This is a genomic window from Streptomyces sp. NPDC048290 (assembly GCF_040652095.1).
In the GTDB taxonomy this organism is placed as follows: Bacteria; Actinomycetota; Actinomycetes; order Streptomycetales; family Streptomycetaceae; genus Streptomyces.
On sequence record NZ_JBEZLM010000030.1, the window covers coordinates 57,672 to 113,081 of the forward strand.

The window sequence follows — 55,410 nt, forward strand, 5'->3', positions numbered from 1 at the left end:
GTGGACGGAGACGGTGGTGCACAGCGGGGAGTTGGAGTTGTGCGGGGCGACCGTCATGCCGTGGGCGTCGGCCTGCGCGGCGATCTTGCGGACCTCGGTGAACCCGCCCGCCATGGACAGGTCGGGCTGCACGATGTCGACGGCGCCGGTCGCGAAGAGCTGCTTGTACTCGTACCGGTTGTGGAAGTGCTCGCCGCCGGAGATCGGGAAGGGCGCGAGGGCGCGGAGTTCGGCGTAGCGCTCGATGTGCGTCCAGGGCATCGGCTCCTCGAACCAGCCGATGTCGTACGGCGCGAGTCCGTGGACCAGTTGGCGGGCGGTGCCGGTGCCGAAGCGGGCGTGGCCCTCGATGAACAGGTCGATGTCCGGGCCGACGGCCTCGCGGACGGCGGCGACCAGGTCGAGGGAGCGGCGCAGTTCGCTCTTCTCCAGATGGGTCAGGCCCGCGCCGAAGGGGTCGAACTTGAGGGCGGTGTAGCCCTTGGCGACGGTCTCGCGGGCCTTGGCGGCGAACACCTCGGGGTCGCGCTCGCCGGTGTACCAGCCGTTGGCGTAGACCCGGACGCGGTCGCGGACGGCGCCGCCGGTGAGCCGGTAGGCGGGCAGCCCGAGGGCCTTGCCCATCAGGTCGTACAGCGCCTGGTCGACGCCCGAGGCGACGACTCCGCCGACATCGCCGCCGCGCAGGAAGTCGCCCTGGTACATCCGCAGCCAGATCTCCTCCACGTCGAAGGGGTCGGCGCCGATCAGATGACGGCGGCCCATGGCTTCGGCGAGGTGGCAGGTCTCGGCGACCCGGTAGGGGTGGGTGATCTCGCCGACGCCGGTGAGTCCCTCGTCGGTGTGCAGCCGGACATAGCCGAAGTCGCGCCAGGCGGTGCCGAGGATCAGGGTCTCGACGCGGGTGATGCGTCCGGCGGGGCCCGCGGGGCGGGTGGTGTTGACGGTGAGCATCAGCGCTGGGCTCCGCCCATGGTGGAGGTGTGGGCCAGGTCGGCGGGGACGCCGTCGGCGAGGGTCTTGCGGACGGCGGCCTCGGTGGCCTCGACGAGGCGGTCGATGTCGGCGTCGGTGTGCGCGTAGGAGATGTGGCTGCGCTTGAGGTTGAGGGGGAGTTCGAAGATCCCGTGCTCGGTGAGGTTGCGGCGTACCCCGATGAACCGGGCGGCGTCGTTGGCGAGCAGGTCGTCGTACGAGCGGGGGGCGGGGCCGTCCATGAAGTAGGTGACGAAGACGGAGCCGTAGCCGGTGACGACGGTGGGGACGTCGAGGGAGCGGTAGAGCGCGGCCAGTTCGGTGCGGGCGCGTTCGCCGAGCCGGAAGGTGTGCTCGTGGACGGGTTCGTCGCTGAGCTTGCGCAGGGTGGCGAGGGCGGCGGCGACCACCTGGGGGTGGCCGTTGTAGGTGCCGGCGAAGAAGGCGGGGCCGCCGGGGCGGGTGCTGAACAGGTCCATCAGGTCGGCCCGTCCGCCGAGCGCGCCGACGGGGGCGCCGTTGGCGATGGCCTTGCCGAGGGTGGTCAGGTCCGGGGTGATGCCGCAGATGGACTGATAGCCGCCCAGCGCGTGCCGGAAGCCGGTGATGACCTCGTCGAAGACCAGGACACTGCCCGCTCTGGTGCACTCCTCGCGCAGGGTGCGCAGGAAGTCGTCGGTGGGCAGCAGGGCGCCCACGTTGTGCGGGATGGGTTCGAGGATGACGGCCGCGATGTCGTCGCCGTGGTCGGCGAAGACCTGGCGGACGGCGGCGGTGTCGTTGAACCGCAGGACGAGGGTGGCGTCCAGGACCTCGGGGAGGATGCCGGTGGAGGTCGGGTCGTGCGCGCCGAGCCGGTCCGGGGCGGAGATGACGTTGAGGCTGACCGAGTCGTGCCAGCCGTGGTAGCAGCCCTGGAACTTGACGACCAGACGGCGTCCAGTGGCCGCGCGGGCGACCCGCAGGGCGTGGAAGGTGGCCTCGCTGCCGGTGCTGGTGAGCAGCACCTTCTCCAGGGAGGGCACGAGTTCGGTGAGGCGTTCGGCGAGGGCCACCTCGGCGTCGGTGACGGCCACGCCGGGCAGCGCGAGCGAGGTTCCGGCGGCGGCGGTCGCGGCGGCCACGTCGGGGTCGTTGTGGCCGAGCAGCGCGGGTCCGAAGGCCGCGTGGTAATCCGTGAACTCCCGGCCGTGCTGATCCCAGAACCGGGCGCCGCTGGTGCGGGTGATCACGAGATCGGTGAAGCCGGGGATGCTGCGCTGGCCGCTGTTGACGCCTCCGGGGATGACCCGGCGGGCGCGGTCGGCGAGCGTCATGCGGTGCTCCTTGCGTCGAGTGCTGGTGGGTCGGGCCGGGGCTCTGCACAGCCGCCGGGCCCATGGGTGCCATCCGCCCTGGGCAGTCGTCGCGTTGTTCTACTTCGGTGGTGCGGAGTTGGTGCTTCGGTGGTGCTTGGTCCTGCTTCGGTGGTGCTTCGGTAGTGCGTTGGTTCTGCGTTGAGTCTGTTTTTCAGAACACTGTTCTACATAGCAGAACAGTTCGCTCACTGTAGATCGCCGTTTCTTCGGCGTCAAGAGGCGTTTGGCTCTCACACCGCCGGGCAGCGGACTACCCTGTTCGGATATGCAGAACAGTCAGAGCCAGGACGCCAAGGACCCGGACGCCAAGTACTGGGTGAAGACCGTCGGCCGGGGCGCCGAGATCCTGGAGGCGCTGGCCACCAGGGGCCCGGGGCACGGCATGAGCGTCACCGAGGTCGGTCAGGCGTGCGGCATCTCCAAGAGCGCCGCCTTCGGCATCCTCCAGACCCTGCGCCACTACGGGCTGGTCGCCGACGAGGGCGAGGGAATGCACCGCCGCTACCGGCTCGGCATGACCCTGGCCCGGCTCGGCGACCGCGCCCGCTCCCAGGTCTCCCTGCGGGACGTGGCCCGGCCCGTGCTGCTGGAGCTGACCGAGGCCACGTCGATGGCCTCCCGGGTGGCGGTGCTGGAGGACGGGCACGCGGTCGTCATCGACCAGGTCGACCTGGAGACGGGCGCCCGGCTCGATCTGCGGATGGGCACGCGGGAGCTGCCGCACTGCTCGGGCCTCGGCAAGGCGCTGCTCGCCCAGATGCCCGAGGACGAGGCGCGGGCGCTGATCGCGCGGACCGGGCTGCGGCGGCGGACGTCTCGGACCATCACCGACGAGGAGACGCTGCTCGCGCATCTGCGGGACATCCGCGCGTCCGGGTACGCCCTGGACGACGAGGAGGACGCGGAGGGGATCTTCTGTGTGGGGAGTGTGGTGCGGGACCACCGGGGTGGGACCGCGGGGGCGATCAGTGTGACCGGGCTGAAGCTGGATCAGCCGAGTTGGCGGATTCAGGAGATCGGGCGGCAGGTGAGTGAGGCGGCGGATCGGATCAGTACGGCGTTGGGTTTTCAGGGGGAGGGGTAGTCGGTTGGGTGCGGGTGAGTGGGGGCTGGTCGCGCAGTTCCTCCCCCAGAGGGGGTACCCCCAGCGCCCCTAAAGCCGGCGTGACCGCATCGCTACTCAGACAGTCACCGGTCTAAATCAGCCACCGCACAGGGGTTGACCCCGTCGCTCGCCTCCGCTTAAGTTCCTGGCGTGCCGAGCGGTTTATTCCGTTCGCCCTGTGGTCATCGGTGCTTCACCGGCGGGGCTGCTCCCCCGAATGCCATGGTCGGCCGCACACTTCCCCCCTTCTTTCAGCCATCCGCCAGCTTTTGTCGCGGGACCCCCCTCACCTCACTTGCCCGCCCTCTCGAAGGCTGAGGACCCCGTGAGCTCTGTGCCCCGCCCCTTCCCGCGTCCCGTCATGGACGCCGAGCACCGCCCGTCCGACGACAGCACCGGCCGCCGCAGTCTGCTGCGTGCCGGTGGGATCGGTGGGCTGCTGGTCGCCGCCGCCGCGGCCGGTACCGTCCCGGCCGCCGCCGCGCCCGGCCAGGACAAGGACGACCGCGGCAAGGCGACCGACCGCATCCGTGCCGTCGCCACCGTCAAGGCGCTGCGCGACCTTTCGACCCGGCAGCTCGCCGACGGTGAGATCGCCGTCGTCGCCGGTTACCACCAGGCCGGTGACGGTGGTGGCGCCACCGTCCGCTGGGACGCCGGCTCCACCGCCGACCACAACGGCGGCACCGTGCTCGCCCCGGTGAAGCCGGGTGCGCGCGGACGCTGGCACCAGTTGCACGACGGTGTGGTCGACTTCCGTTCGTTCGGTCACTTCGACGCCGACAGCCCGGCCGACGCCGCGCTCGACGCGCTGGTGAACGACCCCGCCGTGCACCGGATCGAGGCGCACACCGATCTGCTGTTCGTGAAGCGCCACACGTTCTCCCGGTCCGGTGTCGAGCTGGACTTCGGCGGGTGCAAGGTGCTGACCACCGGCATCGAGCGCAACACCGCCGACAATCCCTTCGGTGCCGTGCTGTTCTTCCAGGGGAAGGTCACCGACACCCGGGTCGACGCCACTCTCTCGGCGCCCATGCCCGACCTCGCGGACATCTTCGAGGTGCCCGACTCGGGCGCCTTCGAGGTCGGCCAGTGGTGGGCCGTGGAGATCGACGGGGTCAAGGGCGGCGGGCGCTGGGAGCGCGAGGTGCAGCGGCTCGTGCAGATCACCCAGCGGGTGGACGCCACCCATATCCGGGTCAACTACAAGATCGGCTGGGACCTGGCGGCGGGCCGTACCTTCCGCTGGACCCGGGTCGAGCCCGTGGAGCGCAGCCATGTGCGCAACATGGTCTTCGAGGGGGTCGCGGGCGGCGACCAGTACACCGGCTCGCACCCGGTGGCGTACGAGTACGCGGTGTCCTGCGATGTCTCCGGGATCGACGCGACCGGCTCGTTCTGGCCGGTGGTGATGCGCCGCTGGTGCACCTACTTCCACACCTACCAGTGCCAGTTGCGCAACCCGGCGTCGGTGACCTGGGGCGGGGCGGGCTATCTCACCCAGCAGATCTACTGTCTGTACGGCCATGTCGAGGACTGCCATGTGGCCAACGCCCGGCACCTCAACGACTGGACCGCCTCCGCCTACGGCTATGTCACCAACTGCCACGGCGACGGCGACGACCAGGGTCCCTTCGTCACCCATGGCCAGTTCGAGCACGATCTCGTGTACACCGGCAACTCCGGGCTGATGACGTTCGCCAACTCGGGTGCCGCCTGGGGCTCCGCAGCCAAGCGGATCACCGTACGCCAGCATGTGTGCTCCTGGTTCGTGGCCCGGGTCAAGGTCACCGATCTGACCCTGGAGGACGTCCGGGTCATCGGCAACGCCCAGTCCGGGTCCGGGATGCTCTGGGTGAACGCCGACGGCGTGCAGCTGCGCGGCTGTACGGCGTCCGGGCCGCTGGTGGTGACCCAGGCGTCGGCGCTGTCCAAGCGGGCCAATGTGATCGCCGACTCCACCTTCCACCACGGCAAGGGCTCGGTCGTCACGCAGGACAACGTGCGGGCCGCCGTCCATCTGGAGCGGGTCGCGCTCACCGGGCTGGACGGGGCGGTGTTCAAGGGCAAGGGCGATCTGGTCCTGGACCGCTGTGTGTTCACCGGGGCGTCCGACCAGGCCGCGCCCAGCAGCCTCGCCCATCCGTCGACGGCGATCGGCGGCGGGCGGTTCCAGGACACCGGGTTCGTGCTGAACGGCGCCGGGGACCAAGAGGTCCGGCTCAGCGACGGGGCCCGCTTCGGCGGCACCAACAGCGCGGGCGCGTTCCTCTCCCGTACCGGCGGTGACCGGGCGGTGAGCTGGCGGCTGGACGGCTTCCAGGGCGAGGCGGGCACCTCCGGCACCGCCCATCTGAAGATCACCGAGGGCACCAACCGCTACCAGGCGGCCCACTCCACCTTCACCGGCGGACGGCTGGAACTGGCGGCGGGCGCCTTCGGCGGCGCCGGTCATCTGCTGCACAGCGGCTGTGTCGAGGACGGGACGACCCGTACGGCGATGCCGCCCGAGGGCGACCGGGTCCGGCACGAGGCCGGGAACCTGCTGCTCGGCTGAGCCCGCCCCCGGCGTGGGGCGGCCCCGCACCTCCGGCCGCCCCACGCCGGACCCCCTGGTGGGCGGCGATCCCGCGCTCCAGCCCCTTTCCCTGTCCGATCGCGCACCCGTGGACCGATCTATGTCTGAGCACTCCGCCACTCCGCATCCCACCGACGCCGCGCCGGCGGACCGGCCCGTCCGGATCGCCCTCGTCGGCGCGGGCAACCGGGGCCTGACCTATCTCGACTGGGTGCACGACCACCCCTCCCACGCCCGGCTCACCGCCGTGGCCGACCCCGACCCGCGGGCCCGGGAGCGGGCCGCCGCGCGCGCTTCCGGACCGGTGGCCGCGTACGACGACTGGCGGGCGCTGCTCGCCCCGGGCGAGCGGATCGCCGATGCCGTGCTGGTGTGCACCCAGGACCGGGACCATGTCGAGCCGGTGCTCGCGCTGGCCCGCGCCGGGTACGCGATCATGACGGAGAAGCCGCTCGCGCCCACCGAGGACGAGTGCCGGACGCTGGTCTCCGGGGTGACGGCGACCGGTGTGCCGTTCGCGGTCTGCCATGTGCTGCGCTACACGCCCTACACCGATCTGGTGAAGGGCGTGGTGGACAGCGGGGTGCTGGGCAGTCTGACCGGGATCGAGCATCTGGAGCCGGTCGGCTGGTGGCACTACGCGCACAGCTATGTGCGCGGTCCCTGGCGGCGGCAGGACGAGTCGTCGCCGATGATCCTCGCCAAGTCCAGCCATGACCTGGACTGGATCACGTATGTGACGGGCCGCCGGATCGAGACGGTGGCGAGCTTCGGCTCACTGGCCCACTTCCGGCCGGAGAACGCGCCGGAGGGCGCCACCGACTCCTGTCTGACCTGCCCGTCCGAGATCGAGGCCGGCTGCCCCTACTCGGCGCGCAAGCTGTACTACCCCGCGCTGCTGCGCACCGGGGGCGCGTGGCCGGTCAGTCATGTGACCGACCGGGCGCACGGCCCGGAGGACGAGGCGGTGCTGACCGAGGCGCTGCGCACCGGCCCGTACGGGCGCTGTGTCTACCGCTCCGACAACGACGTGGTCGACAACCAGGTCGTGGCGATGCGGTTGTCGGGCGGGCTGACCGGCACCTTCACCATGACCGCGTTCACCGAGCAGACCCACCGCCAGACCCGGATCTTCGGCAGCCACGGCTGGCTGCGCGGCGACGGGGAGCGGGTCACCGTCCATGACTTCCGCGACGACTCGGTGACCGTGCACGAGACGGCGGCGACCGGTTCCAACGCGGCGGACGGGCACGGCGGCGGGGACACCGCGCTGATCGCCTCGTTCGTCGCCGCGCTGGCCACCGGGGACCGGTCGTTCATCCGGTCAGGACCGGCCGAGTCGCTGAGCAGTCATCTCGCGGCGTTCGCCGCCGAGCGGTCGCGGCTGCGCGGCACGGTCGAGCAGATCCCCGCGCGCTAGGCGCCGCACGGCGGGCGCCCGCACGGTGAGCGCCCCCGCCCCCCACAGGAATTCACGACGTCCCGAACCACCCTCATCAGGAGAGCGAAAGCATCATGCGGAACAGCAAGCGGATCAGCAGAACCCTGGCGTGTGCCACCGTCGCCCTCGCCACCGTGGCCGCCGTCGGCGCCTGCGGCTCGGGCAGCTCCAGCACCGGGGGCGGCACCGTGAACACCTGGGTGTACCCGGTCATCCCCGACGAGAAGGCCAACAAGGCGTACTGGGACGGCCTGGTCGCGGAGTTCGAGAAGGCCAACCCGGACATCGACGTGAAGGTGTCCACCTACCCGTGGGCGAACCGGGACACCGCGCTCGCCACCGCGCTGGCCGCCAACAAGGGCCCGGACGTGGCGTACCTGATCCCCGACCAGCTCGCCGCGTACGAGCGCAACCTCGTCCCGGCGGACGAGTACCTGTCGCAGGCCGACCGGGACGCGCTGCGGCCCGCCGCGCTGAAGGCGGTCACCGTCGGCGACAGCGCGCTGGCGACGCCCGTGCTGATGTCGGCGTACCCGCTGCTGTGCAACAAGGCGGTGTTCGAGGAGGCCGGGCTCGCCGACCGCTACCCGGCGACCTGGGAGGAGCTGAGCGCGCTGGCGCCGCAGCTCAAGGCCAAGGGCTACTACGCCACCAGCTACAGCGGCGACACCACCGCGACCCTCAACATGACGTTCTATCCGCTGCTGTGGCAGGCGGGCGGGGACGTGTTCTCCGAGGACGGCACGAAGGCCGCGTTCAACAGCGCGGCCGGGGTGAAGGCGCTGACCTGGCTGAAGACCTTCATCGACGAGGGCTGGGCGCCCAAGGACCTGGTGACCACCACGCCGAAGATCGAGCAGACCGACCTGGCGAAGAACAAGGTGGCCTGCACCTGGCAGAACTCCGCAGCCGAGGTGGAGCCGTTCTGGGGCAAGGACAACATCGTGGTCCGCCCGGCGCTGACCGCCGACGCCGAGGCCGCGTACGGCACGGTCGGCACGCTCGCCGTGTTCAAGGGCGGTGACACCGAGGCGGCCGGCAAGTGGGTCTCCTTCGTGGCGCAGGACAAGAACAGCGCCGGGCTCCAGAAGCCGATGGGCTACTTCCCGTCGCGTACCGGCGCCGCCGACCTGTACCCGGGCGACGCCCAGCAGCAGGAGACCGCGAAGGTGCTGGACACCACCCAGGTCGGCCCGCTCAACAAGGCCGCCCGGGACGTGATGGGTGTGCTCGCGCCGGAGCTCCAGGGCGCGCTGCTGGACCAGAAGAGCCCCCAGGACGCGCTGGACGCGGCGGCCAAGGCGGCCGACCAGCTGATCGCCCGTAAGCGCTGACCGACAGCGCCCTCCGCCCCTGATCCCTCGCTCCGCCGTACGAAGGAGGTCCCGTGGCCGCAGTCGCGGAACGACCCCGCCCCACCAAGGTCCGCCGCGGGCCGCACTCCCGACGGGAGGCGCGGATCGGGCTGATGTTCGTCCTGCCCGCGCTTCTGGTCTTCCTCGCCTTCCGTTTCGGGCCCGCGGCGGCGGGCCTCCTTCTCGGCTTCACCGACTACACCCTGGGGGCCGACACCAGCTTCACCGGTCTGGAGAACTTCCGGCGGCTGCTGGACGACCCGGTGTTCTGGTCGGCCCTCAAGGTGACCGTGCTGTACACGGTGATGGCGGTGCCCGTGACCATCGGGCTGTCGCTCGGTCTCGCGCTGCTGACCCGCCGTGCCTTCCTGGGCTCCAAGCTGTTCCGCTCGGTGTTCTTCCTGCCGGTGGTGACCAGTCTGATCCTGGCGTCCACCGTGTTCATCTGGATCTTCTCCACGGACGGGCCGTGGTCGACGGTGATGGGGTGGCTGGGCCTGCCCGACCAGTCCTGGCTGAGCGACTCCGCGCTGGTGCTGCCCGCGCTGGCGCTGGTCGGCGTCTGGTCGCGGTGCGGCTACGGGATGCTCATCCTGCTGGCCCGGCTCCAGGAGGTGCCGCGCGAGCTGGAGGAGGCCGCGCTGATGGACGGGGCGGGGCCCTGGCAGCGCTTCCGGTACATCGTGGCCCCGCAGCTCAAGGGCTCGTTCTTCTTCCTGGCCGTGATCGAGACCACCGCCAGTTTCCAGGTCTTCGACGCCGTCTACATGATGACCGGCGGCGGCCCGGCCAACGCCAGCTACAGCCTGGTCTTCCAGCTGTACGACGCCGGATTCAAGTACTTCGACCTCGGCTACGCCAGCGCCATCGGCTGTGTCCTGTTCGTCCTCACCCTCGTGGTGGCCGGGGTGCAGCGACTGGTCATCGGAAAGGAGCAGTGACGGACATGAGCGACACCACCCGGACCACCACCACCCGCACGGCCGCTCCCCCGGCCCCCGCCCCCGCGTCCATGGCGAAGGAGAGTGCCCCCGCCGCCCGGCCGCCCCGCGCGCCCAAGGAGCGGGACACCCTGCCCAGTTCGCTGCGGATGCGTCCGCGCGGCAAGCTGCTGCGGGCCCTGCTGCTGACCCTGGCCTCGATCGTCACCCTGTTCCCGTTCTACGCGATGGTCGTGCTGTCGCTGAAGCCGGAGGGCGCGATCGATCTGCCGGGCAGCCTGGCGCCCTGGCCGCTGGAGGGCGGCGCCTACGGCGATGTCCTCGGCTCGCAGGACGTGCCGCGCTGGCTGTTCAACACCCTCGTCTACTCGCTGGTGTCGGTGGTGGGCACGCTGCTGCTGGCGGCGCTCGCCGGGTACGCCTTCGCGAAGAAGCGGTTCCCGGGGCGGGAGGCGATGTTCTGGTCGTTCCTGTCGATGGTGATGGTCCCGTACCACGTCACGATGATCCCGACCTTCATCCTCATCGCGAAGCTCGGCGGGGTGGACAGCTACTGGGGGCTCATCGTCCCCACCCTCGCCAACGCGCAGGCGGTGTTCCTGATGCGGCAGTTCATCATCGGGCTGCCCGACGAACTGTTCGAGGCGGCCCGTCTCGACGGGGCCGGCGAACTCCAGATCTTCTTCCGGATCGTGCTGCCGCTGCTGAAACCGATCCTCGCGACCCTCGGCACGTTCGTGTTCCTGTGGCACTGGAACGACTTCCTGTGGCCGCTGGTCATCGGGCAGAGCACCGAGATGCGCACCCTCACCGTCGGTATCGCCTCGCTCCAGCAGCAGCAGGTACCGCTCAACCAGGTCCTCGCCGGTTCCGTCATCGCGTTCGTACCGATCTTCAGCGCCTATCTGGTGGGTCAGCGGTACTTCACCGAGGGCATCACCGGCTCCGCAGTCAAGGGATGACATCCATGACCCTCACCCACCCGGAACTCCGCACCCCGCCGGTCTTCCCCGACGGCGAGGACGCCCTCGAAGCGCTTCTCGCCACTCCGTCCCCCGGTCTGGTCGCCGATCTCGCCGCCCTCGAAGGCGATCTGGTGATCCTGGGCGCGGGCGGCAAGATGGGCCCGAGCCTGGCCCGGCTTGCGCGGCGGGCGCTGGACGCCGCCGACCGCCGTGACGTGGCCGTGCACGCCGTGTCCCGGTGGACCGACCGGGCCGCCGCCGACCGGCTGGCCGCCGACGGGGTGACCCCGGTCCCCTTCGACCTGCTCGACGGCGATCCGGCCGCCCTGCCCGACGCGGGCAATGTCGTCTTCATGGTGGGCGCCAAGTTCGGCTCGGCGGGCAACCCCGCGCACGCCTGGGCGGTCAACGCGGCCCTCCCGGACCGGGTGGCCCGCCGCTACCGCGAAGCCCGGGTCTCCGCGTTCTCCACCGGCAATGTCTACCCGCTCGTCTCCACCGCCTCGGCGGGCAGCTCGGAGGGCGACCCGGTCGGGCCGGTCGGCGAGTACGCCATGTCGTGCCTGGGCCGGGAGCGGGTCTTCGGCCACCACAGCGCCGAGCACGGGCTGCGGCTCGCGGTGATCCGCCTCAACTACGCCGTCGACCTGCGCTACGGCGTGCTCGCCGACATCGCCGCCGCCGTGCACGCCGGGGAGCCCGTCGACCTGACCACCGGTCACCTCAACGCCGTATGGCAGGGATACGCCAACGAGGTCGCCCTGCGCGCGCTGCGCTACGCGTCCGCGCCGGAGCCGCTCACCCTGAACCTCACCGGCCCGGAGACCGCCTCGGTGCGGCGACTGGCGCAGTACTTCGCCGAGGAGTTCGGTACGGCCGCCCGCACGTCCGGCGCCGAGTCCGGGACCGGGCTGCTCTCCGACGCCTCGCTCTGCCACGCCCTGTTCGGCTATCCGGAGCTGCCGCTGCGCACGCTGGTCGGCTGGCAGGCCGAGTGGATCCGGCGCGGCCATCCGCTGTCCGGCAAGCCCACCAAGTTCCAGGTCCGCGACGGAAGGTTCTGACCCACCGTGTCCACCCCGACCCCCACCCGTACCGCCCAGGGCGCCCCGACCGCGCTCGATGTGCTCGCCTCGGGCACGGTCGTGCCCGCCCATCCGCTCGCCCTGGACGCCGAGCGCCGCCTCGACGAGCGCCGCCAGCGCGCCCTGACCCGCTACTACCTCGCCTCCGGCGCGGGCGGTCTCGCGGTGGGCGTTCACACCACCCAGTTCGAGATCCGTGAGCCGTCCGTGGGGCTGCTCCGCCCGGTCCTGGAGCTGGCCGCCGAGACCGTCCGGACTCATGAGGCGGCCCAGGAGGCGGCCCAGGGGCCCGGCCGTCCGCCGGTCGTGAAGATCGCCGGTGCCTGCGGCTACACCGCGCAGGCGGTCGCCGAGGCCGAACTCGCCGCGTCGCTCGGCTATGACGCCGTGCTGCTGAGCCCGGCCGTACCGGGCGCCGACGAGGCGGGGCTGCTGGACCGGACCCGCGCGGTCGGCGAGGTGCTGCCGGTGATCGGCTTCTACCTCCAGGACGCGGTGGGCGGACGCCATCTGTCCCCCGCCTACTGGCGGGCGCTGGCCGACATCCCGTCCGTCGTCGCCATCAAGACGGCCCCCTTCGACCGCTACCGCACCGCCGAGGTGATCGCCGCCGTCGCCACCGCCGACCGGGCGGACGAGGTGGCGTTGTACACCGGCAACGACGACGCCATCATCCAGGACCTGCTGACGCCGTACCGCACCGCGCGCGGGCTGCGCTGGTTCGCGGGCGGGCTGCTCGGCCAGTGGGCGGTGTGGACCCACGCCGCCGTCCGCCTCTTCGAGGAGGTACGGGCCGCCCGCTCCGGCGACCACGCCCTCACCACCGATCTGCTGCGCCGGGCGCCCCAGCTCAGCGAGGCCAACGCGGCGGTGTTCGACGTCCGCTACGCCTTCCGGGGCTGTATCGCCGGGGTGCACGAGGTGCTGCGGGCCCAGGGTCTGCTGGCGGGCACCTGGTGCCTGAACCCCGAGGAGCGGCTCTCCCCCGGCCAGGCGGAGGAGATCGCCCGCGTCGCCACCGCCTACCCGTGGCTCACCGACGACGACTTCGTCCGGGAACACCTCGATGACTGGCTCGGCTGAGGGGATGGGGGCGGCGGGGGTGACGGGGGTGAGTGGCTCTGCCGACGCGACCGGGGCGGCCGGGGTGACTGGCTCCCCTGACCCGACCCGGGCGGCGGAGACGAACGTCACCGGCGACCCGACCCCGGCGGCGGGAACGACGGACGCCACCGGCGCCTGCCAGGCGGTGGAGACGACCGGCTCCACCAACCCGACCCAGGCGGCGGCGACCGGCTCCGCCAAGCCCCTCCAGGCGGCGGAGACGACAGACGCCACCGGCGCCAGCCAGGCGGCGGAGACGGTGGACTCCAGCAACCCGGCCCACGCGGCGCACCGGATCGTGGTCGCCGTACCCGACCGGCTGCGGGCGGAGTTCTTCACCGCCGACGCGTGGCGGCGGCTCGGTGCGCTGGGTGCGCTGACCGTGGTGGAGGCGCACGGCGACCGGGTGGCCGTCGCCGCCGCGCTGGGCGCCGGTGCCCGGGTCCTGGTCACCGCGTGGGGCGCGCCCCGGCTGGACGCCGGGCTGCTGGCGGCGGCGCCCGATCTCGGTCTGGTCGCCCACACCGGCGGTGCGGTCAGTCCGTTCGTGACGCCCGAGGTGTTCGCCCGGGGCGTGCGGGTCACCCAGGCGGGGGCGGCGATGGCGGCGCCCGTCGCCGAGGTGGCGCTCACCTTCACGCTCGCCCTGCTGCACCGCGTCCACCGCTTCGACCACGCCCTGCGCTCCGGCGCCGACTGGGCGACGGCGAGCACCGCGCCCCCGCGCCACGAGATCCGGGACTGTCCGGTCGGGGTCGTCGGCGCGTCCCGTACCGGCCGGGCCTACATGAGCCTCGTCCAGGCGCTAGGCGCCCGCGTGTCGGTGTACGACCCGTACCTCACCGCGCCGGAGGCGGAGCGGCTCGGGGTGGTCGTGGCGCCGCTGGACGAGGTGCTGCGCACCAGCCGGATCGTCGCCGTGCACGCGCCCGCGCTGCCCGAGACCCGGCATCTGCTGGGCGCCCGTGAACTGGCGCTGCTCCCCGACGGGGCGGGGCTGGTGAACACGGCCCGCTCCTGGCTGGTGGACGAGTCGGCGCTGCTCGCCGAGGTGCGCACCGGCCGTCTCGACGCGGCGCTCGACGTCTTCGACCAGGAGCCGCTCCCCGTGGACCACCCGCTGCGCGCCCTGCCCAATGTGCTGCTCACCCCGCACCAGGCGGCGGCCACGGTCCAGGGCCGCCAGGCGCTCGGCGCGTCCACGGTCGCCGAGGTGGACCGCTTCCTGACCGGCCGCCCCCTGCGGCACGCGGTGGGCCCGGAGTCCCTGGCCCGCGTCGAGTGAGCCCCGCGCGGCCCCTCTCCCCTCGCCCCTCCCTCCCGAACCACACGAACCACACGAACCACACGAACGGAACCCCATGCGACTCATGCGCGTCGGCGCGCCCGGCAGCGAACGTCCCGTCCTGTACGGCCCGGACGACCGCCACTACGACCTGACCCCGCTGACCGGCGACCTGACCCCCGAGTTCTTCGCCGGGGACGGCGTGGCCCGGGTCGCGGCGGCCTACGCGAGCGGCGCCCTGACCCCGGTCGAGGTGACCGGTCTGCGGGTCGCCCCGCCCCTCGCGCGGCCCGGCGCGGTCCTGTGCATCGGCCAGAACTACGCGGCGCACGCGGCGGAGTCGGGCGCCGAGCCGCCGCCGGAGCCGATCCTCTTCTACAAGGGCCCCAACTCCCTGGCCGGTCCCGCCGACGACGTGGTGATCCCGCCGGGCTCGGAGCAGACGGACTGGGAGGTCGAACTCGGGGTGGTGATCGGCCGCCGCGCCCACCGTCTCGCCCCGGACGACGATCCGCTGGCGTACGTCGCCGGTTATGTGCTCAGCAACGACGTCTCGGAGCGGGCGGTGCAGCTGGGGGCGGCGGGGGGTCAGTGGTCGAAGGGCAAGAGCGCCCCGACGTTCAATCCGCTGGGCCCCTGGCTGGTCACCTCCGACGAGGTCGGGGACCCGCAGCGGCTGCGCCTGCGGTCCTGGATCAATGGTGAGCCGCGCCAGGACTCCACCAGCGCGGACATGATCTTCTCGGTGGCGGAGATCGTCCGCCATCTCTCCCAGTACGTGGTCCTGGACCCCGGCGACCTCATCAACACGGGGACACCGCAGGGCGTGGCCCTGTCGGGCCGGTTCCCGTACCTGCGGCCCGGCGATGTGATGGAGCTGGAGATCGAGCGCCTGGGCCGCCACCGGAACGGCCTGGTGGCCGGGTAGTCCACCGGGGCCGGGCTACCGCGCGGTCCCCTCCTCGTCGTACGGCAGCCACAGATACCCCGGTCGGAACGGCACCCACCGGTCGCCCAGCGGCAGCCGGGTGCGCAGCTGCTCGGCGAGGACCAGGCCGGGCAGGGTGCCGTCGGAGAGTTCCGGCCGCCAGTCGGCGGCCAGGTCGTCGACGTCGAGCAGGCATTCCGGGTCCCAGCCGACCAAGGCGGTGAGGTAGCCGTCGAACCGGGCGAGCAGCCGGTACAGGCCGTGGCCCAGTTCGGTCAGCTCGGCATCGGTCAGCTGGAACCGGGGGAGGCTGCCGTCGGCCGCGACACCGTAGCCGACGGCCACCGGTACCACGGCGAGCTGCGCGGACTCCCCCTCGACCGCGAGCATGGGCCGGTGCAGTGGAATCCGGTACCTGCCCGCGGGGAGCGTGAACGGCCAGGTCTCCAGCCGCGCGGCGGCCCGCGCCGCCTCGATGTTCCCGCCGAAGTCCACCACCAGTTCGAAGCAGAGCGCCACGATCCCCCGCCGCCTTCCCTCCGCCGACCGGCTGTCATTCTCCCCCGAGCGCTCCCCGCAGTTCCGCGTACGTGCCCGCCAGGCGCTCCAGCGCGGTCGCCGCCCGGTCCCCGTCGCCGACGGCCAGGCCGTACTGCGCGCTCCCCAGCAGCCGCGCCTGGCGTCCCGCCACCTCGGCGGCCTCGGACGCCCCCGCCCGCCCGAGCCACAGCGCGGCGTCGGACAGTCTGCGGGTGCCGACCCGGACGGCGAAGCCGGTCAGATGCGCCCGTGTGGCGGCGTCCAGCCCGGCACGGACCCGCGCCGCGAGCCGCTCCACCGCCTCGGCGGCACCGCCCCCGGGTTCGCCGTCCGGTCCGTCCGCCGAAAGCCAGATCCGGGCGGCCGGGAGGGAATTCCGCACCGCGTCCAGGACATCGACGTCCCGGACGCGCCGGAATTCACTGCGCAGGGTGAAAGGGGCGGCGAATTCCACCGCGCGGCTGTCCCAGGCGGCGGCGAAGATGTCGGCAGGCAGGGTGGCGAAGGGAAATCCCTCGGGGTCGTGGAAGACGACCAGATCGTCCGTCACATCGAGCACCACGACCCAGTGGTCGGTGCCGTCGGCCGTCCCGGCGGCCTCCGGCTGATGGGTCAGCAGCCCCATGTCGACCGGTCCGACGAGCACCGGTCCGGACCGGGCGGCGGCACGGAGCCGGGCCATGGCCGCCGTCGCGTCGCCCCCGGCGGTGTGGCGGCAGGTCCAGCCGAGCAGGTCGGCGGCCCGGTCGAGACCGAGGTCGGGGTCCCAGCCGGGCGGATCGAAGTAGGGCAGCCCACCGGTGGCCCACTGCGCGCCGAACGGGGACCCGGTGAGCACCTCGATCGCGGAGGGGGCGGGCGCGGCCGAATTCAGCATCATCGCCAGTGAATTGGCGTAGCAATAGGGGGTGGCTCCCGCGAATTCCAGTTCCATGCCCCGACCTTGGCATTTTGAATTCTCCAGCACAAGGCGGTGAATTCCGCGGTCCACGGGGAGGTGGAAGGCGAGGCGGTCCACCGCGACAGTGGGAGCCGGGGTGCCGCGCGTGAGTTCCCGCCGGTTCATCACCGGCCCCGGCACGGGAACGGGCGACGGACCGCACCGCCCCCGCCGACCTCGGGACCGCAGCCCCGCCCCCCTCCTCCCCCCGGGGCGCACGTGCCCTTCCCTCCCGCAAGGTCGATACTTCCATCAGTGAGACTCCGGAGAACGACCGCGGTTCACTCCGCGCACCTCGTCCCCGACTCTGCGTCACCGCAGGTCAGAGGGGCATCCCGGCCGGCTGACAGGAGAGACTCGTGAAGATGTTGATCAATGTCCCCGAAACCGTGGTCGCGGACGCGCTGCGGGGCATGGCAGCCGCCCATCCCGAACTGACCGTCGATGTGGAGAACCGGGTGATCGTCCGACGGGACGCGCCCGTCGCCGGGAAGGTGGGGCTGGTCTCGGGCGGCGGCTCGGGGCATGAGCCGCTGCACGGGGGATTCGTCGGCCCGGGGATGCTGTCCGCGGCCTGTCCGGGCGAGGTCTTCACCTCACCGGTACCCGATCAGATGGTGCGGGCCGCCGCGGCGGTGGACAGCGGCGCGGGTGTGCTGTTCATCGTCAAGAACTACACGGGCGACGTCCTCAACTTCGACATGGCGGCCGAGCTGGCCGAGGACGAGGGCATCCAGATCGCGAAAGTGCTGGTCAACGATGATGTGGCGGTGACCGACAGCCTGTTCACGGCGGGGCGGCGCGGCACCGGGGCCACGCTGTTCGTGGAGAAGATCGCGGGCGCTGCGGCCGACGAGGGCCAGCCGCTGGAGCGGGTGGAGGCGATCGCCCGGCAGGTCAATGAGAACTCCCGCAGCTTCGGCGTCGCGCTCAGCGCGGTCACCACTCCCGCCAAGGGCAGCCCCACCTTCGATCTGCCCGCCGGTGAGCTGGAGCTGGGCATCGGCATCCACGGCGAGCCGGGCCGGGAGCGGCGGGCCATGATGACCTCCGGTGAGATCGCCGACTTCGCGGTGCACGCGATCCTGGCGGACATGCCGCCGCGCGGTCCGGTGCTGGTCCTGGTCAACGGCATGGGCGCGACCCCGCTGCTGGAGCTGTACGGCTTCAACGCGGAGGTGCAGCGGGTGCTGGGCCGCAGCGGGGTCGCGGTCGCCCGCACCCTGGTCGGCAACTATGTGACCTCGCTGGACATGGCCGGCGCCTCGGTGACCCTGTGCCAGGTCGACGAGGAGCTGCTGCGGCTGTGGGACGCCCCGGTCAGCACGCCCGGCCTGCGCTGGGGCAGGTGACCGGCGCCCAGCCGCCCGCACCGCCGCGCGGATCACCGTACCTACCACGCAAGGAGTGCCCGTGCTCGACGCCGATTTCTTCCGCCGCTGGATGACGGTGACCGCCGTGTCCGTGGAGCGTGAGGCGGACCGGCTCACCGCCCTCGACTCGCCGATCGGGGACGCCGACCACGGCAGCAATATGAACCGGGGGTTCACGGCGGTGACCGCCGCGCTGGAGGCGGAGCCGCCGGACACCCCGGGCGGGGTGCTGCTGCTCGCCGCCAAGCAGTTGATCTCGAAGGTCGGCGGCGCCTCGGGGCCGCTGTACGGCACGCTGCTGCGCCGCACGGGCAAGGCGCTCGGCGACGCCCCCGAGGTGAGCGAGGAGGAGTTCGCCGGGGCGCTGCGCACGGGCGTGGACGCGGTGATGGCGCTCGGCGGTGCCGCTCCCGGGGACAAGACGATGATCGACGCGCTGGTCCCGGCGGTGGACGCGCTCGGCGACTCGTTCGCGGCGGCCCGTACGGCGGCCGAGCAGGGCGCGGAGGCGACCACGCCGCTCCAGGCGCGCAAGGGCCGGGCGAGTTATCTCGGTGAGCGGAGCATCGGCCACCAGGACCCGGGCGCCACCTCGGCGGCGCTGCTGATCGGCGCGCTCGCGGAGGCCCACGGTGAGTGACGGGCGCCCGGTCGGGATCGTGCTGGTGTCGCACAGCGCGGAGGTGGCCGCGTCGGTCGCCGCGCTGGCGAAGGCGCTGGCGGGCGGCGCGGAACGGGTGCCGGTGGCGGCAGCGGGCGGCACCGAGGGCGGCGAGCTGGGCACCAGCGCGGAGCTGATCGCGGCGGCGGCGGCCTCGGTGGACCGTGGCGCCGGGGTGGCCGTGCTGACCGATCTGGGCAGTGCGGTGCTCACCGTGAAGGCGCTGCTCGCCGAGGGCGACGAACTCCCGCCGGACACCCGTCTCCTGGACGCCCCCTTCGTGGAGGGGGCGGTCGCCGCGGTGGTGACGGCGGCGGCGGGCGCCGACCTGGCGGCGGTGGAGGCGGCGGCGGCGGACGCGTACACGTACCGCAAGGTGTAGCTCAGCGGCGTACGAACGCCTTCGCCCTGCGCTCCCCCTCCCGCACCGCCTCCGCGTGGCTCTCGATGGGCCGGGCGACCGTGTCCTTGAAGAGGATGTACGTCACTCCGGAGGCCGTGCCGCCGTGCCGTGGGTCGGGGTCGATGCCGAGGGCCCGCGCGGTGGCGTAGGACGCCTCGCCGATGAGGTCGCGCGGGCCCCGGTCGCCGACCACCGCGTACTGGACCCGGTCCCGGTAGACGACGGCGGCGACCGTGCCGCCGCGCACCCCGTGCTCGGTGTGGTCCCAGCGGTCGCTGGGCACCGGGACGACGATGTGGGGCAGCGTCTCGGAGTCGAGGGCACGGCCGTCGGACTGCTGGTAGGCGGTGTGCGGGGAGAAGTAGGGGTCGGTGCGGGAGTTGCAGTGGCGTCCCGCGCGACCGTCGCAGTCGATGTCCATGTCGGCCTTCCAGAACACGGCGTCCCCGGTGCCGCAGACCGGGATGTCGGCGCGGGCCCCGGCGTCGGCGCGGTAGCGCCCCGGGGAGACGGGCGCGCAGTCGCGGACCCGGTCGAGGAGGGCGGCGGCGGAGACCGCGCCTTCGCCGGGGGGCGCCGGGGCGGCCGGGGCGGCGGACGGCGCGGGGGAGGTCGTCGGGGCGAGCAGGGCGGCGCTCGCCAGGACGAGGGTCAGCGACTGGACACGCACGATAGGAAGGCTCCTCTCCTGGGATCTGATCCCCTGGGATCTGACGGACATTCAGCCCTATCCGACGCTTTTTCCGATCCAGGAGCCACCCGACAGGGCCGGACGCTACCCGTCCGGCGGGTGCCGGGCGGGTCGGTCCGTGGGGTGGGCGGCGACAGGGGGCGGGGGCCCGAGCCATGATCGGCTCCGGCCCCCGGCGCCCGCGCCGGCGCGGCGACAGCGACGACAGCGGTCCGCGCCACAGGCGTGAACTCACCCGCCCTCTGCGAGAGTTCGGGGAATCCGGCCGTAGGAGTGTTCAGCATACGTAACTCCGGGCGATGCTCACCAACAGCGCCCGGATGCCGGTGGCCGGGCTTCCGGATCACCTTCCCCTCTTGATGTGATCCCGTCAGGCGCGCAGAATTGGTCCGGACCATTGCCACCGCCCTGGGAGGCAGAACCGTGCGACGCGCCCCCGTTCCCGCCGTGCTCCTTTGCGGCACCGTGCTGCTCTTGTCCTCCTGCGCCTGGGGCGGGACGGACGAGGGCGGCGAGCGCCCGCCCGGGATACCGGCCGGGGTCACCGCGGAGGCGGGCAGCGCCACCAGCGTCCATGTGATGTGGAACCAGGTCACCGCCGACCCCCCGATCACCGGCTACGAGGTCTACCGGGGCGCCGAGAAGGTCGAGGAGGTCGACGCCGAGGACCACATGGTCGACGTCGTCCAGCTCAAGCCCGGCACCCGGTATGTCTTCACGGTCCGCGCCCGGGACGCCGAGGGGCGGCTCAGCGAGCACAGCCGCGAGGTCACGGCGACCACCCCGCAGGCCGTCGCCGCCGACGACTCCCCGCCCACCGCCCCGGGCCGCACCACCGGACGGGCCGCCGGAAGCCGTGCGGTCCAACTGGAGTGGGGCGCGGCGAAGGACGACCAGAAGGTGGTGTCGTACGACATCTTCCAGGGGGACTCGAAGATCCACAGTGTGGGCGGGAACCAGACCGCGGCCGTGGTGACGGGGCTGCGGGCCGGCACGGACTACGCGTTCACGGTGAAGGCACGGGACGCGGCGGACAATGTGTCGCCCGCCGGGAACGCCGTACGGCTGACCACGGCCGAGGGGGACGGCGACAGCGGAGCGGACACCGCGCCGACCGACTTCACGGCGACCACCAGCAAGGTCGACGGGGCGTACAACCTCGATCTGGCGTGGATGCCGCCGCCGGTGGACGGGGTGATCTCGGAGTACCAGATCCAGCTGGACGGACAGAGCGCCACCTCGCTGGTGTGGGGCGGCGAACCGCCGGAGGGCCGCTCGGAGTACAGCTTCTACATCGGCGAGAAGGCCGGGGAGACCCACCGGGTCCGGCTGCGGCCGAAGCTGCCGGACGGCACCTGGGGCGGATACTCCGAGGAGCTGACGGTGACGACCGGCGCGTCCTGAGCCGCCGCCCGCAACCCGGCGGGGCCGTACGGCGGAACGCGTCACCTGGCCGGGTGCGGCCGGGGTGCGGCGGGCGGCCCGGCGGCATTGGCTGCGGGTGAGGCGCACGGACGTTCCCGACCACGGCGGCGCCACGGATGTACCGCCGACCGTGCCGCCGGAGGGACAGACCCATGCGTATTTCCCGGCACATCCTGCGCTCCGGCCCGATCCTGACCGCCGCCGCCGTGTCCGTCGCCCTGGCCGCCGCTCCGGCCGGGGCGGCGAGCGGTGTCTCCGTGAGCACCTCGGGGTCCTCGGTGTCGGTCACCACCACCGTGTGCACCCAGATGAACGGCAGCTGGGGCAACGCCTCACTGCTCAACAGCGCCCAGTCCAGCTTCGCGCAGGGCCGCCAGATCGCCCTGACCGGCACCGCGAACCTCCAGTCGGCCGCCTGGTCGAACGTCACGCCCGGCACCTACACGGTCAGCGTGGTGTGCGCGGGCGGGAACACGGCGGGCACCCAGTCGGTGATCGTCTCCTCCGTCCCGGCCTCCCCCACCATCTCGGCGACCTCCGCCCCCGCCCCGTCGCCGTCGCCCTCGGCGTCACGCGGCGTACTGGGCGGAATCGGCGGCGGCGTCAAGGACTACGGCACGGCGACACTGGTGGTCGGCGGAATCCTGGTCGGCACCGGTGCGATCGCGGCGGGCTGGTTCCTCCGCAAGCGGTCGAAGCCGTACCGGCTCTGACACCGCCCGGACCGACCCCTGGCCCTCGGCTCACCCGACCCGCCCGGTCAGCCCGCCCCCGCCGACCCCGCCGACCCCGCCGCCCCCTCCACCCCCGCGACCTCCTCCAGCGCGTAGGTCAGCCAGCTCGTCCAGAAGGTTTCCAGGTCGATGCCCGCGCGCAGTACCAGGTGCTGGATGCGGTCCTGCGGGGTGTCCTTGCCCGGTGGGAAGTCGCGTTCCTCGATCTCCCGGTAGCGCGCCAGTTGCCCCCGGTGGAGTTCCAGATGGCGGCGCAGCTCCGCGTCGAGACCGGCCGTGCCGACCACCGCGCTGGCGCGCAGCCGCAGCAGCAGGGTGTCGCGCAGGGGCCGGGGGTCCTGGGGGGCGGCCGTCCAGCGGGCGAGTTCGGCCCGCCCGGCGGGCAGCACCTCGTAGCTCTTCTTCTGGCCGCGGGCCGGGGCCAGGCCGGGGAGTTCCCGGATGAGGCCCTCGGTCTCCAGTCTGCCCAGCTCGCGGTAGATCTGCTGGTGCGTGGCCGACCAGAAGTAGCCGATCGACCGGTCGAACCGGCGGGTCAGCTCAAGGCCCGAGGACGGCTTCTCCAGCAGGGCGGTGAGGATCGCGTGCGGCAGTGACATGCGGTCATCCTAGGGACGGCGGCGCGGGCGCCCGGCGGTCTCACAGGGCCGCCGCCACCTCCGTGCCCTGCTGGATCGCGCGCTTGGCGTCGAGTTCGGCGGCCACGTCCGCGCCGCCGACGAGATGGACCCGGCGCCCGGCGGCGACCAGCTCCTCGTACAGCTCGCGGCGGGGCTCCTGGCCGGTGCACAGGACCACCGTGTCGACCGGCAGTACGGTGCTGTGCCCGCCGACGGTGAGATGGAGTCCGGCGTCGTCGATCCGGTCGTAGCGCGCGCCCGGGACCATGGTGACTCCCCGGTGCTTGAGTTCGGTCCGGTGGATCCAGCCGGTGGTTTTGCCGAGGCCCGCGCCGAGCTTGGCGGTCTTGCGCTGGAGCAGATGGACCGTGCGGGGCGGCGCGGGCCGCTCGGGGACGCCGAGACCGCCGGGGTGGGCGTAGTCGGTGTCGACGCCCCAGTGGCGGAAGTACGTCCCGGGGTCCTCGCTGGCGCCCTCGCCGCTGTCGGTGAGGTACGCGGCGACGTCGAAGCCGATGCCGCCCGCGCCGAGGATCGCGACCCGGTCGCCGACGGGGGCACCGTCGCACAGGACGTCGAGGTAGCCGAGGACGCTGGGGTGGTCGACGCCGGGGATGTCGGGGGTGCGCGGGGTGACTCCGGTGGCGACCACGATGTCGTCGTACCCGGTGAGGTCGGCGGCGGTGGCGCGGGTGCCGAGCCGGACGTCGACGCGGTGGGCGGCGAGCTGGTGGCGGAAGTAGCGCAGGGTCTCGTCGAACTCCTGCTTGCCGGGGACCTTGCGGGCCACGTTCAGCTGGCCGCCTATCGCGTCCGCCGCGTCGTAGAGGGTCACGTCGTGGCCGCGTTCGGCGGCGCTCACCGCGCAGGCGAGTCCGGCGGGTCCGGCGCCGACCACGGCGACCCGGCGGCGCAGCCGGGTGGGGGACAGCACGAGTTCGGTCTCGTGGCAGGCGCGCGGGTTGACCAGGCAGGAGGTGATCCGGCCGCTGAAGGTGTGGTCCAGGCACGCCTGGTTGCAGCCGATACAGGTGTTGATGGCGTCGGGCGTCCCGGCGGCGGCCTTGGCGACGAAGTCGGGGTCGGCGAGCATCGGGCGGGCCATGGACACCATGTCGGCGGTGCCGTCGGCGAGCAGCCGCTCGGCGAGTTCGGGGGTGTTGATGCGGTTGGTGGTGATGAGCGGGACGGACACCTCGCCCATCAGCCGCCGGGTGACCCAGGTGTAGGCGCCGCGCGGCACGGAGGTGGCGATGGTGGGGATACGCGCCTCGTGCCAGCCGATACCGGTGTTGATGAGGGTGGCTCCGGCGGCCTCGACGGCCTTGCCGAGGCGGATCACCTCGTCCAGGGTGGAGCCGCCGGGCACCAGGTCCAGCATGGACAGCCGGTAGATGACGATGAAGTCGGGGCCGACCGCCGCGCGGACCCGGCGCAGGATCTCCAGCGGGAAGCGGACCCGGTTCTCGAAGGAGCCGCCCCAGCGGTCGGTGCGGTGGTTGGTGCCGGGGGCGATGAACTCGTTGACGAGATAGCCCTCGGAGCCCATGATCTCGACGCCGTCGTATCCGGCGCCGCGGGCCAGCCGGGCGGTACGGGCGTAGTCGTCGACGGTCCGCTCGATGTCGGCGTCGGTCAGCTCGCGCGGGACGTGGGGGCTGATGGGCGCCTGGAGAGGGCTGGGGGCGACCAGGTCGGGGTGGTAGGCGTAGCGGCCGAAGTGCAGGATCTGGAGGGCGATCCGGCCGCCCTCGCGGTGCACGGCGGCGGTGATCTCGCGGTGCTGCGCGGCCTCCGCCTCCGTGGTGAGCTTGGCGCCGCCGGGGTAGGGGCGGCCCTCCTCGTTGGGCGCGATGCCGCCGGTGACGATCAGGCCCACTCCGCCGCGCGCCCGTGCCGCGTAGAAGGCGGCCATCCGGGCGAACCCGTTCTCCGCCTCCTCCAGACCGATGTGCATCGAGCCCATGAGGACCCGGTTGGGCAGGGTGGTGAAGCCCAGGTCGAGCGGGCTCAGCAGATGCGGGTAACGGCTCATGGGCCCCTCCGTGCGCGGTGTGTGCCCTCAGTTGTAGAGGACCGCGCACGGTTTATGCAACTAGTTGCAAAACACGTCCCGGGCCCGTATCACCGGTTCTCCAGCAGCACATGCAGCTCACGCTCCTGATCGCCGGACGCGGTCGACAGGTCCCGTACCGCGTACAGCGCGTGCAGCGTCGTACGGAACCGGTCGATGGCCCAGTAGCCGCCCTGTACGTCCGCCGTCACCGACGCGGACAGCCGGCCCGGCGCGGCGCCCGGCGCGGCGCCCGGACGGGCCTCGGCCACGTCGAAGGTGCCCAGCCAGACCGCCGGGCGGGTCTCATGGAGCTGCTGCGGCACGTCCTCGGCGCACCGGTCGGAGGCGAAGCACGCGCACAGGCTGTCGAACACGACCCGGGCGTCCTCCTTGCTGCACCCGCTGATCTCCACGGAGACCGACTCCGGGTGCGAGGCTGCTGCGTTCATCGCGACCGCTTCCTTCCCTGGCCTGGTCGGACCGCCCACCCTCCAGGTAAGCACCGGCCCGGGGAGAACACCACCGACACGGGCCGGGGCGGCGCCACCGGGCTCAAGGGATCGCCGGACGGGCGCCGATGTGTTGAGGGATGGTGGAGAAACGAGCGGGAGGCGCGAGGAAACGCGCCGGGCGCGCTACGACAGGGAGACCGGCGCGGGGGAACACGTGCCGTGGAGGACAGCGGGACCAAGGGCGGTGCGGGATGAGTTCACCGGAATCTCCGGTCACCGAGGGTGACGGACCAGACACGGGCACGGTCAGCCCCAGCGGGCTGCTGGACGTCCTGGGCGTGGCGTCGGTGGTCCTGGACGCCACGGGCCGGATCGTGCTGTGGAGTCCGCAGGCGGAGGAGCTGTTCGGCTACTCGGCGGGCGAGGCGCTGGGCCGGTACGCGGCCCATGTGCTGGTCCACGAACAGCATCTGGACCTGGTGGTCAAGCTGTTCTCGGACGTGATGGCCACCGGCCAGGGCTGGGCGGGCGCCTTCCCGGTCCGGCACAAGGACGGCTCCACCCGGCTGGTGGAGTTCCGCAACATACGGCTCACCGACGACCGGGGGGAGGTGTACGCCCTCGGTCTGGCCGCCGACCAGGGCACGGTCCGCCGGCTGGAGCGGGACGTGGCCCTGTCGACGCAGGTGGTCGACCAGTCCCCGATCGGGATCGCCGTCCTGGACACCACCCTGCGCTTCGTCTCGGTCAACCCGGCGCTGGAGCACCTCGACGGCGTCCCGTCCGGCGCGCACCTGGGGCGGACGATACGGGAGGTGCTGCCGCTGCTGGACGCGGAGGCGCTGGAGACGGCCGCGCGGGAGGTGCTGGTCACCGGCCGTCCGCTGGTCGACCGCCCGGTCGTCGGCCGTACCCCCGCCGACCCGGACGAGGACCACGTCTGGACGGCGTCCCTGTACCGGCTGGCGGACACGCTCGGCACCGCGCTCGGGGTGGCGCTGTCGCTGGTGGACATCACCGAGCAGTACCGGGCCGCGGTGGAGGCGGAGGCGGCCCGGCGGCGGCTGGCGCTGATCGCGGACGCGTCGGCCCGCATCGGCACCACCCTGGAACTGGACCGCACGGCCCGGGAACTGGCCGAGGTCGCCGTGCCGGAGCTGGCCGACATCGCGGCCGTGGATCTGCTGGACGCGGTGGTGGCGGGCCGGCGCAGCAGCCTCGGGCCGTCCGAACCGGCGGTGATCCGGGCGCTCGCGGTCCGCGCGGACGGGGAGTCCGAGGCGCTGGCGGCGGCCGACCCGCCCGGCCAGGTCGCCCGCTACGGCCCGGACCGGCTGGTCACCGAGTGCGTCCGCACCGGCGAGGCGGTGCTGGTGGCGCAGGTCAAGGACACCGACCTGCCTCGGATCGCCCGCTCCCCCGCCGCCGCCGTACTGCTCTCCCGGGCGGGCGTGCACTCCTATCTCGCCGTGCCGCTGATCGCGCGCGGCGAGGTGCTGGGCGCGCTGGACCTCAAGCGCACCCGCAATCCCCTGCCGTTCAGCGAGGACGATCTGCTGCTCGCCCGGGAGCTGGCGGCCCGCGCGGCCGTGCAGATCGACAACGCGCGCTGGTACCAGAACGCCCGGGACGCCGCGCTCACCCTCCAGCGCAGTCTGCTGCCCAGCCATCCGCCGGTCACCGGCGGTCTGGAGGTCGCCTCCCGCTATCAGCCCGCCGAGGCGACCAGCGAGGTCGGCGGCGACTGGTTCGACGTGATCCCGCTGGAGGGCGGGCGTACCGCGCTGGTGGTCGGCGATGTGATGGGCAGCGGCATCAACGCGGCGGCCACCATGGGCCGGCTGCGCACCGCGACGACCACCCTGGCCCCGCTGGACCTGGACCCGGCGGTCCTCCTGGAACACCTCGACCGGATCACCAGGGGCCTGAAGGAGTCCATCGCCACCTGCCTTTACGTGGTCCACGACCCGGCGTCCGGCCGGTGCCTGATCGCCAACGCGGGCCATCTGCCCCCGGCCCTGGTGCGCGTGGGCCGTCCGCCCGCCCTGCTCGACCTGCCCACGGGCGCGCCCCTCGGTGTGGGCGGTGTCGCCTTCTCCACCACCAGCTTCGACTTCGCCCCCGGCGACCAACTCGTCCTGTACACGGACGGCCTGGTGGAGACCCGCCGCCACTGCCTGGACGAACGCCTCAGCACGATGCTCGCCCTGCTGGACGACCCGTCCCGCCCCCTGGACGACCTCTGCGACCATCTGCTCCGCACCCTCCACCAGCCCGACAACCACGACGACGTTGCCGTCCTGGTCGCCCGCGCCCGGGAGGTGGGGTGAGGGGGTGAGGGGGGGTCGCCCAGGCGGGCGGTGGGGTGACGGGCGGTGGCGCCGGACGACGGACGCCCCACCTGGGTGGCCACGCCAGGTGCCCGGCCCGGCCGGGGCGACCGGGCCGACGGCAGGACGTCGCCCGCCACCCGCCTGCGGCGGCGCGACAACCCGGCCCGGCACCGAAGGAAGCCGGCCGGCGACCGGATCTGAGGGCGCGTTCCGCGCGGACCGGGACCGGCGTGCGCCTCCGCGCCCCGACCCGGAGACGGACTGTTGGGGAGCGTCCGCCGGGACGACCGTAAGGGCCCCGGCGCCCGGTCGAGGGGCTCGCCCGGCACACGCCGACACCTCCGCCCCGGCGCCGGACCCGGCCCCGCCGAGCCCCATCCCCGGGCCGGGACCGCGCCCGCCCCGATCACCCCGCCCACCGCCCGATCACCACATGCGCGTCCGTGTCCCCGCACACCGCCACCTCCGCCGTCAGCCCCGCCCGGGTGTACGCGGACGCCGCCGCGCTCGCCTGGCGTTCGCCGGTCTCGGTCAGGAGGTGGCCGCCGGGGGACAGCCAGGCGGGGGCCCCGGCGGCGACCCGGCGCAGCACGTCCAGCCCGTCGGCGCCACCGTCGAGCGCGGCCTGCGGCTCATGGTCGCGCGCCTCCGCCGGGAGCAGTCCGACCTCGCCGCTCGGCACGTACGGCACGTTCGCGGCGAGGAGGTCGACCCGGCCGCGCAGCGTGGCGGGCAGCGCCGCGAACAGGTCGCCCTGGTGGACCCGGCCGTCGTAGGCGGCGAGGTTGCGCGTGGCGCAGTCCACCGCGACCGGGTCGATGTCCGCGGCGTGCAGTTCGACGGGTCCGTCGAGGGCCGCGGCGAGGGCCGCGCCGACCGCGCCGGAGCCGCAGCACAGGTCGACCACGACCCGCGCCCGCGGCATCCGGGCGAGGGCGCGTTCGACCAGGAACTCGGTGCGGCGGCGCGGGACGAACACCCCGGCGGTCACGGAGACGCGCAGTCCCCGGAAGCCGGCCCAGCCGACGACCTGTTCGAGGGGCAGTCCGGCGATCCGGCGGCGGACCAGCGCGGTGAGTTCGGCGGGGGTGCGGGCGGCGTCGAGGATCAGCGCGGCCTCGTCCTCGGCGAACACACACCCCGCCGCGCGCAGCGCGGGGACGACGTCATCGGGCGCGAGAAAGAGGGAGCTGGGGGGAACGAACGGTGCTGTCATGAGACGTGCGGGGGCCTTTCGGATCACGAAGGGCGCTCCCGGCGGCCACCGTCCTAGGACACGTCCTGGCGGTGATCCGCGCCGGTTCGAGGAGTGAGCACCCCGGCTGACACAGCGGGAATGGGTCTCACCTCCTCGGTCGAACGGCCGCGTCCACCGCGGCCGGACGGCCACCATACACCTGCTCGATACACCCGCCCCCGGGGGTCAGGGCACCGCCAGCGCCCGTTCCTCGCCGGTCGGTTGCGGGGCGCGGGCCGCCATGAAGGCGGTGCTGCGGCGCAGCCGGAAGCCCAGGTGCTCGTACAGCCGGATCGCTCCGGTGTTGGCGGCGCCGGTGTGCAGGAAGGGGGTCTCGCCGCGCTCGCGGATGCCGTGGGCGACGGCGAGGACCAGCCGGGTGGCGAGGCCCTCGCCCCGGGCGGACGGGTCGGTGCAGACCGCGCTGATCTCGGTCCAGCCCGGCGGGTGCAGCCGCTCCCCCGCCATGGCGACGAGCCGTCCCTCGCGCCGGATGCCGAGGTAGGTGCCCATCTCGATGGTGCGGGGCAGGAACGGTCCGGGCCGGGTGCGCTGGACCAGGTCGAGCATCTCGGGCACGTCGGCGGCGCCGAGGACGACCGCCTCGGGGTCGGGCGCGGCGGCGGTCCCGTCGTCGACGAGCTGGACGCCGTCGGCGTGGAAGGTGATCTCCCAGCCGTCCGGTACCGGCCCCTGGTGTCCGAGGAGCGGTACCTCGGCGCCGGGCCCGGTCAGCGCGGCCAGGTCCGCCCAGTCGTCGGGCTCCAGCCGGTCGGGGAGCGCGAGCCAGGGCGACACGTCGACCGGGTAGCGCAGGATGCGGCCCCGTCGCTCGGCGAAGTGGGCGTGCGGGCCGGTGAGCGCGGCACGGGCCGGGTTGTCGAGGAGGTGGGGGGTCACGGGCGCGCTGTCGGCGTGGGTCGGGGATATGTCGTGGCTCATCGGGACACCTCGATGACGATCTTGCCGCGGGTGTGTCCGTCCTCGACGGCGCGCAGTGCCTCCCCGGCCCGGTCCAGCGGGAGGGTCAGGCCCACATGCGGGTCGAGGGTGCCGTCGGCGGCCAGCGCGGCGACGTCCTCCAGGACGGCGGCGGTGCGGGCGCGGGCGACCCGGGCGCCGCCGAGCCGCTCGGCCTCGTCGGGCCGTACGGTGGCGGTGACCAGCTTGGTGCCCCCGGGCACGAAGCCCGCGGCCTCCTCGAAGACCTCGCCGCCGACCAGGTCGAAGATGCCGTCGAGGCCCTCGGGCGCGGCGGCCCTGACCCGCTCGGGCCAGCCGGGTCCGGAGGGGATGTGGACCGCGCCGAGGGAGTCGAGGAGGTCCTTCTTGGTCTCCCCGGCCAGGCCCAGCACCCGCAGTCCGGCGGCGCGGGCGAGCTGGACGGCGGCGACCCCGACCCCGCCGCCAGCGCCGGTCACCAGCAGGGTGGCTCCGGCGGGCAGCGCGAGCTGCTGGAGACCCTCGTAGGCGGTGGCGGCGGCGACCGGGAGGGTCGCGGCGGCGGTGAAGGACAGCGGGGCGGGCTTGTGCGCGGTCACGCGCTGCGGGAGTACGGCGAACTCGGCGTAGCCGCCCGCGACGGGCGTCCCGAACACCGCGTCGCCGACCGCGAACCCGCTGACGTCCGGGCCCGTCTCCACGACCACTCCGGAGACCTCGCTGCCGAAGACCTCGGGGAACGCGGCGGCGCCCTGGCCCGGCCTGCGGAAGCCGTTGCGGATCTTGTAGTCGACCGGGTTGACCCCGGCCGCGCGGACCGCGACCAGCAGCTCGCCGGGGCCGGGGGCGGGCCGGTCCAGGTCGACGAGCGCCTCGGTCTCCGGACCGCCGTTCCGGGTGAAGACGTATGCCTTGGGCATGGTGGCTCCCACTTTCTGGGCTGTCGCCGGGGCACGGGGGACGTGCGTGCCGCCGGATCGGGCATCTCGGGCAAGGAAGATCGCTGTCGAGCTATTCCCGGGCCACCGCAGGGTTCATACGCCTTTAACGATCGAGGGACCTTTCGGGGCATCCGCCCGGCTGTGTCCCGGTGTATCCGGTGCGATATCTCGGCCCGGGGAGGCTCGACAGGGCGGCGGACGGGGTACGTGGTGCTTAGAACCACTCGCGCGCACGAGGCGAGGAGGTCGACATGCGGACCCGGGTACGGGGCTGGCGGTGGCGGTCCAGTCCGCTGCGGCGCCGGTCGGACGTGATCGAGGCGTGGGCACTGCTGCTGGTCGCCGTGCTGCTGCTGCTCGGCGCACCGCTGGCGGGCGCCGCGACGGGCCTGTGGGCGTACGGGAACGCGCAGGCGACGGTGGCGGCCCAGCGGGCGGAGCGGCACCAGGTGACGGCGCTGGTCACCGGTCAGCCCCGGCGGGCGCTCCCGTCGGTCGGCGGCGGCCCGTACGCCTATCAGGTGCCGGTCCGCTGGACCGGTCCCGGCGGGCGGCAGGAGACCGCGCTCGCCTCGGCGCCCCGGACGACGAAGCCGGGGGACACGGTCCGGCTGTGGCTGGACCGGCAGGACCGTGACGTGGGTCCGCCGCCGGACGCGTCGCTGGTCTGGCAGCACGCGGTGACCCTGGGCGTGTGCGCCGGGGGCGGTACGGCCGCGGTGGTGCTGCTGGGCTGGTCGGCCTCGCGCCGGGTCGCCCTCGGCCACCGGATGGCGGAGTGGGAGCGCGACTGGGACCGCACGGAACCGGAGTGGACCCGCGGCTCGGCCTGACCCCGCCTCCACCGGAGGGGCCGGACGGCCGCTCCGCCCTGGTGTCTCGTGCCACCTGATGCCTACCGTGTGATCATCCGCGTGTCCGCGCCCCGGCTCCCTCCGTGAAGGTGGTCCCGTATGCCCCTGTTCGATCTCCCGCTGGACGAGCTGCGGGAGTACCGCAGCGCCTCGGTCGCGCCCGAGGACTTCGACGCGTTCTGGGCCAAGACCCTCCAGGAGGCGCGTGAGCACGACCTGGACGCCCGGTTCGAACCGGTGGACACCGGGCTGACCACGGTCGAGGTGTACGACGTGACGTTCGCCGGGTTCGGCGGCCATCCGGTGAAGGGCTGGCTGACCCTCCCGTCGGCCGCCACCGGCCCGCTGCCGCTGATCGTGGAGTTCGTCGGGTACGGCGGCGGACGCGGCCTCGCGCACGAGCATCTGCTGTGGGCGTCCACCGGCCGGGCGCACTTCGTGATGGACACCCGGGGGCAGGGCAGCGCCTGGGGCGGGGGCGGCGGCACCGCGGACCCGGTGGCGGGCGGCCCGGCGTACCCCGGTTTCATGACCCGGGGCATCGACGCGCCGGAGAACTACTACTACCGGCGGGTCTTCACCGACGCGGTGCGGGCAGTCGAGGCGGCCCGCTCGCATCCGCTGACCGACGCCTCCCGGACGGTCGCGCTGGGCGCCAGCCAGGGCGGCGGGATCACGGTGGCGGTGGGGGCGCTGGTCCCGGACCTGGTGGCGATCGCGCCGGACGTGCCGTTCCTGGCCGACTTCCCGCGCGCGACGGCCCTGACCGAGCGGCATCCGTACCGCGAGATCGCGCTCTGGCTGAAGACGCACCGGGGCCGCACCGAGGACGTGCTGCGCACCCTGGCGTACTTCGACGGGGTGCACTTCGCGGCGCGCGGCCGGTCCCCGGCCCTGTTCTCGGTGGCGCTGGAGGACCAGACCTGCCCGCCGTCGACGGTGTTCGCCGCGTTCAACGCCTGGGCGCACGAGGACAAGGCGATCGAGGTGTACGACTTCAACGACCACGAGGGCGGCGGCCCCTACCAGGAGGCGGCCAAGATGCGCTGGCTGCGGGCGCACGCCTGAGGGGGCGACCGGGACGGGCGGGGCGACCGGGGCCGACGGGACCGTTCGATGCACGGACCTTCCCGAACGATCCGACTAGTCGGTATGTTCCCGTTGATCCGGGTGCGGACGGAACGCCCCGGACCCGCAGCGAGGGAGGGCCGCTCATGTCCGAGCAGGAACACGAGGTCCGGGGCCACTGCGCACCGCGGTTCGGCGCGGTGCGCGAGGCGTTCGAGGCGAACTTCCGGGACCGCGGCGAGCTGGGCGCCGCGGTCTGTGTGACCGTCGGCGGCGAGACCGTCGTGGACCTGTGGGGCGGCTGGGCGGACGCCGCCCGCACCCGGCCCTGGCAGCGGGACACCGTCGTCAATGTGTGGTCCACGACGAAGGGGCCGGTGGCGCTCTGCGCCCATCTGCTCGCCGACCGGGGGCTGCTGGACCTGGACGCGCCGGTGGCCGCGTACTGGCCGGAGTTCGCGGCGGCCGGGAAGGAGACGCTGCCGGTGCGGTATCTGCTGTCGCACCGGGCCGGTCTCGCCGGGCTGCGCGAGCCGCTGCCGCTGGAGCGGCTCTACGACTGGGACACGACGGTCGCGCTGCTGGCCGCCACCGAGCCGTGGTGGGAGCCGGGTACGGCGTCGGGCTACCACGCGATGACATACGGCCATCTGGTGGGCGAGGTGGTGCGCCGGGTGTCGGGGCTGAGACCGGGCGCGTTCCTGGCGCGCGAGGTGACCGGGCCGCTCGGCGTGGACTTCACGGTCGGGCTGCCCGAGGCGGCGGCGGGGCGCGCGGCGGAGCTGGTGCAGTCGCCGGTCGGCGACAGCAGCGAGCAGGCCGGGATCTTCAGCCGGCTGTCCCCGGTGGCCATCGCCGCGCTGGGCAATCCGCCGCTGGACGCGACGGCCGCGAACAGCGCCGGATGGCGGGCCGCGGAGCTGCCCGCGGCCAATGGCCACGGCACCGCGCGGGCGGTGGCGGAGCTGTACGGGGTCTTCGCGGGCCGCGGCGAACTGCGCGGACGGCGGGTGCTGTCCGCGGCGGCGGTGGAGCGGGCGCGAGAGGGACAGGGCGCCTGCCTCGACCTGGTGCTGGGGGCCGGACTCGGCGGGGAGACGGAGATCGGGCTCGGTGTGTGGCTGAGCGGGCCGCGCGGCTCGTTCGGACCCAATCCACGGGCTTTCGGACATGACGGCTTCGGTGGTTCGAGCGGTCTCGCCGATCCCGAGGCGGGGCTCTCGCTGGGCTATGTGATGAACCGCATGGGCCCGCACATCGCCGATGATCCGCGGAAGACAGCCCTGGTCAACGCCGTGTACAGCGTGCTGTAACAAAGCCTGGCCGGGGCTGGACGGTCCGGTTTCGGCCGAACCTCCCGACCACTCTTCCTCCGTGATTCGAGCCGGTGCTAATTCTGGTGGCGCAATGAGCCCGCACGGCTACGCGATGTCACCACTGGAGGGCGAGGCATGGCCTGCACGACCCCGCACGACCACTCTCGGGGCGAGGCGCGGCCCCTGTACCGGCGGATAGCGGCGGAGCTGCTCGGAGAGTTGAGAGACGGAACGATTCCGCCCGGCGAACGACTGCCCGGGGAACGCCAGTTGTCCGAGCATTTCGGGGTGAGCCGGGAGACGGTCCGGCAGGCGCTGGAGGTGCTGCGCCGGGAGGGCCTGGTGGCCACCGACCGGCGCGGCAGCCACGCCTCCCTGCCAGGGACGCCGGTGGAGCATCCGGCGGCGCTGAGCTTCCCGGTGGGCATCCAGGAGCCGGGCGGCGCCGACCGGGCGACCGTCGCCTGGGAGCTGCCCTCGGCCGAGCACGCCCGCGCGCTGGGGCTGGCCCCGAACCGGCCGACGCTGGTCCACCGCTACGCGTCCGCGGGCATGGACGGACTGGGCGGGCGGACGGCGGTCACCACGTTCTCGGCGGTGGCGCTGTCCGAGGTGGCGGAGCTGGCCCGCTACCGGGAGCGCCCGCTGACCAGCGACTCGGCGCAGTTGCGGCGGGTCTACGACTGGATGCGGCGGGCGGGTCTGGCGCTGCACCACCGGGACGCGATCATCCCGCTGGGCGACATGCCCTCGATGCGGGTGACGCGGCTGGTGCACGATCAGCACGCCCGGCCGCTGGAGATCACCGATCTGCTGGTGGAGACCCGGCAGGACGCGCTGGTCTACGAGTTCACGGTGCCCGCGGCGGGCTGAGCGGCCCGGATCAGCCGGGCCTGGCGCCCCAGCGCGAGCAACCGGCCGTCGGCGGACCAGACCGCGCTGTCCTCGACCGCCCAGGCCCCGTCCGCGCGCTCGGTGCGGATACGGACCAGTGCCGGACCCTCGGGGGCGGCGGCGGTCAGGGCGTCGGTGAAGTGGATGGTCAGCTCGGCGGTGGGGACCGGTCGCGGGGTGTGCCAGTGGGCGTAGAGGGCGGGCGGCAGGACGTCGGTGAGGGTGGCGACGGCCGCCGCGTCCAGCGCCCGGCCGTCGGTGAACCGCACCCACGCGGTGAGTTCGGCCCGTTCGCCCCCGGCCAGGGGCCGGTCCTCGGTGGCGGGCCGGATCTCCAGCTGGCGGGCGAACAGGGCGAGGTCGCCGGGGAGCGCGAGGACCGGGCAGCGGTCGGCGTCCGGCACACGGGGCGCGGGGCGGCCCTCGTAGGAGGGTCCGGGGCGGTCGGGGGCGAACAGGGCGGTGCCGAGCAGGACGGGCGCCCCGTTCTGGTGGCCGGTGAACAGACAGGAGGCGGTACGGCGTCCGGCCGCCGGGGCCGACCCGGCGAAGTGCAGCGGGCCGACGTCGACGGGGGCGAGGAAGTGCGTGGTCAGGGTGCGCACCGGGCGCGCCGCACCGGCGAAGCGGTCGCGTACGGCGGTGAGGGCGAGGGCGGCGAGATGGCCGCCGTGGGCTCCCTCCCAGGCCCACCACTCGGGGTCGACATGGGTCTGGATGTCGGTCGTCAAGGTCACGAGCACCACCGTAGCCTCACGAGTTGGAAAATCAAACCCTCATAGGGTCACGGCCCCTCAGCGGGCGCGGGCCGTCACCATCCGTACCCGGGGCGCGCCGTCCTCGCGGTGGCCGAAAACAGGCAGTGCCGTCAGCCCGACCCGGAATCCGGCGTCCGTCAGCCCCCGGTACATCACGCCGGGGCTGAAGGCCCGGTAGTACATGACGAACGGGGGCCGCCAGAGCGCGTTGCGCACCCGCATGACAGCATCGAAACCGGCCAGCATCCAGTACGCCCGGGAGGTGGCGCGCGGCGGGGCGAGCACCGGGAAGACGAAGTCGCCGCCGGGCCGCAGCACCGAGCGCACCTGGGCGAACAGTCCGGGCAGCTCACGCGGCAGGAAGTGGCCGAACGCGCCGAGGCTGACGACCAGGTCGAAGCGCGGCGCGAAGGGCAGCGCGCGGGCGTCGGCACGCACCCAGGACACCCGGGGCGCGGCGGGCCAGTCCCGCGCACGCGCCTCGTCCAGCATCCCGGCGCTGAAGTCCACGCCGGTCACCGACTCCCGGCACACCGCGGTGAGGACCTCGACGCCCGCGCCGGTGCCGCAGCACAGGTCGAGGCCATGGGCGTAGCCGCCGGGGCGGGTGAGCGCGGCGGCCATGGCGTCCAGCAGCGGAGCGGGGGTGCGGAACGGGGTGTGGTCGAACTTGGGGGCGAGCAGGTCGTAGCCGTGCTCCACGGACGACAGCGCCTGGACGGTGAGTTCGCGCAGGCTGGGTCCCTCGGGGTGGAACATCGCGGTCACCCCCGGCCCGCGCGGGCGGCGCGCCGGTCGAGGACCGTGAGCACCCGCTCGCACCAGTGCAGGTTCTCCCGCTCGAAGGCGATCCCGCGCAGCAGCGTCAGATACGGGCCGACCCGGTCGGACTCGCGCAGGTACGCGTCCTCGCCGCGCCCGTCCAGCATCCGGTCGCGCATCCGCTCGTAGCGCTCAAGCCGTCCGCGCGCCCAGGTGCGGCGCTCCTCGATCAGTTCCCGGGTGGCGGCGGGGTCGGCGCCGTCCAGGGCCTGGATCTTGATGAGGAGTTCGTCGCGCACGGCGGTGGGGCGCCGGGTGGGCGCGGCGGCGAACGTCCGCAGGTCCTCCCGGCCGGCCTCGGTGAGGGTGAACATCCGCTTGTCCGGCCGCCGTTCCTGGCGCACCACCCGGGCCCGGATCAGACCGTCCCCGGCGAGCCGCTCCAGTTCCCGGTAGAGCTGCTGGGGGGTGGCCGGCCAGAAGTTGGCCAAGGAGACGTCGAACCCCTTGGAGAGCTGGTAGCCGGACGCCTCGCCCTCCAGCAGGGCCGCCAGGACGGCGTATTTCAAGGACATGTGGACACGCTAACAGCAGCTGACTATTGTCATCCGCACCTAATCAACAAATTGACTATGGGGTGATCCGATGCACGCGTTCCGCGCCGCGATCGAGGCGGGCGACCTGGATGCCGCCGAGGCGCTGCTCGCCGAGGACGTCGTCTTCTCCAGCCCGGTCGTCTTCAAGCCGTCCGAGGGCCGGGCGGTCACCGCGGCCATCCTGCGGGCGGTCTTCCAGGTCTTCCAGGACTTCCGCTACCAGACCGAGTTGGCGAGCGCGGACGGCGACGACCACGCCCTGGTCTTCACCGCCCGGGTCGGCGACCGCGCCCTGACCGGCTGCGACTTCCTCCATCTCGACGCCGACGGGCGGATCGACCGGTTCATGGTGATGGTCAGGCCGCTGTCCGCCGCCGAGGCGCTGGCCGAGGCGATGGGCGCCCGGTACGAACAGATCGTGCGGGACGCCGAGGCACGGACGGCCTGATCCCGCCCCCCGTGTTCGGCACCGCCGCGCCGGGGACGGTTGGATGGCCGTATGACCAGCGACGAGGACCACCGCCTGATGCGGGCCAACCGCGCCAACTGGGACGCGCGTACACCCGTCCATGTGGCGAGCCGCTTCTACGGCGTGCAGACGGGCGGCGATCCGGAGCGCTGGTTCGCCCCGTTCGAATGGACCGACCTCGGCGATCTGGCCGGGCGTGATGTGCTGCACCTCCAGTGCCATCTGGGCACCGAGACCCTCGCCTTCGCCCGGCGCGGCGCGGCGCGCGTGACCGGCCTCGACTTCTCCCCGGCGGCCGTGACCGCCGCCCGGGACATCGCGGCGACGGCCGGCCTGGACATCACCTACGTCCAGGCCAATGTGTACGACGCCGTGGCGGCGCTCGACGGGCGGCGCTTCGACGTCGTCTACACCGGCAAGGGCGCCCTGTGCTACCTGCCCGACCTGCCGGGCTGGGCCGAGGTCGTCGCCCGGCTCCTGAAGCCGGGCGGGACGCTGTACGTGATGGAGTTCCATCCGCTGCTCAACGCGCTGGGCCCCACCCCCGGCCCCGGCGAGGGCCCCGAGCTGCTGCTGCGCCACGACTATCTCGCCGGGAGCGGCCCGGTGCGCCGGGACGCGACCTTCACCTACACCGACGGACCCGCCGTCCAGGGCGCCACCGAGAGCTTCGAGTGGATGCACGGAATAGGAGAGGTCGTGACCGCGTTGACGGACGTGGGACTGACCGTCCGGCGGCTGCGGGAGAGCGACGAGCTGCCCTGGCAGCGCTGGGAGCGGATGGAACGCACCGCGACCGGCTGGTGGCGGCTGCCGGAGCCCCGCGTCCCGCTGCTGTACGGCCTGCTGATGGACGGCTGAGCGATACCCCTCCGGTAGCCTCCTCGCGTATCCCCCTCCCGTATTCCGCCCCCGGGGTGGTACGGTGCCGAAAGCACGTGTGCTCGTCCTGCTATGGACGCCAGTGCGTTTCTTCCTCTCTTTTCTCGCTTTTCTCGCTTTCTCTTCTCCCGCCGCCGAGTCGGCCGCTTTCTTGATTCCTCCGGTCTCCTCCGGCTCTCCAGCACCACCTCAGGTGGGCTGTCTCCCGCCGCACCCAGGCGAGGCGCACCTCCGACAGCGCCCGTCCTCCTGCGCTCTCGCGGCTTCCCCCTTCCCTTCTCCCCTTCCCTTCTCCCCTTCGCATGTCTCATGCCCGTGTCCTCGAAAGGACCCCACCCCATGACCACCACACTCGAACAACCCCCCGTACGGCAGCAGACCGCCACCGCGCCCCGGATCGCCGTCGGCGTCCTCGACATCGACGGCGACGGGAAGGGGCGGCTGCGTGCCGAGACCCTGCTGCCCGGCTCCGCCGACCCCGCCGTCTCCCCCGCCCTGATCCGCCGTCATGGACTGCGCAAGGGCGATCTGGTGGAGGGCCCGCGCGGTGACCGCGGCGGCCTCACCGACGTCACGCTCGTCAACGGGCAGACCCCCGGCGACCAGCGCCGACGCCGTCACTTCCGTGATCTGACCCCGCTGCACCCGCGGCAGCGGCTGCGGCTCGAACACCCGGCGGCCCAGCTCACCGGCCGGGTCACCGATCTGATCGCGCCCGTCGGCAAGGGCCAGCGCGGGCTGATCGTGGCCCCGCCCAAGACCGGCAAGACCGTACTGCTCCAGCAGCTCGCGGCGGCCGTCGCGGGCAACCACCCCGAGTGCCGTCTGATGGTGGTGCTGCTCGACGAGCGCCCCGAGGAAGTCACCGACATGCGGCGCTCGGTGCGCGGCGAGGTGTACGCCTCGACGTTCGACCGGACACCCAAGCAGCACATCGCGCTCGCCGAACTCGTCGTCGAACGGGCCAAGCGGCTCGTCGAGGCGGGTGAGGACGTGGTGATCCTGCTCGACTCGCTGACCCGGCTGTGCCGGGCCCACAACAACGCGGCGGCGTCCGGCGGACGCACACTGAGCGGTGGCGTCGACGCGGGCGCGCTGCACGGCCCGAAGCAGGTGTTCGGCGCCGCCCGGCTGGCCGAGGAGGGCGGCTCGCTGACCATCCTGGCCACCGCGCTGGTCGAGACCGGCTCCCGCGCGGACGACTTCTTCTTCGAGGAGCTGAAGAGCACCGGCAACATGGAGCTGCGGCTCCAGCGGGAACTGGCGGCCCGCCGGGTCTTCCCGGCCGTCGACATCACCCGCTCCGGCACCCGGCGCGAGGAACTCCTCCTCTCCCCCGCCGAGCTGACCGCGACACACGGACTGCGCCGGGTCCTCCAGAACCGCGACGCCGAAGCCGCCCTGGAGACCCTCCTGGAGCGCCTGCGCGAGACCCCGGACAACGCGGCCTTCCTGCGGCGCGTCCAGCCGACCCTGCCGACCACCACCGGGTGACCGGGGGCCGGGCGGGGCGCCTCGGGGCCGTCTGACCCCCTGTCACCCCGACACGCCGCCGACGTGCGGCAACCGGGTGCTCGCGTGGCCCGTTCGGACCTTGCAGCGCGGTGCTCGCCGCCCAGGTTCCTACGTTGATCGTATGACGATCGGATTCTCCTCCCGGACGGCCTCCGTGTCCTGCGCGCTCTGCGTCGCGGGCGTCCTCACGCTCGCGCCCGCGCACGCCGCCCTGGGCGCGGACCCCCTCGCCCCCGGACAGAGCGCCCTGACCCCGCATCCGTCCCTGCTGTACCGCTCCGGCACGCAGGTCCGCCCTCATGCCGGGGCACCCCGGGTCCCGGACGTCTCCGCACTGTCGTGGCTGGTGGCCGACGCCCGCACCGGCGAGGTGCTCGCCGCCCACGAGGCGCACCGCAGACTGCCCCCGGCCAGCACCCTCAAGACCCTGTTCGCCCTCACCGTGCTGCCGGTGCTGCCCAGCGGCATCGAGCACGAGGTGGCCGACGACGAACTCCTCGACATGGGGCCGGGCAGCAGCCTGGTCGGCGTCCAGGAGGGCGTCACCTACCAGCTCTCGGACCTGTGGCGCGGGGTGTTCCTCAGCTCGGGCAACGACGCCGTACGGGTGCTGGCCCGGCTGAACGGGGGCTGGGGGCCGACCGCCCGGCGGATGCAGGAGAAGGCACGCTCGCTCGGCGCCCGGGACACCCATGTGGAGTCGCCCGACGGCTACGACACGGAGGGCCAGGTGTCCTCCGCGTACGACCTGGCGGTGTTCGGGCGGGAGGGGCTGCGCAACGCGGACTTCGCCGGGTACTGCCGGACCGTCGACGCGAAGTTCCCCGGGGGCGGCGGCTGGACGTTCCCGATCCGCAACACCAACCGGCTGCTGACCGGTGACGACGGGGTGGAGCCGTACCGGGGGCTGCTCGGCATCAAGAACGGCTACACCAGCAACGCCGGGTACACCCTGGTCACCGCCGCCGAGCAGGACGGCCGCACCCTGGTCGTCACGGTGATGAACCCGCAGGACGGCAACTCCTCGGCGGTCTACGAGGAGGCCCGGTCGCTGCTGGACTGGGGCTTCGACGCGGCCGGGCGGGTGAATCCGGTCGGTTCGCTGGACGCGCTGCGCTCCCGCCCGCAGTCCGGTCCCGATCCGGCACCGGTGGCCGTGGCCGCCGTACCGGAGACCGGGCCGGGCTGGCCGGAGGCGGTGGCCATCGCCTTCGCGGCCTGTCTGGGCGCGGGCGCGGTGACGGTGGTGCTGCGCAGGCTGGGCGTACGGCGGGACGGACCGGCCGCCTGACCGGCCGGCTGACCGGCCGCTTGGCCGACCGGCAGCCACAGCAGCAGCCCGAGGGTGACCCAGGTGTAGCTGTTGCTGCCGAGGAAGCCGTCGACGCCCGAGGCGTCGTCGAACCAGAGCCAGACCACGCTGGTGCACAGCAGCGCGTACAGCGCGGCAGCGGTCTTCCCCTGCCCGGCGCGGATCAGGACGGCGAAGGCGGGCAGCAGCCAGACCAGATGGTGGACCCAGGTGATCGGGCTGATCAGACACGCCGTCAGCCCGGTCAGCGCGAACGCGGCCCGCCAGTCCCCCGTGACGACCGCCCGGTGCGCGCGCCACCCCCAGACGCCGAGCACCAGGACGACAGCGAGGGCCCAGGCGGGGCGGCCGGTCTCGCCCAGCCGGGCCAGCAGGCCCTGGAGGGACTGGTTGGACACATAGTCGAGACGGCCCACGCGGGTGGTGTCCCACAGGGCGTCGGTCCAGTAGAAGCGGGACGCGCCGGGCACCACCAGGGCCGCGAGACCGGTCGCCGCACCGGCCACCAGGGTGGCGACGGCGGCGGCCCGCCAGCGCCGGGCGATCAGCAGCAGCCCGATGAACACCGCCGGGGTGAGCTTGATCGCGGCGGCGAGACCGATACCGACACCCGCCCAGCGGCCACGGCCGTTGGCGAGCAGCCACAGGTCGGCCAGTACCAGCGCCAGCAGCACCACATTGACCTGGCCGAAGCTGACGGTGTCGCGCAGCGGCTCGTACAGGGCGAGGGCGCAGACGGCGAGCGCACAGCCGTACCAGCCGTGGCGGCGCCAGGCGCGGCCGGTCAGGACCCGCACCACCAGCAGCAGCGCGGCCAGGTTCAGCAGCAGGGTGAGCGCGATGGCGACGGACAGCGGGAAGAGAGCCATCGGGGCCATCAGCAGGGCCGCGAAGGGCGGGTAGGTGAAGCCGTAGCCCGTGCCCGGGACCCGGTAGGCGTAGATGTTCCCGCCGTCGTGCAGCCAGCTGTGCACGGTGCCGTGGTAGACCCGCAGGTCGAACCATTCGCGCAGCAGCGGGACGGTCGCGGTGAACACGGTCACCGCGGTGACCAGCGCGAGGACGAGGACCAGTCGCCCCCGGTCGGTACGCGGCCCGCGCAGCCCCTTTCCCTGGCCACTCATGCCGTCCGCCCCACGACCGTCGTCCGCGCGGACTGGTGGGCCTGCCACAGCACCACCACCGCGAGCACCCCGCCCGACACCGCGAGCACCAGTTGCCCGATATCGGCCGGGGCCCCGCTGGGCAGCACGGACAGCGCCAGTACGGCGGTGACGGCGGCCACCCGGTGCCGCACGGACGTACTGGGCGCGGCGGCGGCGATCAGGAACAGGCCCCACAGCGCGTACCAGGGCCGGATGGCCGGTCCGAACGCGGCGACGGCGGCGAGGCTCAGCCCGAGCGCGTACACCGGGCGCGGACGCAGCCGGACCCAGATCAGCAGCAGCGCCACGGCGGTCAGAGCGAGGCCGAGGGCGTGCCAGGCGGGGACGGCGAGGGGCGCGAGATCGCTGCCCATCCGCTCCAGGAGGGAGGCGCTGGCCCGGCCGAGGAGGCTGGTCAGAGCCCAGTTGCTGGCGGACACGGGGGTGTTGAGGGCCCCGATCCAGCCATAGCCGGTACCGGCGACGGCGGTCGCGGCGACCGTGGTGGCCCCGGCGGCGGCGACGGTGGTGGCGAGCGCGCGCGCCGGTCCCCGTCCCGCCCGGATCTGGAGCAGGACGATCGCGGCGAGCGCGAGCGCGGCCGGTGCCTTCACCAGGGCGGCCAGCGTCACCAGCACCGCCCCGAGCACCGGCCATCGCCCCAGCGCGGCGACCAGACCGAGGCCCATCAGCCCCAGCATCAGGGCGTCGTTGTGCGCCCCGGCCACCAGGTGCAGCAGGACCAGCGGGTTCAGGGCGCCGAGCCAGAGCGCGGCGGACGGGTCGGCGCCGCTGTGCCGGGCGAGCCGGGGCAGCGCGGCGGCCATCAGGGCGACCCCGAGCAGCGCTATCAGCCGCATACCCATCAGCCCGGCGGGCAGTTCGCCCCGGGTCAGTCCAGACAGCCCGGAGGCGACGGCGAGGAAGACCGGGCCGTAAGGGGCACCGGTGTGCTGCCACACGGGCGCCACCTCGTCGGCGAGCGGACCGCCGAGCACGCTCGGGCCGTACGCGTAGACGTCCATCCGGGCGTCGACCATGGCGCCCTGGGCCAGATAGCTGTACACGTCCCGGCTGAACAGCGGCGGCGCCAGCAGCAGGGGCGCCGCCCACACGGCGAGCACCAGCAGCAGCGCGCGGGGCGCCGGTGGGCGCGGCCCACGCACCAGACGGCCCAGCAGCGCCCAGGCCGCTATCAGCAGGACAACACCGAAGTACACCCCGACGAGACCGAGCGCGGCGTTCAGGGAGGACGGCGCGAGCAGCTCACGCACGGGCAGGGCTCCGGCCGTCTCACCGCCCGCCGCGAGGAAGGCGGTACCGGCCAGACCGAGCGCCTGGCACCGGCGGAGATCGACGGGGAAAGCCATGGCCAACACGCGCGCAGGATGTCAACGGTACGTTTCCCACGGGCGACCAGGGTGCTTACGGGTGGGGGGTGAGGGGTGACGGGTTTGTGATCGCGGGAGGGGTGGGGGGTGGTGCTGGTTGTCTGCCGGGTGCGGGTGGGGTGTGGCTGGTCGCGCAGTTCCTCCCCCAGAGGGGGTACCCCCAGCGCCCCTTTAGGGCGTTGCCATTGACGTTCTTAGAAGATTGACGTTCTTAAATGTCTTAAAAAATGGACAGGCCCGTCAGGGTGGTGAAGCGGTCCAGGGCTGTTACTCCTGCTACCGAGTTGCCTCGTTCGTCGAGGCCGGGGCTCCAGACGCAGAGGGAGCAGCGGCCGGGGACCACCGCGATGATGCCGCCGCCCACTCCGCTCTTGCCGGGCAGGCCCACCCGGTAGGCGAAGTCGCCCGCAGCGTCGTAGGTGCCGCAGGTCAGCATGACCGCGTTGACCTGCTTGGCCTGGCTGCGGGTGAGCAGCCGGGAGCCGTCGGCGCGGATGCCGTGCCGGGCCAGGAACGCGGTCGCGGCGGCCAGATCGGCGCAGGACGCGCGGACCGAGCACTGCCGGAAGTACTGCTCCAGCAGCAGCGGCACGGGGTTGTCGATGTTGCCGTAGGACCGCATGAAATGGGCGAGGGCGGCGTTGCGGTCCCCGTGGTCCGCCTCGGACGCGGCGACCTCGGGGTCGAAGTCCAGCTCCGCGTTGCCGCTCTCGGCGCGCAGAAACCGCAGCAGCGCCCCGGAGGCGTCCCCGGTACGGGTCTGGAGGCGGTCGGTGACGACCAGCGCGCCCGCGTTGATGAACGGGTTGCGCGGGATGCCGTCCTCGTACTCCAGCTGGACCAGGGAGTTGAAGGGGTTGCCGGACGGTTCGCGGCCCACGTGCTCCCAGAGGGCGTCGCCCTCCCGGGCCAGGTCGAGGGCGAGGGTGAACACCTTGGTGACGGACTGGGTGGAGAACGGCTCGCGCCAGTCCCCCACCCCGTAGACCGTGCCGTCGAGTTCGGCGACCGCCATGCCGAAGCGGCGGGGGTCGCAGGCGGCGAGCGCCGGGATGTAGTCGGCGGGCCGGCCCCGGCCGGGGGTGTGGGCGATCTCCTCCGCGATGCGCTCCAGGACCGGCTGATAGGTGGGCGACGACGGTGCTGCTGCCATGATCACCAGTGTGCCCCGGCGGGGCGGCGGGCGCTCAGGTGTCGGTGGTTCCGGGGGCCGGGAAGGTCGGGAAGTCCAGGGCGGGCACCGGGCGGAGGTGGCCCACCGGGCGTCCGCCGCCGAGCAGCGGGGCGCCCGCGAAGGCGGTGAGCAGGGCCGGGTCGACCCCGGCGCGGACCAGGGCGGCGGCGGTGACCGGGCCCCGGGCGCGGCTCGCCCCGTCGGAGATCTTCACGGCGACGGTCCGGCCGTCGGGGAGCGCCGCGACCTGGACGCCCTCGTAGCCGTCCTTGGCGAGCAGTCCGGGCACGGCCCGCATCAGCGCGGCCACGTCCCGTCCGGCGCCGGAGGCCATCTCGGGGTGCGCGCGCAGGGCGTCGGCCATCCGGGACTCAGGGGTGCCGGGGGCGGCGGTGACGATCCGGGCGGTGGCGCGGGCCAGGCCGTGCAGGGAGACGGCGAACAGCGGGGCGCCGCAGCCGTCCACGCTGACCTGGGCGACGCGCTGGCCGGTGAGGTCCTCGACGGTGGCGGCGACGGCCTGTTGGAGGGGGTGCGCGGGGTCGAGGTAGTCGTCGAGGGTCCAGCCGTTGACCTGGGCGGTGTGGAGCATGGCGGCGTGTTTGCCGGAGCAGTTCTGGGCGAGCCGGGAGGGCGGCCTGCCCTCGCGTATCCAGGTGTCCCGGACGGCGGGGTCGAGCGGCAGGTCGGGGACGTTGCGCAGGGCGTCCTCGGTGAGTCCGGCCAGTTCCAGGACGCGGCGGGCACCGGTCAGGTGGCGTTCCTCGCCGGAGTGGCTGGCGGCGGCGAGCGAGAGCAGCGGGCCTTCGAGGGGCAGTCCGGCGCGGATCATGGCGACGGCCTGGACGGGCTTGACGGCCGAGCGGGGGTAGCAGGCGGCCTCGATGTCACCAAGCTGGAACGCGACGGCTCCATCGGTGCCGAGGACGACGACGGAGCCGTAGTGGATGCCCTCCACGACGCCGTCGCGGATCAGGTGGGCGACGGGGGCGTGCCGGGGTTCGCGGATGGCGGGGGCGTCGACGGGGGGTGGGGTCGGGGGTGTCTGCGGATGCATGGCTGCCTGGGTCTCGGGGGTGGGGTGTGGGGTGTGTGAGTGATGAGGTAGGGGGCATCGGGTGCGCAGAAAGGATTCTGCGAGGGGTGGTTCAGTGCGGGGTGCCGGGGGCGCTGTCGGCAGTCGTCCCGCCGTCCACGATCTCGGTCAGGCTGCTGCGCACCCGGTCCAGATGGTGCGCCATCGCCTCGCTCGCATCCGGCGCGGAGCCCCTGATCAGGGCCTCCACGATCGTACGGTGCTCACGGTCGGACTGCTCGCGGCGGCCGGCCAGCTCGTTGAGGAACGCCGACTGGCGGGCCAGGGCGTCGCGGATCTCCTCGATGACCCGGCGGAAGACCGGGTTCTGGGCGGCCTCGGCGACGGCGAGGTGGAACAGGGTGTCCATGGCGACCCAGGCGAGGGTGTCGGTCTCGCGTTCCATCCGGTCCAGGAGGCGGGCCAGGTGGTCGAGGTTCTCGGGGGTGCGGCGGACGGCCGCGTACCCGGCGACCGGGATCTCGATGTGCCGCCTGACCTCCAGCAGATCGCTGGCCGCGTAGTCGCCGAAGGTGGGGTCCTCCACGCGGTGGGCGACGACGAAGGTGCCCTTGCCGGTCCTGGCCACGGTCAGCCCGAGAGTCTGGAGGGCGCGCAGCGCCTCGCGCAGCACCGGCCGGGAGACCTCCAGGGTGCGGCACAGCTCCGCCTCGGAGGGGAGCTTGTCCCCGATGGCGTACTCGCCGCGTTCGATGGCGCCGCGGAGGTGGCCGAGCACGAACTCCAGGGCGCTGACGCGCCGGGGGCTGCCGCCGGGTCCACCTGTCTGGCTGTCTGACAGGTTCACGCCTTGCATCGTGCGGTTGAGGCGGCGAGTGTGTCAAGGAGATCCGCTCCCCGGTGTACACCGGGTACACCGGGTATCCCTCCCGTCGGACAGGGGGGTTACCACCACCCCACTCGGGGGGCAGGCGCCATTCTGCCGGGGGAACGGCGTTCAGATACTGGAGCACATGGCCAATCCCATGGTGCTCAGCGGAAATCCACCCGCGCGTGAACGGCGCAATGAACAGCAGAATGAACGGCGAACTGACAGTTCTTCCCAGCCGCCCGGGAGAGAATCCCGGCAGACCGGCAGCGATTTCGCCGAGCTGTCCCGCCGGATAACCGAGGCGGGTCTGCTGCGCCGCCGCCCGCTGTATTACACGGTCCGTTTCGGACTGGTCGGGCTGGCGCTCGCCGGCGGGGTGGCCGCGTTCGTGGCGCTGGGGGCGAGCTGGGCGCAGCTGATCGTGGCGGTGGCCATGGCCGGGGTGTTCGGGCAGCTCGGACTGGCCGCGCACGACCTGGCCCACCGGCAGGTGTTCAGCCGCCGTCAGCCCAGCGAGATCGGCGGGCTGCTGGTGGCGAATCTGCTGCTGGGCATGAGCTACGGGTGGTGGATGAACAAGCACACCCGGCATCACGCGCATCCCAATCATGAGGGCAAGGACCCGGACGTCTCCCCCGACATTCTGGTCTGGTCACAGGGTCAGGCGCGCCGGGCACGGGGAATTCCGGCGTTCATCGGAAAACATCAGGCGTTCCTCTTCTTTCCACTGCTGACATTGGAAGGACTCAATCTCAGTTTCAACAGTTTCAAGGCGCTGCGCAGCCCGACGATGAAACGCCCGGTGCTGGAAGGAACACTGCTGGTCGCGCATTTCCTCATCTATTTCGGCGGCCTGTTCCTGGTGCTGTCGCCGCTCCAGGCGCTCGCGTTCATCGCGGTGCACCAGGGGCTGTTCGGGATCTACCTCGGGTCGGTCTTCGCACCCAACCACAAGGGCATGCCGATGATCGAGGAGGGCACCCGGCTGGACTTCCTGCGCCGTCAGGTGCTGACCTCGCGCAATGTCCGGGGCGGTGCGGTGGTCGACGCGTTCATGGGCGGGCTCAACTACCAGATCGAGCACCATCTCTTCCCCAGCATGCCGACCCCGGCCCTCGGCCAGGCGCAGCTCATCACCGAGAAGTACTGCGCCGAACTGGGCATCCCGTACCACCAGACGGGGCTGCTGGCCTCGCACCGGGAGGCGCTGCGGCACATGAGAAGCGTGGGGGAGCCGCTGCGCGCGGGGCGTTGAGGGGGCGTGGCGGGAGGGACGCCCACCCTCCGGTGGGGCTGCCCCTACGGGGGGGGGTGAGGGGTGGCCCTGGAATCTGGAATCTGGGACGGCATGACCGCGCGGGGGCGGCTGCACGGGGAGGACGCTTCCGCACGTCTGATTACTCGACACTCACCGTACAAGCTCTGGCTATACCCGGGAGGGCACGAGCAGGCTGTTCGGTGCGCCTCAGCAGCAGTGATCGAGTCCCCTTCTACCTCTGGGCGGAAGGGGACTCCCCCGGTCCGTACTCAGGGCCAACACTTCGGGACCCCTCTACGATGCACGGTCCCGCGCGGCGCCCTCGGGCCAGACCACGTCCACCAACAGCCCGGCCGCCTGCGCTTCCAGGGCGGTATCGGCGGTGCCGCCGCCCTTGCCGGTCGGAGGCGTGCCGTCCCAGACGGCGACCAGGCGCTCGGCCCGCTGGAGCAGCGTCCGGTTGGCGTCCTCGTAGGCGCTCCGGTTCGCAGTCGCGTGGGGGAGCACGATGACTTCGCCCGCTGCGGCGGTGAGTCGGTCGAAGGTCTCGGCATGGTCGGGCTTGACCTTGGTCTGCCGGTAGTCCTGTGAGGGGATCACGGCGACCAGGCGGCCTCCCAGTTCCAGCACGACCTCCGCGAAGAGTGAGTCGGCGCCCTTGGCGATGCAGGAGATGCCGGTCAGGTCGTCGGCGTGCGCCTTGAGAGCTTGGCGCAGCGCCTCCCGTACCAGGTGGATGCTGCCTTCGGTGAGGTCCATGTGCCCGGTCACGCCGATCGTGGTCACGAGACTCCTCAGCTGGAGAGCGCTTCGCGGATTCGGCTCCGCACCTCACCGACCGTACGGGACGCCGACCGCCCCACCCTCACTTGAAGCCGCGCTCGCCCATCGCCGCGCGCAGCCAGTCGAGCGGGGCCTGAGCCAGCAGCTGGTCCGCCAGTCGCTGGCCGGACTTCGTGACGATCCGCGCCCGGCTGTTCTCGACCCAGCGTTGAGCCGCCTCGTACCCCTGCGCCTTGTACTCCAGGCCCTGGAGCATGCATTCCAGCTTGTCCGCGTCGCGGGCGCAGATGGCTTCGGGTGTCTCGCGCGCCTCGTACTCGGCGACGACCGCGCGGACCGCACTGCGCAGGATCTCCGGCATACCGGCTGTCTGATCGGCGGTCACCGCCTCAGGGTTTCCCGGAGCCGCGTACTTCTTGCCCAGGTGATTCACATCGCCCGTACGGGTCTCCTGCGAGTCGTGCCACACCGCGAGATGCGCGGCACGAGCGGCGTCCGCGCCTTCCAGGGTCGCGATGATCGAGGCGATCACGGACGTCCGCCACGCGTGCTCGGCGACGCTCTCCGGGTCCCGGACACCCGCCATCCACCAGCCTGTACGGCGAGCGGTCTTCAGTGTGCCCGCCTCCCACAGGAAGTGGGCCACGTCCGCCAGATCCTGGTCACCCACTGGTGTCCCCTTTCACGTGTGTCACGGCCCGAGAATCTTCAGCATGACGGCGAACAGGGGCGCATCCTCGTACGGCTTGGACTCGTCAACCCTCTCGTACCCCCAAGACTCGTACAGCGCCACGACTTTGGGGTGCGAGGCGTCGACAAACAGCGTCACCGCCTCTTCCGCTCTACCAGCCAGGAGAGCCTCATGAAGTTCCGCAGAGACACCGGTTTTTCGCCAGCGCGGCAGAATCATAAGCTCTGAAAGCGCGAAAGCGCGATCCTCGGCCCCCAGGGACTCAGGCCGGTCAGACCCCCTCCACCAACCGCCTGGGCTGAAGGGGGCTCCGTACAAGTACCCGATCGGCTCCCCCTTGTCGAATCCGATGAGGCATACCCATCCGTCTCTGCTGCTCCACCCGTCAACGAATTCAGCGAACCTGTCCCGGGAGTCAAAGGAATCCGTCGACCCTTCATAGGCCGCATCGTGGATGTCCAGGAGCATCGTCCGGATACTCGCGGCATCCTGCTGGCCGTAGCTCTTCACTTCCATTGCCGTGACCTTTCAAGCCATGAGATGACCTCAGGGGCCCTGGTCCCCGCTACGGCCACCAGTGTCCGTGCCTTGCTGAGGATGTCGAGGGTGCGCTTCGAACCCGAATCAGCGGTGAGCAGGTCATAGGCCCCTTGACTTGTAGCGCACGCCAACTCCATTTCTCCCTGGCTCGCTTGAGCGAGAGCGAGATGAGCCGTGTAGAGAGCCCGATTGCGTACGAGTTCAGGGCGAATCCCTGAAAGCGCTTGATGGAAGTGGCATTCAGCTCTCTCGAAGTTGCCGACAGAAAACCAGATGCTGGCCGAGAGTCCGGCCAGCTCGCTCTGATCGTAGAAGTTGATCCAGACTGGCCGCCCGTCATCTCCAGCCCTGTGAAATGACTTCTCGGCCGCAGCGAGGGACCGAAGGGCCTCTGTCCGTCGATCGCTCCGGGCCAGCGCTTTCGCGTGACGCATGTGGGCAAGAGAGGCGCACAACGGATCACGGCGCGCCACCCATAGCCCTTTCATCGTCTCCGCGGCTGCCATCTCTTCGACATGGTCCCGCCGTTGTCCGGCTGCCATCGCCAGGTGATTCCAGACGTGGTATTGAGTCTCGGAATCCCCGGAGAGCCCAGCTAGCGTGACCGCTCTGTCCAGATGCCTGCGGGCACGCGCTCGAACCTTGGCGTCGATGGCGGCGAAAGCGGCCGTGCTGATGACATCGGAAGCGAGGGAGTAGAGCGACTGACGCACCCGAGTGGACGCGGTTCCCGAGGAAAGGGTGGATTGGATGCGCATGGAAAGCTCGACGGCATCGTTCTCCACCCGCCTCGCGCCTCCGACCCTCCAGTCGTCCTGGAGGATGCGCACATACTCGCCGTGGAGGCGGCGTACGTCGCTCATGCCGAGCCGAGCGGGTAAGCGCGCGTCGGCCGGCCAAGAGTCGACAGCGTCAGCGCCCGATGCGCCCCGCGCCCGGCTGACCTGGCTGAATCCCAGTTCGGTGGCCGGGCGCCCGAACACCCGCTCAAGGCAGAGCCGTTGTCTCGCGTGTGGCCAGGCGGTACCACCTTCGAGGTAGCGCCTCACATCCCGGTCCGTCAGGCACCCCTGGCGCCCCGTCAGCACGGCGCACTCGTCGTTGAGCCTGCGCGCCAATTCGGCTTGGGAGAGGCCCAGATCAGCCATGGCCGCTGCGAGCGCTCCATTTTTCGGCACCTTCGCAAGGTACCGCTGGCGCCGAGCGGGATGGCAGCCCAAAAGTAAAATTCACCGGGGCCACGGCTTTCCGGACCGAGGCTCTATTACCTGTTCCGGGCACTGGTCCAGGCGCTGAAATTCGGTAGCACCCGCCACTCAGGCGGAGTGCCTTCTCGGGCCTTCCTGGGTTCACCCCCTCACGGACCCCAGCCGAAGCCCGCGACCGTGGAGGCGCAGCCATGTCAACCCCGACCCCGACGATCCCGCGCGAGGTCCTGGACCTGCTCCCGTTGCCGCCCCTGAACACACTGACGGACGCGCAGGAACGTGGCTCTGTCTGTGTCTGGGACCCCACCGAGGACCCACTCACCGCCGAGACCGCGATCGACCTCGGTGAGCGCTGGGCCGACGGCAGTCATTGGTTCCCGCGTGCCTGCCGCACGCACACCGAGACCGCACTCCGCGCCGGTGCGGAGGCCACAGCGTGACCACCGCCTCGCTGGACATCCAGACCATGCGCGCAGCCGTGCGGCACCTCCTCGGCAAGGACTCACCCCTGCCGGACGAGGGCGAGTTGGAGACGCTGGTACTTCAGTTGCGCGGGCATCTCATGCTCACCATCCCCGAGATCGAGCACCTCACCGCCCGTCTCCCCGCCGACGACGTACCCCGCGCCTGCGCATCAGCCGGCGTACGCGAAGCCCGCCGCCGACTCAGCCTCGACCCACCCGGCGCCTACCCCGTCCGGCTCGCCCACGCGCAGCGCCTCGCCCGAGCCGTCCACGCCCTGTGCGACCACTACGAGAACCTCACCAGCGACCGTCGTACCGCCGCCCTGGAAACCCAGCAGCTCACCGACGACATGCCCGCCCTCCGCACCCTGAGCCGCCCCCTCACCCCTCCAACACCCCCGCCCCCAGCAACCCGAACAGCAGCAGGCCCACCGCGATCCGGTAGATCACGAACGCGTTGAAGGAATGCCGGGACACGAACCTCAGCAGCCACGCGATCGACCCGTACGCCACGACGAACGACACCGCCGTCCCGGCGATCAGCGGAGCGGCCCCCGCGCCGGTGCCGAGGGCGTCCTTCAGTTCGTAGATGCCGGCGCCGGTCAGGGCGGGGATGCCGAGGAAGAAGGAGAGGCGGGTGGCGGCGACCCGGTCCAGGTCGAGCAGTAGGGCCGTCGACATCGTGGCGCCGGAGCGGGAGAAGCCGGGGAAGAGCAGGGCCAGGATCTGGGAGCCGCCGACCAGCATCGCGTCCGAGAACGAGGTGTCGTCCTCGCCGCGCTTGTGGCGGCCCAGCTTGTCCGCCGCGAACATCACCCCACTGCCCGCGATCAGCGACCCGGCGACCACCCACAGCGAGGCCAGCGGCCCCTGGATCAGCGGCTTCGCCGCCAGCCCGACCAGCACGATCGGGATCGTCGCGAAGATCACCCACCAGGCGAACTTGTAGTCGTGGCGGTAGCGCTGCTCGGGGTCGGCGATCCCGCGCGCCCACGCCCGGAGGATACGGGCGATGTCCTTGGCGAAGTAGACGAGGACGGCCGCGATGGCGCCGACCTGGATGACGGCGGAGAAGCCGACCACGGCGTGGTCGTCCACGGGGATGCCCATCAGCCCCTCCACGATCTTCAGATGGCCGGTCGAGGAGACGGGCAGGAACTCGGTCACCCCCTCGACGGCTCCAAGGATGACGGCCTGACCGATGCTGATGGCGCTCATGTGATCCAGTTCTTGTGCGGTACGGCTTCATGGGCGCGGGGCGCGCGTGCGGTGGATCACTCCTACTACACGCGGGCGAGAATCCCCGCTTACCCACGCCCCGGCGTGTACGCCCGCCAGCGCCGCCTGACGCCCGCGAGGCGCCGCTGTGCAGGGCGGAGGGCCGTCCGGGGCGGGCCGGTCCTCCCCTGTCGGTCGGTGAGAGAGCGCTCCCGGTTCACAACGACCTCTTACTCGCCCCTCGGCCCTTCGCCCGCCGACCGCTGGGGGTCGTTACCAGCCCTTCTCGAAGAACCTGGCCACCTCGGCGATCCGGAATTCGTCCCGCCGGTAACAGGTCCGGCGGCGTACCCGCTTGGCGCGGAGCATTCCCAGGTCGGCGAGGAGCTTGAGATGGGCGTCCGCTTCCGCGCGGCGCACCCCTAGCTTGGCGGCGACGGCACGCGCCGGGACTCCGTCCTCGGACAGATCGATACGGCGCTGCGGCGGGAAGTGGGCCGGCGGGTCCTTGAGCCACTCCAGAATGACCAGGCGCAGATCACCGCCAGGAGTCCTGAGCATCACGTCCTCCAGGGTCCGGGCCGTTCATACGGCGTTTTCCCACTCTGGCGGTCGGCAGACCGTCGCGTCCGGTACTCGCCGACCCTTGACCGGTACGAATCGGCACGTTGGCTCAGGGGGCGGCCAGGTGGAGCCGGTCGGCGGCGGCACCGGTACGGGGTGAGGGGCCAGGAGGAAGCGGTCAGGATTCGAGAAGCCGGGCCAGGGTCGTCGTCCTAGCGTGGAAGCACCGGCGCCCGCACGGCGCGTCGGCGGACCACCGGCCCCGAGGAGCCCCCGATGACCAGCGCGACCCCGCAGAACGACCCCTCCGCCCCCACCACTCCCACCAGTGGGCCGGAGACGATCATCTATCCCGTCAAGGATCTCGACCGGGCGAAGGCCCTGTTCCGTACGGTGCTCGGCACCGAGCCCTACATCGACCAGCCCTACTACGTGGCGTTCAAGGGCGGTACGCAGGACGTGGGTCTTGACCCCAGCGGTCATGACCGGGGGCTGACCGGGCCGGTCCCCTACTGGAAGGTCACCGACATCGAGGAGCGGTTCGCGGCGCTGCTCGCGGCGGGCGCCGAGGAGGTGCAGGGCGTGCGGGACGTGGGCAACGGGCGGTTGATCGCCGCCGCGCGGGACGCCGACGGGAACGTGCTCGGTCTGCTCCAGGACCCGCCGCGGTGAGGGCCGTCGGACGGGACGAACAGCGCTAGTTGCACACTCAACGATCGAGGGTTTCGGTGTTACCGTGCCCATATGGGAACGCACACGATCGAGGCGGGGCCGACGGGGCTGGAAGCGCGCTGGCGGGACATCCTGGCGGTGCACGCGCGCACGATGTGCGAGATCGACCGGGTGCTGCATCCCCATGGGCTCGGCGCGAGCGATTTCGAGGTGCTGGACATCCTGGCGACCGAGACACCCGAGCCGGGCGCCCAGTGCCGGGTGCAGAATCTCGCGGGCCGGGTCCATCTGAGCCAGAGCGCGCTGTCCCGGCTGATCGGGCGGCTGGAGAAGGACGGCCTGGTGGCCCGCTCCATGTGCGTGGAGGACCGGCGCGGGGTCTGGGTCTCGCTGACCGACAAGGGCCGTGACCTGCACGCCCAGGTACGGCCGCTGCAACGGGCGGCGCTGGAGCGGACCCTGGGCGAGGGGATCACGGGGTCGCCGTGACCGGTCTCGGACACCTGGCTCCGAGAACGTCTCGATTGAGATGACAGAAATAAGTGTCATCACAGTCGCCAGTGCTATCGTGGGCGCGTGCCACTGGACTCGCATCTTCTCTTCGCCGACCACGTCGGCCGCTTCTACGCCCGTCGGTACGGGTTCCCGCCGATGGCCGGGCGGCTGCTCGGTTATCTCCTCGTCTGTGATCCGCCGCAGCAGACCATCGACGAGCTGAGCGAGGCGCTGCTCGCCAGCCGCAGTGCCGTCACCGGTGCCGTGAAGCTGCTGGAGAGCCAGGGTGTGGCGCGGCGGACCCGGGCCGCCGGGGAGCGCGTGGACCGGGTCGGCCTCGACCCGGAGACGCGCCAGCCGCAGAACTTCGACTCCACGCTCCACCGGGAGCACGCGGCACTGTTCCGGGAGGGTCTGGCGCTGCTGGCCGACGCGTCGGCGGAGCGCCGGGCGCCGCTGGAGGAGCTGATCGCGCTGGCCGATTTCCTGGCCGACCGGCTGCCGCGGCTGCGGGACGAATGGCACACGCACCGGGACGGGCTCCGCGCGGCGGGGCGGCTGCCGGTGCCGCCGGGCTCGTCCGGATGACCCGGCCCATGTCCCACCGAACCGAAAGGCGGACCCACTCCACCATGACCCACCCCACCATGACCGACCATGACATCCCCGAGCCGCTGAGTGTGCCCCTCACCGGCGCCGAATCCGCCGACACCATCGCCGTGTTGATCGAGCAGGCCGCCGAGCACGCCGACCTCGGCGCGCTGCGCGAACTCGCGGCGGCGGGCCACCCGGACGCGATCGACCAGCTCGTGGAGACCGCGACGGAGCTGGAGGACCTGGACGAGCTGCGCCGCCTCGCGGGTCAGGGCAACACGGACGCCGCCGAGATCCTCGCGGAGCTGGAGCCGACCGGCTCCTGCGGCTGACCGGGCGTCACAGCACGAACTCCGTGCCGTCCGGGAGGATCTCGATGCCCGCCTCGGCCAGCCGGGCGCGGGCCGTCGAG

General features: G+C 72.5%; 56 protein-coding genes and 1 pseudogene (2 of these 57 running past the window's edge). 31 read left to right on the forward strand and 26 right to left on the reverse strand.

All coding sequences use genetic code 11. From position 1 onward, the window contains the following. Both AB0D49_RS35995 and AB0D49_RS36000 read right to left on the reverse strand, forming a co-directional pair. A protein-coding gene (locus AB0D49_RS35995) for a mandelate racemase/muconate lactonizing enzyme family protein (protein WP_362766411.1) crosses the window boundary here: on the reverse strand, positions 1-954 show its 5' portion. Its footprint begins 234 nt before the window's first position; the window shows 954 of its 1,188 coding nt (coding positions 1-954); its start codon is at positions 952-954; its stop codon lies off the left edge, out of view. Then, entirely contained in the window at positions 954-2,291 is a 1,338-nt protein-coding gene (locus AB0D49_RS36000) for an aspartate aminotransferase family protein (RefSeq protein WP_362766414.1), read from the reverse strand. Before AB0D49_RS36000 ends, AB0D49_RS35995 begins: the two co-directional genes overlap by 1 nt. 307 nt (positions 2,292-2,598) lie before the next feature. Between AB0D49_RS36000 and AB0D49_RS36005 the strand changes: the two genes are divergently transcribed. The 10 genes from AB0D49_RS36005 (at position 2,599) to AB0D49_RS36050 (ending at position 15,120) form a co-directional block, all read left to right on the forward strand. Continuing rightward, the gene (locus AB0D49_RS36005) at positions 2,599-3,417 is read left to right on the forward strand and encodes an IclR family transcriptional regulator (protein ID WP_362766417.1); all 819 of its coding nucleotides are present in this window, start codon (positions 2,599-2,601) and stop codon (positions 3,415-3,417) included. A gap of 382 nt (positions 3,418-3,799) precedes the next feature. Further along, positions 3,800-5,995, forward strand: coding sequence for a peptidase C14 (locus tag AB0D49_RS36010; RefSeq protein ID WP_362766562.1), 2,196 nt, complete (start codon positions 3,800-3,802; stop codon positions 5,993-5,995). 121 nt (positions 5,996-6,116) lie between these two features. Beyond that, the gene (locus AB0D49_RS36015; RefSeq protein WP_362766420.1) at positions 6,117-7,436 is read left to right on the forward strand and encodes a Gfo/Idh/MocA family oxidoreductase; all 1,320 of its coding nucleotides are present in this window, start codon (positions 6,117-6,119) and stop codon (positions 7,434-7,436) included. A 95-nt stretch (positions 7,437-7,531) separates the two neighbouring features. Then, entirely contained in the window at positions 7,532-8,791 is a 1,260-nt protein-coding gene (locus tag AB0D49_RS36020) for an extracellular solute-binding protein (RefSeq protein WP_362766423.1), read from the forward strand. Positions 8,792-8,844: 53 nt separating this feature from the next. Further along, positions 8,845-9,753, forward strand: coding sequence for a sugar ABC transporter permease (locus AB0D49_RS36025; protein WP_362766426.1), 909 nt, complete (start codon positions 8,845-8,847; stop codon positions 9,751-9,753). A gap of 71 nt (positions 9,754-9,824) precedes the next feature. After that, positions 9,825-10,715: a carbohydrate ABC transporter permease gene (locus AB0D49_RS36030; protein WP_362766565.1), complete on the forward strand. Its 891-nt coding sequence runs from the start codon at positions 9,825-9,827 to the stop codon at positions 10,713-10,715. 5 nt (positions 10,716-10,720) lie between these two features. Beyond that, a complete protein-coding gene (locus AB0D49_RS36035) occupies positions 10,721-11,782 on the forward strand; it encodes an NAD-dependent epimerase/dehydratase family protein (protein ID WP_362766429.1) in 1,062 nt (353 codons plus the stop codon). A 6-nt stretch (positions 11,783-11,788) separates the two neighbouring features. Next, the gene (locus tag AB0D49_RS36040; protein WP_362766432.1) at positions 11,789-12,886 is read left to right on the forward strand and encodes a dihydrodipicolinate synthase family protein; all 1,098 of its coding nucleotides are present in this window, start codon (positions 11,789-11,791) and stop codon (positions 12,884-12,886) included. A gap of 280 nt (positions 12,887-13,166) precedes the next feature. Beyond that, entirely contained in the window at positions 13,167-14,192 is a 1,026-nt protein-coding gene (locus AB0D49_RS36045; protein WP_362766567.1) for a hydroxyacid dehydrogenase, read from the forward strand. Positions 14,193-14,268: 76 nt separating this feature from the next. Continuing rightward, a complete protein-coding gene (locus AB0D49_RS36050; protein ID WP_362766435.1) occupies positions 14,269-15,120 on the forward strand; it encodes a fumarylacetoacetate hydrolase family protein in 852 nt (283 codons plus the stop codon). 15 nt (positions 15,121-15,135) lie between these two features. On the opposite strand, the gene AB0D49_RS36055 is transcribed toward AB0D49_RS36050, so the two are convergent. Further along, positions 15,136-15,639, reverse strand: a complete 504-nt coding sequence (locus AB0D49_RS36055; RefSeq protein ID WP_362766437.1) for a hypothetical protein — start codon at positions 15,637-15,639, stop codon at positions 15,136-15,138. 34 nt (positions 15,640-15,673) lie between these two features. Beyond that, the gene (locus AB0D49_RS36060; RefSeq protein WP_362766440.1) at positions 15,674-16,594 is read right to left on the reverse strand and encodes a hypothetical protein; all 921 of its coding nucleotides are present in this window, start codon (positions 16,592-16,594) and stop codon (positions 15,674-15,676) included. 365 nt (positions 16,595-16,959) lie between these two features. Between AB0D49_RS36060 and dhaK the strand changes: the two genes are divergently transcribed. From dhaK to AB0D49_RS36075, 3 genes are all read left to right on the forward strand, one after another. Continuing rightward, on the forward strand, positions 16,960-17,952 hold the full coding sequence (gene dhaK / locus AB0D49_RS36065; RefSeq protein WP_362766443.1) for a dihydroxyacetone kinase subunit DhaK: 993 nt from the start codon (positions 16,960-16,962) through the stop codon (positions 17,950-17,952). A 61-nt stretch (positions 17,953-18,013) separates the two neighbouring features. After that, a complete protein-coding gene (dhaL, locus tag AB0D49_RS36070) occupies positions 18,014-18,613 on the forward strand; it encodes a dihydroxyacetone kinase subunit DhaL (RefSeq protein WP_362766446.1) in 600 nt (199 codons plus the stop codon). Next, positions 18,606-19,016 carry a PTS fructose transporter subunit IIA gene (locus tag AB0D49_RS36075; protein ID WP_362766449.1) on the forward strand — a complete coding sequence of 137 codons (411 nt, stop codon included), beginning with the start codon at positions 18,606-18,608 and terminating at the stop codon, positions 19,014-19,016. The genes dhaL and AB0D49_RS36075 overlap by 8 nt, the downstream gene beginning before the upstream one ends. A 1-nt stretch (position 19,017) precedes the next feature. On the opposite strand, the gene AB0D49_RS36080 is transcribed toward AB0D49_RS36075, so the two are convergent. Beyond that, positions 19,018-19,707 carry a glycoside hydrolase family 75 protein gene (locus AB0D49_RS36080; RefSeq protein WP_362766452.1) on the reverse strand — a complete coding sequence of 230 codons (690 nt, stop codon included), beginning with the start codon at positions 19,705-19,707 and terminating at the stop codon, positions 19,018-19,020. 444 nt (positions 19,708-20,151) lie between these two features. Between AB0D49_RS36080 and AB0D49_RS36085 the strand changes: the two genes are divergently transcribed. Continuing rightward, on the forward strand, positions 20,152-21,132 hold the full coding sequence (locus AB0D49_RS36085; RefSeq protein ID WP_362766455.1) for a fibronectin type III domain-containing protein: 981 nt from the start codon (positions 20,152-20,154) through the stop codon (positions 21,130-21,132). Positions 21,133-21,305: 173 nt separating this feature from the next. Next, entirely contained in the window at positions 21,306-21,866 is a 561-nt protein-coding gene (locus AB0D49_RS36090; RefSeq protein ID WP_362766458.1) for a hypothetical protein, read from the forward strand. A gap of 47 nt (positions 21,867-21,913) precedes the next feature. Here AB0D49_RS36090 and AB0D49_RS36095 read toward each other — a convergent pair whose 3' ends face one another. From AB0D49_RS36095 to AB0D49_RS36105, 3 genes are all read right to left on the reverse strand, one after another. Next, positions 21,914-22,486, reverse strand: coding sequence for a PadR family transcriptional regulator (locus tag AB0D49_RS36095; RefSeq protein WP_362766461.1), 573 nt, complete (start codon positions 22,484-22,486; stop codon positions 21,914-21,916). Between the two features lie 40 nt (positions 22,487-22,526). After that, entirely contained in the window at positions 22,527-24,542 is a 2,016-nt protein-coding gene (locus tag AB0D49_RS36100; protein ID WP_362766464.1) for an NADPH-dependent 2,4-dienoyl-CoA reductase, read from the reverse strand. A gap of 89 nt (positions 24,543-24,631) precedes the next feature. Next, complete coding sequence (locus tag AB0D49_RS36105) at positions 24,632-25,012, reverse strand: hypothetical protein (protein WP_362766467.1); 381 nt, start codon at positions 25,010-25,012, stop codon at positions 24,632-24,634. Between the two features lie 254 nt (positions 25,013-25,266). Between AB0D49_RS36105 and AB0D49_RS36110 the strand changes: the two genes are divergently transcribed. Further along, complete coding sequence (locus tag AB0D49_RS36110; protein ID WP_362766470.1) at positions 25,267-27,345, forward strand: SpoIIE family protein phosphatase; 2,079 nt, start codon at positions 25,267-25,269, stop codon at positions 27,343-27,345. Positions 27,346-27,754: 409 nt separating this feature from the next. On the opposite strand, the gene AB0D49_RS36115 is transcribed toward AB0D49_RS36110, so the two are convergent. From AB0D49_RS36115 to AB0D49_RS36125, 3 genes are all read right to left on the reverse strand, one after another. Beyond that, positions 27,755-28,564, reverse strand: a complete 810-nt coding sequence (locus AB0D49_RS36115) for a putative protein N(5)-glutamine methyltransferase (RefSeq protein ID WP_362766476.1) — start codon at positions 28,562-28,564, stop codon at positions 27,755-27,757. Positions 28,565-28,771: 207 nt separating this feature from the next. After that, positions 28,772-29,527 (reverse strand): GNAT family N-acetyltransferase, encoded by a 756-nt coding sequence (locus AB0D49_RS36120; RefSeq protein ID WP_362766478.1) that lies wholly within the window; start codon positions 29,525-29,527, stop codon positions 28,772-28,774. Beyond that, complete coding sequence (locus AB0D49_RS36125) at positions 29,524-30,447, reverse strand: NADP-dependent oxidoreductase (RefSeq protein ID WP_362766481.1); 924 nt, start codon at positions 30,445-30,447, stop codon at positions 29,524-29,526. The genes AB0D49_RS36120 and AB0D49_RS36125 overlap by 4 nt, the downstream gene beginning before the upstream one ends. Before the next feature lie 272 nt (positions 30,448-30,719). On the opposite strand from AB0D49_RS36125, the gene AB0D49_RS36130 reads away from it, so the two are divergent. The 4 genes from AB0D49_RS36130 (at position 30,720) to AB0D49_RS36145 (ending at position 34,579) form a co-directional block, all read left to right on the forward strand. Beyond that, positions 30,720-31,301 (forward strand): hypothetical protein, encoded by a 582-nt coding sequence (locus tag AB0D49_RS36130; RefSeq protein ID WP_362766484.1) that lies wholly within the window; start codon positions 30,720-30,722, stop codon positions 31,299-31,301. Positions 31,302-31,421: 120 nt separating this feature from the next. Then, positions 31,422-32,390: an acetylxylan esterase gene (locus tag AB0D49_RS36135; RefSeq protein WP_362766487.1), complete on the forward strand. Its 969-nt coding sequence runs from the start codon at positions 31,422-31,424 to the stop codon at positions 32,388-32,390. Positions 32,391-32,536: 146 nt separating this feature from the next. Next, positions 32,537-33,703 carry a serine hydrolase domain-containing protein gene (locus AB0D49_RS36140; RefSeq protein WP_362766490.1) on the forward strand — a complete coding sequence of 389 codons (1,167 nt, stop codon included), beginning with the start codon at positions 32,537-32,539 and terminating at the stop codon, positions 33,701-33,703. A 138-nt stretch (positions 33,704-33,841) separates the two neighbouring features. Next, positions 33,842-34,579, forward strand: a complete 738-nt coding sequence (locus AB0D49_RS36145; RefSeq protein ID WP_362766493.1) for a GntR family transcriptional regulator — start codon at positions 33,842-33,844, stop codon at positions 34,577-34,579. Here AB0D49_RS36145 and AB0D49_RS36150 read toward each other — a convergent pair. The 3 genes from AB0D49_RS36150 to AB0D49_RS36160 are packed head-to-tail and all read right to left on the reverse strand — an operon-like array spanning position 34,549 to position 36,695. Beyond that, positions 34,549-35,337, reverse strand: a complete 789-nt coding sequence (locus AB0D49_RS36150) for a thioesterase family protein (RefSeq protein WP_362766496.1) — start codon at positions 35,335-35,337, stop codon at positions 34,549-34,551. The genes AB0D49_RS36145 and AB0D49_RS36150 overlap by 31 nt on opposite strands. A 57-nt stretch (positions 35,338-35,394) precedes the next feature. Further along, on the reverse strand, positions 35,395-36,117 hold the full coding sequence (locus tag AB0D49_RS36155; protein ID WP_362766498.1) for a class I SAM-dependent methyltransferase: 723 nt from the start codon (positions 36,115-36,117) through the stop codon (positions 35,395-35,397). 5 nt (positions 36,118-36,122) lie between these two features. Further along, the gene (locus AB0D49_RS36160) at positions 36,123-36,695 is read right to left on the reverse strand and encodes a PadR family transcriptional regulator (RefSeq protein ID WP_362766501.1); all 573 of its coding nucleotides are present in this window, start codon (positions 36,693-36,695) and stop codon (positions 36,123-36,125) included. Positions 36,696-36,765: 70 nt separating this feature from the next. Here AB0D49_RS36160 and AB0D49_RS36165 point away from each other — a divergent pair, with 70 nt between their 5' ends. The 4 genes and pseudogenes from AB0D49_RS36165 to AB0D49_RS36180 all read left to right on the forward strand — a co-directional run. Beyond that, the gene (locus AB0D49_RS36165; protein ID WP_362766504.1) at positions 36,766-37,164 is read left to right on the forward strand and encodes a nuclear transport factor 2 family protein; all 399 of its coding nucleotides are present in this window, start codon (positions 36,766-36,768) and stop codon (positions 37,162-37,164) included. 51 nt (positions 37,165-37,215) lie between these two features. Next, a complete protein-coding gene (locus AB0D49_RS36170) occupies positions 37,216-38,046 on the forward strand; it encodes a class I SAM-dependent methyltransferase (protein WP_362766507.1) in 831 nt (276 codons plus the stop codon). 360 nt (positions 38,047-38,406) lie between these two features. Next, positions 38,407-39,561 carry a transcription termination factor Rho gene (rho, locus tag AB0D49_RS36175; RefSeq protein ID WP_362766510.1) on the forward strand — a complete coding sequence of 385 codons (1,155 nt, stop codon included), beginning with the start codon at positions 38,407-38,409 and terminating at the stop codon, positions 39,559-39,561. A gap of 142 nt (positions 39,562-39,703) precedes the next feature. After that, positions 39,704-40,579: pseudogene (locus AB0D49_RS36180) on the forward strand (serine hydrolase); the annotation flags it as partial. Positions 40,580-40,614: 35 nt separating this feature from the next. Here AB0D49_RS36180 and AB0D49_RS36185 read toward each other — a convergent pair. The 5 genes from AB0D49_RS36185 to AB0D49_RS36205 all read right to left on the reverse strand — a co-directional run bounded on the left by AB0D49_RS36185 (position 40,615) and on the right by AB0D49_RS36205 (position 46,427). Then, entirely contained in the window at positions 40,615-41,997 is a 1,383-nt protein-coding gene (locus AB0D49_RS36185; protein WP_362766570.1) for a glycosyltransferase 87 family protein, read from the reverse strand. Between the two features lie 17 nt (positions 41,998-42,014). Next, positions 42,015-43,409, reverse strand: coding sequence for a polyprenol phosphomannose-dependent alpha 1,6 mannosyltransferase MptB (mptB, locus tag AB0D49_RS36190; RefSeq protein ID WP_362766573.1), 1,395 nt, complete (start codon positions 43,407-43,409; stop codon positions 42,015-42,017). A 241-nt stretch (positions 43,410-43,650) separates the two neighbouring features. Next, on the reverse strand, positions 43,651-44,583 hold the full coding sequence (locus tag AB0D49_RS36195; protein ID WP_362766514.1) for a glutaminase: 933 nt from the start codon (positions 44,581-44,583) through the stop codon (positions 43,651-43,653). A gap of 34 nt (positions 44,584-44,617) precedes the next feature. Further along, positions 44,618-45,661 (reverse strand): asparaginase, encoded by a 1,044-nt coding sequence (locus AB0D49_RS36200; RefSeq protein WP_362766517.1) that lies wholly within the window; start codon positions 45,659-45,661, stop codon positions 44,618-44,620. A gap of 91 nt (positions 45,662-45,752) precedes the next feature. Beyond that, complete coding sequence (locus AB0D49_RS36205; RefSeq protein ID WP_362766576.1) at positions 45,753-46,427, reverse strand: FadR/GntR family transcriptional regulator; 675 nt, start codon at positions 46,425-46,427, stop codon at positions 45,753-45,755. 238 nt (positions 46,428-46,665) lie between these two features. Here AB0D49_RS36205 and AB0D49_RS36210 point away from each other — a divergent pair, with 238 nt between their 5' ends. Beyond that, entirely contained in the window at positions 46,666-47,766 is a 1,101-nt protein-coding gene (locus AB0D49_RS36210) for an acyl-CoA desaturase (RefSeq protein WP_362766520.1), read from the forward strand. Positions 47,767-48,063: 297 nt separating this feature from the next. Here AB0D49_RS36210 and AB0D49_RS36215 read toward each other — a convergent pair whose 3' ends face one another. From AB0D49_RS36215 to AB0D49_RS36230, 4 genes are all read right to left on the reverse strand, one after another. Further along, positions 48,064-48,555 carry a hypothetical protein gene (locus tag AB0D49_RS36215; RefSeq protein WP_362766523.1) on the reverse strand — a complete coding sequence of 164 codons (492 nt, stop codon included), beginning with the start codon at positions 48,553-48,555 and terminating at the stop codon, positions 48,064-48,066. A gap of 79 nt (positions 48,556-48,634) precedes the next feature. Continuing rightward, on the reverse strand, positions 48,635-49,222 hold the full coding sequence (locus AB0D49_RS36220) for an HD domain-containing protein (RefSeq protein ID WP_362766526.1): 588 nt from the start codon (positions 49,220-49,222) through the stop codon (positions 48,635-48,637). A 21-nt stretch (positions 49,223-49,243) separates the two neighbouring features. Further along, entirely contained in the window at positions 49,244-49,759 is a 516-nt protein-coding gene (locus tag AB0D49_RS36225) for a GNAT family N-acetyltransferase (RefSeq protein WP_362766529.1), read from the reverse strand. Then, complete coding sequence (locus tag AB0D49_RS36230; RefSeq protein ID WP_362766532.1) at positions 49,750-50,931, reverse strand: XRE family transcriptional regulator; 1,182 nt, start codon at positions 50,929-50,931, stop codon at positions 49,750-49,752. The genes AB0D49_RS36225 and AB0D49_RS36230 overlap by 10 nt, the downstream gene beginning before the upstream one ends. A 251-nt stretch (positions 50,932-51,182) precedes the next feature. On the opposite strand from AB0D49_RS36230, the gene AB0D49_RS36235 reads away from it, so the two are divergent. Both AB0D49_RS36235 and AB0D49_RS36240 read left to right on the forward strand, forming a co-directional pair. Then, complete coding sequence (locus tag AB0D49_RS36235; protein WP_362766535.1) at positions 51,183-51,431, forward strand: hypothetical protein; 249 nt, start codon at positions 51,183-51,185, stop codon at positions 51,429-51,431. Further along, positions 51,428-51,916, forward strand: coding sequence for a DUF6415 family natural product biosynthesis protein (locus tag AB0D49_RS36240; protein ID WP_362766538.1), 489 nt, complete (start codon positions 51,428-51,430; stop codon positions 51,914-51,916). Before AB0D49_RS36235 ends, AB0D49_RS36240 begins: the two co-directional genes overlap by 4 nt. Here the strand turns inward: AB0D49_RS36240 and AB0D49_RS36245 are convergent. Then, entirely contained in the window at positions 51,837-52,673 is an 837-nt protein-coding gene (locus AB0D49_RS36245; RefSeq protein WP_362766541.1) for an undecaprenyl-diphosphate phosphatase, read from the reverse strand. The genes AB0D49_RS36240 and AB0D49_RS36245 overlap by 80 nt on opposite strands. Positions 52,674-52,946: 273 nt before the next feature. Next, positions 52,947-53,234 (reverse strand): ArsR family transcriptional regulator, encoded by a 288-nt coding sequence (locus AB0D49_RS36250; RefSeq protein ID WP_362766544.1) that lies wholly within the window; start codon positions 53,232-53,234, stop codon positions 52,947-52,949. A gap of 279 nt (positions 53,235-53,513) precedes the next feature. On the opposite strand from AB0D49_RS36250, the gene AB0D49_RS36255 reads away from it, so the two are divergent. From AB0D49_RS36255 to AB0D49_RS36270, 4 genes are all read left to right on the forward strand, one after another. Further along, positions 53,514-53,909 carry a VOC family protein gene (locus AB0D49_RS36255; protein ID WP_362766547.1) on the forward strand — a complete coding sequence of 132 codons (396 nt, stop codon included), beginning with the start codon at positions 53,514-53,516 and terminating at the stop codon, positions 53,907-53,909. Between the two features lie 72 nt (positions 53,910-53,981). Beyond that, positions 53,982-54,398, forward strand: coding sequence for a MarR family transcriptional regulator (locus AB0D49_RS36260; RefSeq protein ID WP_362766550.1), 417 nt, complete (start codon positions 53,982-53,984; stop codon positions 54,396-54,398). Positions 54,399-54,485: 87 nt separating this feature from the next. After that, the gene (locus AB0D49_RS36265; RefSeq protein WP_362766553.1) at positions 54,486-54,992 is read left to right on the forward strand and encodes a MarR family transcriptional regulator; all 507 of its coding nucleotides are present in this window, start codon (positions 54,486-54,488) and stop codon (positions 54,990-54,992) included. 44 nt (positions 54,993-55,036) lie between these two features. Continuing rightward, positions 55,037-55,330, forward strand: a complete 294-nt coding sequence (locus AB0D49_RS36270; RefSeq protein WP_362766556.1) for a hypothetical protein — start codon at positions 55,037-55,039, stop codon at positions 55,328-55,330. 7 nt (positions 55,331-55,337) lie between these two features. Here the strand turns inward: AB0D49_RS36270 and AB0D49_RS36275 are convergent, their stop codons facing one another. Next, positions 55,338-55,410 carry the 3' portion of an MBL fold metallo-hydrolase gene (locus AB0D49_RS36275; RefSeq protein WP_362766579.1) on the reverse strand. It continues 719 nt past the right edge of the window, so only the last 73 of its 792 coding nucleotides appear in the window; its start codon lies off the right edge, out of view; it ends in the stop codon at positions 55,338-55,340.

Coding starts and splice junctions, on each gene's coding strand:
- AB0D49_RS36100 (WP_362766464.1), bottom strand. CDS start 24,542: ATGAGCCGTTACCCGCATCTGCTGAGCCCGCTCGACCTGGGCTTCACC.
- AB0D49_RS36120 (WP_362766478.1), bottom strand. CDS start 29,527: ATGAGCCACGACATATCCCCGACCCACGCCGACAGCGCGCCCGTGACC.
- AB0D49_RS36230 (WP_362766532.1), bottom strand. CDS start 50,931: ATGGCTGATCTGGGCCTCTCCCAAGCCGAATTGGCGCGCAGGCTCAAC.
- AB0D49_RS36250 (WP_362766544.1), bottom strand. CDS start 53,234: ATGCTCAGGACTCCTGGCGGTGATCTGCGCCTGGTCATTCTGGAGTGG.
- AB0D49_RS36165 (WP_362766504.1), top strand. CDS start 36,766: ATGCACGCGTTCCGCGCCGCGATCGAGGCGGGCGACCTGGATGCCGCC.
- AB0D49_RS36145 (WP_362766493.1), top strand. CDS start 33,842: ATGGCCTGCACGACCCCGCACGACCACTCTCGGGGCGAGGCGCGGCCC.
- AB0D49_RS36115 (WP_362766476.1), bottom strand. CDS start 28,564: ATGACAGCACCGTTCGTTCCCCCCAGCTCCCTCTTTCTCGCGCCCGAT.
- AB0D49_RS36000 (WP_362766414.1), bottom strand. CDS start 2,291: ATGACGCTCGCCGACCGCGCCCGCCGGGTCATCCCCGGAGGCGTCAAC.
- AB0D49_RS36030 (WP_362766565.1), top strand. CDS start 9,825: ATGGCGAAGGAGAGTGCCCCCGCCGCCCGGCCGCCCCGCGCGCCCAAG.
- AB0D49_RS36105 (WP_362766467.1), bottom strand. CDS start 25,012: ATGAACGCAGCAGCCTCGCACCCGGAGTCGGTCTCCGTGGAGATCAGC.
- AB0D49_RS36035 (WP_362766429.1), top strand. CDS start 10,721: ATGACCCTCACCCACCCGGAACTCCGCACCCCGCCGGTCTTCCCCGAC.
- AB0D49_RS36020 (WP_362766423.1), top strand. CDS start 7,532: ATGCGGAACAGCAAGCGGATCAGCAGAACCCTGGCGTGTGCCACCGTC.
- AB0D49_RS36210 (WP_362766520.1), top strand. CDS start 46,666: ATGGTGCTCAGCGGAAATCCACCCGCGCGTGAACGGCGCAATGAACAG.
- mptB (WP_362766573.1), bottom strand. CDS start 43,409: ATGGCTTTCCCCGTCGATCTCCGCCGGTGCCAGGCGCTCGGTCTGGCC.
- AB0D49_RS36060 (WP_362766440.1), bottom strand. CDS start 16,594: ATGGAACTGGAATTCGCGGGAGCCACCCCCTATTGCTACGCCAATTCA.
- AB0D49_RS36160 (WP_362766501.1), bottom strand. CDS start 36,695: ATGTCCTTGAAATACGCCGTCCTGGCGGCCCTGCTGGAGGGCGAGGCG.
- AB0D49_RS36125 (WP_362766481.1), bottom strand. CDS start 30,447: ATGCCCAAGGCATACGTCTTCACCCGGAACGGCGGTCCGGAGACCGAG.
- AB0D49_RS36110 (WP_362766470.1), top strand. CDS start 25,267: ATGAGTTCACCGGAATCTCCGGTCACCGAGGGTGACGGACCAGACACG.
- AB0D49_RS36225 (WP_362766529.1), bottom strand. CDS start 49,759: ATGGAAGTGAAGAGCTACGGCCAGCAGGATGCCGCGAGTATCCGGACG.
- rho (WP_362766510.1), top strand. CDS start 38,407: ATGACCACCACACTCGAACAACCCCCCGTACGGCAGCAGACCGCCACC.
- AB0D49_RS36095 (WP_362766461.1), bottom strand. CDS start 22,486: ATGTCACTGCCGCACGCGATCCTCACCGCCCTGCTGGAGAAGCCGTCC.
- AB0D49_RS36255 (WP_362766547.1), top strand. CDS start 53,514: ATGACCAGCGCGACCCCGCAGAACGACCCCTCCGCCCCCACCACTCCC.
- AB0D49_RS36260 (WP_362766550.1), top strand. CDS start 53,982: ATGGGAACGCACACGATCGAGGCGGGGCCGACGGGGCTGGAAGCGCGC.
- AB0D49_RS36170 (WP_362766507.1), top strand. CDS start 37,216: ATGACCAGCGACGAGGACCACCGCCTGATGCGGGCCAACCGCGCCAAC.
- AB0D49_RS36005 (WP_362766417.1), top strand. CDS start 2,599: ATGCAGAACAGTCAGAGCCAGGACGCCAAGGACCCGGACGCCAAGTAC.
- AB0D49_RS36050 (WP_362766435.1), top strand. CDS start 14,269: ATGCGACTCATGCGCGTCGGCGCGCCCGGCAGCGAACGTCCCGTCCTG.
- AB0D49_RS36135 (WP_362766487.1), top strand. CDS start 31,422: ATGCCCCTGTTCGATCTCCCGCTGGACGAGCTGCGGGAGTACCGCAGC.
- AB0D49_RS36245 (WP_362766541.1), bottom strand. CDS start 52,673: ATGAGCGCCATCAGCATCGGTCAGGCCGTCATCCTTGGAGCCGTCGAG.
- AB0D49_RS36195 (WP_362766514.1), bottom strand. CDS start 44,583: ATGGCAGCAGCACCGTCGTCGCCCACCTATCAGCCGGTCCTGGAGCGC.
- AB0D49_RS36130 (WP_362766484.1), top strand. CDS start 30,720: ATGCGGACCCGGGTACGGGGCTGGCGGTGGCGGTCCAGTCCGCTGCGG.
- AB0D49_RS36015 (WP_362766420.1), top strand. CDS start 6,117: ATGTCTGAGCACTCCGCCACTCCGCATCCCACCGACGCCGCGCCGGCG.
- AB0D49_RS36155 (WP_362766498.1), bottom strand. CDS start 36,117: ATGTTCCACCCCGAGGGACCCAGCCTGCGCGAACTCACCGTCCAGGCG.
- AB0D49_RS36270 (WP_362766556.1), top strand. CDS start 55,037: ATGACCCACCCCACCATGACCGACCATGACATCCCCGAGCCGCTGAGT.
- AB0D49_RS36235 (WP_362766535.1), top strand. CDS start 51,183: ATGTCAACCCCGACCCCGACGATCCCGCGCGAGGTCCTGGACCTGCTC.
- AB0D49_RS36200 (WP_362766517.1), bottom strand. CDS start 45,661: ATGCATCCGCAGACACCCCCGACCCCACCCCCCGTCGACGCCCCCGCC.
- AB0D49_RS36090 (WP_362766458.1), top strand. CDS start 21,306: ATGCGTATTTCCCGGCACATCCTGCGCTCCGGCCCGATCCTGACCGCC.
- AB0D49_RS36140 (WP_362766490.1), top strand. CDS start 32,537: ATGTCCGAGCAGGAACACGAGGTCCGGGGCCACTGCGCACCGCGGTTC.
- AB0D49_RS36010 (WP_362766562.1), top strand. CDS start 3,800: ATGGACGCCGAGCACCGCCCGTCCGACGACAGCACCGGCCGCCGCAGT.